Here is a 57,671-nt window from a genome sequence, read left to right on the forward strand (position 1 = left end):
CAGTGTGGATAAACGCTGCAGATGACTTAAGCGATTTTGCAGCTCACGTGTTTCGGTGAGATCGGTCAACACAATAAGCTGCCCCGAGTCGGGTGTTAAAGCACTGATTTGCAGTTTTACACGCCGCCCATCCGTTAATGACACTTCTAAGCCATCATCACTGCGAGGTCGAAAGCAGCGGTTAATCACATTAAGCCATGATTCACCGAGCAAAGGCTCGCCAAGCATCTCTACCGCAACATGATTCACTTCAATCACTCGGCCCCAACCATCAAGCAACACCACGCCGGAGGGTAAGCATTGCAGAATGTGTTTTACCTTTGAGTCGTGAGCATGATAAAAATTGGAGTTGATATGATTTCTCGGAAACTTTAATGCGTAACCTATGGTATTTGTATCTAAGTTGTCAGCCGATAACATCATAGTTCTCCTCCAATCTAACGCAGAATTCTGCTTAATATTGAGAACATGAAGCAAATATCAAGCCAACATAAACCTTATAATTTCCAAATACATACATTGTCAAAATAATGTCTTTTGACTGTTTTTTATAAAAGGGTACTGTTAAGCTCTAGATGCAGAAAATGAATTCGGAATAAAAATGGAACTTGAAAAGATTACCCAACAACTTTTGACGCTGTTTACACCATCGTCGAATCCTCTCTTTGACAGCAGAGGTAATGCCATAAACGAGCTAGGTAAAGCTTGGATAGATTTGCTTAAACAAAAAGAAAGTGATGAGCAATTTTTATCACATGCTATAAGTCAATTTAAGGATAAAGGCCCCTACGCACTTCTATATGCCTATTCTTTGATTTTAAGCTCTGGTTTAAACATCCTAGATATTTCAAAAATGTACGATGAAATTCTCGATATGCCGCTTAATGCGTATTTCGGTTTGTCCGGCCACCTGTTCCGGTTTCATCCGGCCAGGCGTTTCGGTGTGATCCGGCCAGCATGATCTGACCTTCGTTTATGTTCTCTTTTTACCCGACTTCTTCTCCCTGAACCAGTGTTTTTTTACGTTGTGACTCACCTGTTAATTCCAATCGGTGGGCGTTGTGGATCACTCTGTCTAATAGCGCATCAGCAACCGTCGGGTTATCCATTAGGCCGTACCATTCTGAGACCGGTAATTGACTGACGATAATTGTGCTGCGTTGCTCGTAGCACTTAATGCTTCCGAAAGATTTTTTGTGTATTACCAACTCAAATCTATAAACTTTCAAGGTATTAACAACACATCATCTTTGAAACTCATCAAACTCTATAAAAGTATAGTTGATGCGTTTAATCAAGAGCTCAAAGAAAAAATCAATTACATACCTGCTGCTGAAAGAAATGAAAATCTTATCGTGGTTTTTATTTCGCAATTTCTTGGCTTGAACCATGCTCCGACAAAAACTGCTCTAGACCGTATAAAAGTTATAAAAAATAGTACAGGTAAAGACGTTATACTGATAAATACCTGCGAATTACTTCCCATGACAGGCGCTGTTCCATGGTTTGATACTTTGATCGGAAACAGAACAGAAATTAAAAACGGACTTCTGGAATATCAAGGCATTAAGTTTAAATATGCTCAGTGTTCCTCACAAATGCCAAATTTAGAAGAAATGGGAATGTTGATAGATGTTATTAACACTCTAAAACCTGGCTTCACTCTTAGTATTGGTGACAATTTACTGGCAGACATTTGCAGCCAAATTGTTCCCAACGCAGTCATTTCAACAGTTTTTAGTAGTTTATCATTTTCGCCAAGTCAGTTTAGAGTGATTGGTCGCAATGTAACCGAGATAGAAAAATCTAATTTAACTAAACAAGGATTATCAACTGACAGTGTAATCGAAAGTATTTTTACCTTTGATTTTAAACCTCAAAACAACATATTTAACCGAAAAGACCTTGGGTTACCTGAAGATAAATTCTTAATAGCGCTAGTGGGTGGGCGGTTAACCAATGAATTGTCAGAAAAATTTCTACAGCTATTACTGCCTCTTTGTGAGCATGATATCCATTTTGTCATTATTGGTAACCTAGATACTTACACACAATTTTGTAATAAGTACTCTAATTTTAAAGATAATTTCAGTAATCTTGGTTTTCAAGACGATGTATTAGCAGTATTGGAGATATGTGATTTATACCTAAATCCACCAAGGATAGGAGGAGGAAGTTCTGCAGCAGAAGCACTTTCCAAAGGTAAACCTGTAGTAACCTTAGATAGTGGTGATGTCGCAACTGCAGTTGGGATCGATTTCACTGTTAAATGCGAACAAGAAATGTATAAAATTATCCTGAAATATAAGACAGATAATCATTTCTACTTGCTCCAATCTAACAATGCCATTGAAAGAGCCGCGATATTATTAGATAGTGATAAAGCTTTTACAGAAGTGCTGCAGCAAATAAATCTACACCATTTCTATGATTATCCTTGGGAACTATATAAAACAACTACTTGATAAGAATATTATTCTTCTTTACCTAAATTATATTTACGCATTTTTTCAACCAAGGTAGTGCGGCGCAAACCTAAAATATCGGCTGCCCGCGCCACTACAAAATCGTGGCGCTCTAGCGCTTGAGAGATAAAACGGATTTCTAATTCAGCCAAAAACTCTTTTAAGTCTAAGCCCTCTTCTGGCAAGGTATCTTGTCTTATCTCAGAAGTAAATGTCGTGACAGATTCAAAGCCGATGATCTCGTCACTATCGCTGCTGTCATCGCTTTGAAATAACGCATTTAACAAATCACGCTCTTGTAACGCTTCTGGATACACCGGCTGATAGGTATCAACATCCAGGTGCTGATATTTTTTCGGTAGCTCCGCCACATCCACGATCTGATCCGGATACATGATCACCATACGTTCGAGTAAATTAGCCAACTCTCGCACATTACCCGGCCAACTGTGTAATTTTAAACTGTCGAGTGCGCGTTCAGTAAACTTCACTTTTGCTTGATGTGCGGCATATTGGCGGTTGAGTAATTCATTAATTAAAAGCGGCAAATCGTCTGCACGATCGCGCAGCGCAGGAGTATCGATAGGAAACACATTTAAGCGGTAATATAAATCTTCCCGAAAACCGCCGTCTGTGATCATCACTTCTAAATCGCGATGCGTTGCCGCAATAATCCGCACATCGGCTTTCAGCGTTTGGCTACCGCCTACCCGCTCAAAAATTCGCTCTTGCAACACCCGCAGCAATTTCACTTGCATGGGCTGTGGCATATCACCTATTTCATCCAAAAATAAGGTGCCACCTTGTGCTAACTCAAACCGACCTTTGCGGGTAGAAATAGCACCGGTAAAGGCGCCTTTTTCATGTCCAAATAATTCGCTTTCTAACAATTCGGCCGGAATAGCCCCACAATTAATTGGCACAAAGGGCCCATTAGCGCGGTTCGATAATAAATGAATATTGCGCGCCACCACTTCTTTACCGGTACCAGAAGGCCCTAATACCAGCACATTCGCTTCTGTTTTGGCCACTTGCTGGATCAAAAAACGGATTTTCTGCATGGCCGGCGTTTGCCCAACCATGCCATCGAAGCGCACTTGATTATCTTGCTGTTTGTGGGTGGGTAATAAGCGATGGTATTGCTGCGCATCGCGCAAAAGCTGCGTTAAGCTATTATAAGAAAAGGGCTCACTCAACACGCCAATCACGTTGGACTGCTCTAATAAATAACTTTGGCTGTCACCAATGACTAAAAACGCACTTGCCGGAAATTGCCGGATAATCGTACTGGCATCCAATTGATCAGTCGCCCCTAACACGACCACCGAAGCCGGATGATGTTGTAGAGTATTGGCTAAATCGGCAGGGCTAACAAGCTGATGAGCTTCACCAATAAAACTGCAGACGGTAGACAAACGCTCACAGCGATTTAGTTGTAAATCAACCAGATAAAGATGAGGGTTATCAGACATAAGCGCACAGTTTATAAGTATAATTGACTTTATTGTACAAGCTGTGCGCAGCCTTGCAAGGTAAAACGCTAATTTTTTGACAGGGTGTCAAAAAATTAGCGTTTAGTAAAATGAATCATCATCCTGTTTAACTTAACAATGACAACGCCTGCTCTGAACTCACACGTGCTTGCATGGCCACATTCACCGAGCTTTGCGATAAAATATTATTCGCCGCCCGCTCACTGCTAACTTTGGCATAATCGAGATCAGCAATACGTGAACGCGCTTCAGAGGTAGCAACTTGCTGACCCGATACCGCACGAGAAGCACTGTCAAAAGCATTAATGCTAGCCCCGACCTCAGTTTGCAGCGCATTTAACTGCTCTGCCACAGCGCGCACGGTTGTCAACGTTTGTGGCTGAGTTAAATCAATACTGAACAAGTTTTGACTGTTCAGCGCTGCGTCTAAATCTTGGGTTTGTAATTGTAAATTGCTATCACCAGCATTAAAGCTAAGCGCCGTATCTTCAAAAAGTTTCTTACCGGCAAACTCCGCGGTTAAACCTTGTTGGATATTAGCCAAATAACCATTCGCTTCGCTTTGCAGCGCTTGTTTGTCAGCATCGCTATAAATGCCATTACCGGCAGCAATCGCCAACCGCTCAATTTCATTCACGTTATCGCTAATCCCTTGCACCGCTTGCTCATAAACCCGCGCAAAAGCAACTCCATCGGCAATATTACGCTGCCCTTGCTGCTGACCGTTTATCACGCTGCTCAACCGATTACTGATTTGCAAACCCGCCGCATCATCGGCAGCGTTGGTAATACGCTTACCACTGGCTTCTTGCTGGGCTAATTTCTGTTGTTGCTGCAACACATTATTTAAGATGTTATTGCTTGGCGTTGTAATCTTCATCAGCATGCCTCGTTATCAAATCTTAATTAAGTTTAGCCCTAAAGTGGTGTTAACTCAAACTGGGCTTCTCACATTCATTATTAGTCTGCATCAGACTCTTAAGCCGTTTTTTTAGTTGCAGTTGCATCAAAACCAAAAGGGATTAAACTAAGTTCATGACGCTATGTTTTTACAAGCTTTTTTAATTTTAGTCTTGGCTATATTTCAGGTGGCATATGTTATGCTTGAGCTAGAACAACGATAAAAATGGGTGGCAAACAATGTTTGATGGTAAAACAATCCTGATTACAGGCGGCACCGGCTCCTTTGGCCACAAATACACCGCCACCTTGTTAGCTCGCTATAAGCCCAAAAAGATTATTATTTTCTCTCGAGACGAATTAAAGCAATACGAAATGCAACAGTTGTTTAATGACCGTTGTATGCGTTATTTTATTGGTGATGTACGTGATCCTGAGCGCTTAAGACGCGCCATGCATGGTGTTGATTATGTGATCCATGCCGCTGCACTTAAACAAGTTCCTGCTGCCGAATACAACCCTACCGAATGTATTAAAACCAATATTAACGGTGCCGAAAACGTTATCAATGCCGCCATTGACTGTAATGTTGATAAGGTCATTGCGCTATCAACAGACAAAGCGGCGAATCCAGTTAATCTTTATGGCGCAACTAAACTTGCCTCAGATAAGCTTTTTATTGCAGCAAATAATATGGTTGGCGGGAGCAGACCGCGCTTTTCAGTGGTGCGATATGGCAATGTCGTGGGTTCAAGGGGGTCAGTTGTACCTTTTTTTAAGCAATTACTTGTACAAGGGACTGAACATATCCCGGTAACACATGAACACATGACCCGCTTCTGGATAACCTTGCAACAAGGTGTTGATTTTGTCTTGAAGAATTTTGAGCGGATGTTAGGAGGCGAAATTTTCGTCCCGAAAATTCCGTCGATTCGTATTACTGATTTAGCTAAAGCCATGGCACCTGAGTTACCTATTAAGATAGTAGGTATCCGACCGGGTGAAAAATTACATGAAATGATGTGCCCTGGTGACATGTCTTTTCATACATTTGAGTTTACTGATCATTATGTGATTGCACCTGCTATTAAATTCTTTAATCGCAGTAACGATTTCACTACTAATGCTCTTGGTGAGCAAGGAAGTATGGTGGATCAAGGATTTGAGTATGTATCAGATACTAACCCACGCTTTCTAACCATTGAAGAAATTAAGCACTGTAATCTGGTAGCTGATTTATGATCCCTTATGGCAAACAGCAGCTAGATGCGGCAGATTTAGCTGCTGTTCAAGATGTGTTGCAATCTAACTGGCTAACGCAAGGCCCCAAAGTTCCCGAATTTGAACAGGCTATAACACAACAATGCCAAACGCAATTTGCTGTGGCTGTCAATAGTGCTACCTCTGCACTGCATATTGCCTGTTTGGCGTTAAACGTTGGTCCCGGGGATATTGTTTGGACTTCGCCTAACTCTTTTGTTGCCTCAGCTAATTGCGCACTATATTGCGGTGCCAAGGTAGACTTTGTTGATATTGATATAGAAACGGGTAATCTTTCTATTACTGCCCTTAGCGAAAAACTGGCTATTGCCAAGCAGTGCAACAGCTTACCCAAAGTATTAATTCCTATTCATTTTGCAGGACAACCATGTTACCTGAAAGCAATTGCTAACTTGGCTGAGCAATATGGTTTTAAGGTAATTGAGGATGCATCCCATGCTATTGGTGCGCGCTATCAAGGTGCCCCTATCGGTAACTGCCAGTATTCAGATATCTGCATCTTTAGTTTTCATCCAGTAAAAATCATCACCTGCGGTGAGGGTGGCGTTGCTACCACTAATAGCCCTGAGCTGGCCCGAACCATGCAAATGCTTCGCAGTCATGGCATTACCTCAGAAGCAACAGAGCTAACTGAACCCAGCCATGGGGTTTGGTATTATCAGCAGCAAATGCTCGGTTTCAACTACCGTATGACTGATTTGCAAGCGGCGTTAGGTGTCAGTCAGTTAAGCAAATTGACCCGCTTTGTTGCTGAACGTCATCTATTAGCAAAGTGGTATGATGATGCCTTTGCTGGCAATACAGGCATTTCACCATTACAACAGCAACCCTATGCCTATAGCAGCTATCATCTTTATGTAGTCAGGCTGCTAAATCTGAATAAAACCCAGCATAAAGACTGTGTTCAGTTTCTTCGACAGCAAGGTATTGTCGGGCATTTACACTATATTCCCATCTATTTGCAGCCGTATTATCAGCAACTCGGCTTTAAAGCTGGCTATTGCCCACAAGCTGAGCTTTATTATCAACAAGCGGTAACCCTCCCTTTGTTTCCAGGATTAACAGCATTAGAGCAACAAAGTGTGGTTGAAACCCTGCAACACTTTTTAGAAAATACACTATGAACATTGCTATTATCCCCGCCCGAGGCGGCAGTAAGCGCATACCTCGCAAAAATATTAAAGACTTCTGTGGCCAGCCGATGCTGGCTTATCCAATTAAAGCGGCGCTGCAAAGTGGTGTGGTTGATAAAGTAGTGGTATCCACTGATGATCAGGAAATAGCGGAAATTGCCCGCCAATATGGCGCTGAAGTGCCTTTTATGCGTGAGCCACAGTTAGCCGATGATTATACTGGTACCAGTGCCGTGATCAGAGATGCCATACGTCAGTTACAAAAACTGGGTTGGGAGCTAAAATACTGTACTTGCTTGTATGCCACCACCCCATTACTCAATGCCAAAGTTATTCGCGATGGTTTTCAGCAATTGCTGGCAAATACAGCTGATTATGTGTTTACTAGTGCCAAATTCTCTTTTCCAATCCAACGAGCACTACTACTGACGGAAAGCGGCGGCGTTATGCCGTTCGACCCTGCTAGTATAGGTAAACGTTCACAGGATTTAGCACCTGCTTATCATGATGCGGGCCAACTGTATTGGGCTAGCACAGAGACTTGGCTAGACACCAATAAACATGTCTTCGGTGCCAACTCACAAATGCAAGTATTACCTGAGTATTTGGTCCAGGATATCGACACGCTTGACGACTGGCATCGAGCAGAACTGCTTTATAAATTGCTACAGCAGAAACATGACTAACATGCAGGTACTGTTTCGAACAGATGCCTCTGTCACGCTAGGAAGCGGCCATGTAATGCGTTGCCTGACATTAGCTAAAGCACTTACGCAGCAAGGCGCTAATTGCCATTTTATCTGCCGGAACACAAGTGGTAATCTTATCAACTTTATCCGTCAACAGAGTTTTTGCGTACTTGTTTTGCCAGCAAAGCTAAACTCTGAGCAAGAAGACGCGCTCCAAACTCTGGCCCAGCTCCAACAGCACTATCAGCTTTTAGTACTGGACCACTACAAACTTGGTTACGTCTTTTGTCAATTGTTACGGCAACGCTGTAAAACAGTACTGGTTATTGACGATTTAGCCAACCGTTCGCACGATTGTGACTTATTACTAGATCAGAATCTGCTGCCAAACGCCGATGCACGTTATACAGCTTTGGTCCCCCAAAATTGCAAACAGTTACTCGGCCCAAACTATGCAATGCTTCGTGATGAGTTTTATCAGACCAGCGCCAGCAGACAACAAAACCATATACTGGTGAGCTTTGGTGGTACTGATGAACACAATTTAACCGCTCTGGCAATAAACGCTATAAAGCAGCTAAAGCTCGAGCAAGTTACGGCCGATATAGTAATAGGGGAAAATAACCCATGGCGCATCGCGCTTGAAAAGCAACTTGCCAGCTTACCTAATATGCAGCTACATGTTCAAAGCAAAAATATGGCAACACTGCTGCAGCGCGCGCAGTTGATGCTGGGTGCGGGCGGTACGACTCATTGGGAAAGATGCATCAGTGCTCTGCCTGGTTTGATCGTAACAATGGCAGACAATCAACAAGCAACAACGGCTTATCTCGATAAACTGGGTGCATGTATTTGGTTGGGACAAGTGGAAGACATCACAATTGAGTGCTTTATTGAGCACCTGCATTATTACCTTTCACAGCCCGAATTATTAAAAAAAATAGCGCTGACTGCTGCAGGCATAGTGCAGGCAAAAGCTGGCACGCCTCTAGTTGTTGAGCAAATAATGAATTTTGTGACAAAAATCAAATGACAGATATAAAAATTGGGAATCAACTCGTTGGGCCCTTACAAGCCCCCTTTATTATTGCTGAGATGTCGGGCAATCACGGTCAATCGCTTGAAAAAGCTATGGCATTGGTAGATGCAGCAGCAGCAGCAGGCGCTCACGCATTAAAACTACAAACCTATACTCCTGATACAATCACTCTTGACGTGCACGATCGAGAGTTTTTTATTGAGGATGAAAGTAGCCTGTGGCAAGGTAATTCGTTGTATAACCTTTACAAAGTGGCGATGACACCTTGGGAGTGGCATAAACCCATTTTTGATTACGCCAGTAGCAAAGGCATGCTGGCATTTAGTTCACCATTTGATTTAACAGCAGTCGACTTTCTTGAGTCATTAAACGTGCCATGCTACAAGATTGCTTCTTTTGAAAATATCGACCATGGTCTTTTGGCTGCTGTGGCTAAAACAGGCAAGCCTATTATCATGTCGACCGGCATGGCAACCCAAGCGGAGTTGGCCGAGTCTGTTCAGGTGTTACGTGATAACGGCTGTAAAGAGCTCATTCTTCTAAAATGCACCAGTAACTACCCCGCCCGTCCGGTAGATGCCAATTTACGTACCATTCCTCATTTATCTCAACTGTTTAATTGCCAAGTCGGCCTATCTGACCATACACCTGGTGTTGGAGTAGCTGTTGCGGCGGTAGCGTTAGGCGCTACTGTAATTGAAAAGCATTTTGTACTAAATCGAAGTGGCGGCGAAGTTGACGCTGAGTTTTCTCTGGAGCCTGCAGAATTAAAAATGTTGGTTGAAGAAGCAGAGCGGGCTTGGACTGCACTTGGCAAAGTACATTATGGGTGTACCAAAAAAGAGATATCCTCCAGAGTGCATCGCCGTTCACTTTATATTGCAAAAGATATGAAAGCTGGTGACATACTCACCGAATACAATCTTCGCTCTGTTCGACCCGGACTCGGTTTGGCACCGAAATATCTGACTTTTGTTATAGGTAAAGCTATCAAGAAAGATGCCACGAAAGGCACCCCTTTATCATGGGAACTTTTATGACGCCGTCAAGCAAAATCGTACTATTCGGGGCCAGCAAAGCAGGTGAAATCTACCTGAAAAAACACCCTGAGCATAACATTATTGCCTTTATGGATAATGATACGAAACGTTTTGGCCAGACCATAGCTAACATCCCGATACTTTCACCTACTGCGCTACGTTCCCTGCAGTTTGATACTATTGTTATCACCAGCCTATGGATCGACAGCATATATCAGCAGCTGACGACAGAGTTCGGTATACCCCCAGATAAAATACATATACCGAACAAGACTGAACTGAAATCAGAGCAACCATTTAGCCATTCAGAAACCTTGCTGCTTGGTCATCAAATTCTTATCAGATTAAGTCAATTTTTTATACAACATCAGATAAAAGCCTGTGTCGATTCCGGTACACTGCTGGGTTTAATGCGAGAAGGCCAACTGTTGGCCTGGGATGATGATATTGATTTCGCAATTGATGATGCAGATTTTGATAAGGCACTGTTTCTTCTAAAAAACTTTCAAAAACAAGCTCCAATGCAAGATAAAGTGGATTGGCAAGCGACTTTGATAAAGCAGTCAGGTTATGATGTTTGTCTGAACATTGACTTCACGCCTAAACCCGGTGTTTCGCTCATTCCATTTGAAACCAGCCTTCAGCGCCGAAAGTCACTTCACGGACGCTCAGAACTGCTGTCCTCTGCTGGTATATTTTTTGCACCGGAACGTCACTTTAATCAAATGGAAACAATAACTTTTATGGGGCAAGCTATTCCAGTGCCTTACGAAGCAGAAGTTTTTTTAACTTTTATGTATGGTGATTGGCAAACGCCTAAAAAAGCCATGACACTGAATGATTATGATAACAGACGCACACCGGCCGAAATTAAACATAAAACGGTTTCTATCTCAAAGCATGCCTTCTGGTAATGACCGATGACATACGTTAACAAACTGAATGTTCTTTTAACCAGCGCGGCAGCAAAAGTTCCTCTGTTAACTGCATTACGTTGTGCGGCGAAACGGATTAATAATTCAGCAGTGATTATCGCAGGTGATAGCAGTTCTCCTGTGGTTAGCCAGTATTTCGCAGACGAATTCTGGCTAATGCCGCCATTAAGTGAAGCTACGAGCGACGATATCTTTAGAGCCTTACTAAAACGCAAAGTGAGCCATATTCTGCCGAGCAGAGATGGAGAGCTACTATTCTGGGCCAAATACAAAGGGCATTTAGCTAGCGAAGGTGTTCAAGTGCTAGTAGCCGACGAGCAAAGCATTTTACGCTGCCTCGACAAACAACTGTTTGCAGATTTTCTTCTTAAAAAAGGTTTGCCTGCTATAGCGACCTATTCAAATCTTGATACCGTTACTCACAGCAGTTCTAACTGGGTAGTAAAAGAACGTTTTGGCGCAGGTAGCCAAAATATCGGCTTAGCGCTGAAGCCTGAGGCTGCGCTGCAGCATGCAACTAAGTTAAAGCAAGCTGTTTTTCAGCCTTTTGTAACGGGTAGAGAACTGAGCATTGATGCTTGGCTCAACAAAGCCGGACAGTTAAAAGCCCATATTTACCGCTACCGCATTAAAGTTCAGCATGGTGAATCACAAATTACTCAAACGGTGGCTTTGTCGCAGTATGACGACATCATCCGCGATACACTGCAGGCACTACAACTAACAGGCTCTGTAGTAATGCAAGCCATTATAGATGAGCAACAACAACTGCATATTATTGAGTGTAACAGCCGCTTTGGTGGCGCTTCTACACTTGGTATCAAAGCTGGTGTAGACAGCTTATACTGGAGTTTAGCCGAAAGCTGCGGTGTAGATGTCAATACAATCCCGTTTGTACCTGTTACAACACCTATTACTCAGATACGCTGTGCCGGAGATCAATATCTGTGATCTACATTTTTGATTTAGACGACACCTTATACGATGAGCGTCAATACGTCGAAAGCGGCTTGCATTCCGTTGCACGCTTTGCCGAGAAACGCTGGTTGCTCGACGAAGATAGCAGCTATCAAACTATGCTGCAGTTATTGGATTCTCAGGGCCGTGGTCGGATTTTTGACGACTTTTTAGCACCACACAAGCTGGCCACACAAGTCAATATCAAGGCCTGCGTCAGTTGCTACCGGCTGCATCAGCCGCAAATTGAAATGCCAGATTTACACCATCAGTTACTGCAACAACTGCCCAAGCCGCTTTATCTGGTGACCGATGGCAACAAAATTGTGCAGCAAAAAAAAGTACAGGCCTTGGGAATCGCGCATTACTTTAAGCGAATTTTTATCACTCACCGCTTTGGTATAAAACATGCAAAGCCTTCTACCTACTGTTTTGAGTTGATCAAAAAGACTGAGCAATGCGAGTGGCGGGATATGGTTTATATCGGCGACAATCCGGCGAAGGATTTTGTAAATCTTAATAAGCTAGGTGTCAATACTGTTAGAGTATTAACAGGAAGTCACCGTGAAGTTTTAATTGGTAAAGCATACAACGCCAAACTCATTATAAATTCACTTTCTAATTTAATCCCTATGTAACAAGGTAAATAATAGTATGCAGACGATTTATATTTACGGCACCGGCAGTAAAGCACTGCAATTCTTACCCACCTTAGCATTGAAGTACCACATAGCTGGCTTTCTGGATAGCAATATAAAACGCCAGGGGCAGTTTTTTTTAGGCATTGAAATTTTCCATCTGTCATCGATGCCCAACCGCCATTACGATCATATTGTAATTGCCAGCAGCTATATTGACGAAATTAATGAAACCTTGCTTGATAACAACCTAAAAGCAGGCATTCCGATTGAAGAACTAGCGGATGTTATGCAACTAAACACAGAATATGTGCAATTGCAAACTAATTACCGTCGTCAGAGCAACGTGTCAATTCCATTAGTTCCTTTACAGAGAAAGCATCTTGAGTATTCCCGTTTAATTACAGACAGACAAAAATTATTAGAGCTGCTCCCCAAAAACGGAATAGTTGCAGAACTGGGAGTCGCGAACGGTGATTACACATCTCAGATTCTAAGTATAAGCCAGCCTGAAAAACTTCATTTGGTTGATATATGGCAATCTGAACGTTATAACGAGACACTGTTCAACAATGTCTGTGCTAAATTCGATTCAGAATTAGCAGTTGGCAGAGTTCATATTCACCGTAAACTCTCACTTGAAGCAGCTGAGGTTTTTCCTGAAGAGTATTTCGACTGGATATATATAGATACCAGCCACTGCTATAAGGGAACGAAAGCAGAACTAGAGTATTATGCTAGCAAAATCAAACCCGGCGGTATCATCGCTGGCCACGATTACACTATGGGTAACTGGAATAGTCAGTTCAGATATGGCGTTATGGAGGCCGTTCACGAATTTTGTGTCAAACACAGTTGGCGTATCAAATACCTGACGATGGATTTATCTGAAAATCAGAGCTTTGCCATAGAAAAAATCAATTAAGAGGCTTCCAAACATGCCAGGTATTTTTGGTCTTTGCCTAGAAAACAAAGGCAGTCATATTCATTTTCATGCAATGACGCAGAAAATGCGCTTGATGCCAACAGTCAATATTAAATCCGTAAGCGAAAACCCAGAATTTTGCTGCGCAACCAGTCATATTGGGCATTTTAATCATCATGATATCCCAAATACAGACGTTCAATGCTGGTTTGACGGCGAACTCTACCATTCAGCACATTCTACACATGATAACGGCCCCGAACCCGAACCAGCAGAACAATTACGCAATGCCTATCTGGCAGGCAAGCTGGCTTCATTTCTTGGCGCCGCAGATGGTGCCTTTAATGCTGTAATTTATGATGTGATGCAAGGCAAGGTGCTGCTTATTGCTGACAGATATGGCATGCGAAATCTTTATTATCAGAACAGCTATAAAGGCTTATGCTTCGCTGCAGAAGTCAAAGCTATTCTAGCAGCACGTTTGACTGTCGCAGAGCTTGATCCATTATCATTCGATTGTTTTATGGAATTGGGTTATCTGCTGGAAGATCATTCCTGGTTTAATAATATTAAATTACTTCCCCCCGCCACTATCCTTGAATTTGATAAACGACAGAATATAAGCCGCCTACAACGTTACTGGCAATGGTCGGAAATAAAGCAACAGACACTGAGCTTTGATGATGCTGTCGATCAGGCTGCAGAACTTATGCTCGAATCTGTAAAAAAGCGTTTTGATCCCAATAGTAACCAAGGAGTGTCTTTAAGTGGTGGCTTGGATTCAAGATTTATTCTGGCTTGTATTCACAAACTGTGGCCTGATTATCCGGGGCAAGCATATACTTTTGGTACCGAGGAATGTGCAGACATTACAATTTCTAAAGAAGTCATCCGACAAACACCAAACTGGAAACATTATATTAATCTATTTACTGCCGACAATTGGTTGTCTCCAAGAATACAAAAAGTCTTAATGACCGATGGAATGCTAGATATGCAGCATATGCACGGCAGTGAGTTCCTACAGTTGCTTAATTATAAAATAGATATGAACGGCTATGCTGGAGATGCCATACTTGGAGGCAGCTTACTAAATGCACAATCTTGTGATCAACGTATTACCCCGGCATTAGCCAAGCAGTTTTATGGTCCTTTCACTGGATACTGCAATTTAAATGACTCAACCTATCATTTACCACACTTTGAGCCTCACCTTTATATGAATCGTATCAGACGCTTTACTCAAATGGGCGTGGTTAATGGCCAGTTTGATATGGAAATAAGACGTCCTTTTATGTCAAACAAGTTACTTGAATTGGTATTCAGTATTCCTGACCATTACCGTTTAAACAACAAACTTTACGGCACCCTGCTAAGCCGTCATTTTCCTAAGTTTTACCATAACATACGCTGGCAGAAAACTGGCTGGCCGGTATCGGAACAATGCCCTGAAGGCACTGCAGCCGTATCAGGTATAGCCCCACCTGATTTCGGTAAACTTCAGGCGTATATCAATTACGAAAATTTAATTAGACAACCTGATACCTTTGCATTCCTGACAAAACTACTGAACAACCCCAATACACTCTGGCGACAACTAACAAACATAGATTATTACAAAGATTTTTTTATTCCACATGTTTATTCAAATCTGAACAGATGCAATAAAATACTTAGATTAGCCACTGTAGAAATATATCTTCAGAACATTAAAGCAGACTATTAACAAAGGCCTTGTTACGACAAAAGCAACATATCAAACTAATGAGCAAAATTTCCATAAACTAAAACTTGGCCTGTCAATATATTCTAAGAGCAAGTCAGGGTTGAAAGTCAGAAAGCTTTCAGTAAATTGGTAAGAACCTCAGTTAGACGCTCTTGCTGTGCTTGGCTGAGCCCTACCCACAAGGGTAAACGGATAAGTCGGGCAGACAAAGAATCTGTTATAGCCATGTTACCATACACTCGGGCCAGTTTTTGACCAGCAGGGGAAGAGTGTAACGGCACATAATGGAACACTGTGTTTATTTGCTGGGCTTTTAACCCATCGATCACAGCCTGTCTATCCTGATGCTCCGGCAGCAAAATATAGTACATATGGGCATTGTGTTGGCATTCAGCAGGGATAATTGGCCGGCGCAACAAACCTTGAGCCTCAAGAGGTTCAAGATACTGATGATAAGTGTCCCAGGCCAACAAGCGCCTTTGCGTAATGCTATCCGCCTCTTGCAACTGTGCCCATAAAAACGCTGCTATCAGTTCGCCAGGCAAAAATGATGAACCGGCGCTTTGCCAGGTATACTTATCAACTTCCCCACGAAAAAACCTGCTACGATCAGTTCCCTTTTCACGAATAATTTCAGCATGACGAATAAAATTAGCTCTGTTGACCAGCAGTGCCCCGCCCTCACCAGAAATCACATTTTTAGTCTCATGAAAACTATAAGCACCCAAATCGCCGATACTACCTAATGCCTTGCCTTTATACTTAGCCATTACGCCTTGAGCCGCATCTTCTACTACCAGCAAGCCATGCCTACCGGCTATAGCCATTATCATATCCATCTCACAGGCAACACCAGCATAATGCATAGGTACAATTGCCTTTGTCCTAGACGTGATGGCCTCCTCTATCAGTTTCTCATCGATATTCAGTGTATCTGGGCGGATATCAACAAAAACAGGTACAGCCCCCCTCAACACAAAGGCATTGGCCGTAGACACAAAGGTGTAAGACGGCATAATGACTTCATCACCCGGCTCAATCTCCAGCAACAAAGCCGCCATTTCCAAAGCAGCTGTGCAAGAGTTGGTCAACAAAACTCTGGCGCTATGGCTATTTTTTTCAAGCCAGCTGTGGCAATGCTCGGTGAAAGGGCCGTCACCGGCTAACTTAGCGTTAAAGTGTGCTTCAGATATATAATGCAGCTCTTTGCCTGTCATAAATGCTTTGTTAAAGGGGATCACAGGCTCTCCTCCAGAATAGCAAGGCCAAAACCTGACCTGCCGTAACCATTACCATTGTATAGCATGTAACGTTGTCCTCCATGGTCAAATACATAAGGATATTCAACCATATCAGAATCCCACCCGGAATCAGAGCACTCAAGTGCAGGTGTCAAAGATCGCTGCCATGATTTTCCGTCCAGAGATTCAGCATAACCGATACGGTAAGTGGATAATGTTGAACGATAAGAGAACCACATTTTCCAGACATTTTTATCCTTCAACACTGAAGGTCGGGAAATAGCAACTTCATCATCATCCAGGTAATCAATAGCTACAATGCCTTCTCTTTTCCATTCAATCCCATTTTCTGATTCAGCGTATTTGATATGGTATCGATGTTCCGGTACGGCACCACGGCTACGCCATCCGGTACAAGACAAATACCACATCCGCCATAACCCTTCATCTTCAATAACACAACAACTAGCAGTAAAATGTGGTTCATGTAAGCTTCGATCGATTACAGGACCAGCACTATATCGACGAAAAATGTCGTCCTCAGATGCTATCGCTAATCCGATGGAATTCCGAAATGGAACAGTAACACCGAGATTCCAACCGATGTAATAAAAGTAACGTTGCCCGGCAACCCGGGTAATCCAGGCCCCCATTGCCCCACTGTCATCAAACTCTCCAAGAGAGCCGGGCGTTAGCACTGGTGTGGTAGCTATATCCAATACATTCGTAGGTCGATTCAAATCTATCACTACAAAAGAGGTATAACTAACATTGTCTTTATCTCGGGAACTGAAGTAAATACGAAATAAATCTGCAGAAATATGTTCAGCGATAGGCACCGCCGCATGAGAGTTCATCCATGAAATCTCGCCTGATGGGCAAAAAATCAAGCCAAGCTTTTTCCATTCAGACTTCAAGTTCATAGCTTTCTCAGTTTGTCACTGGAAACACTCGCAGGTTCTGTTTTAGTACCAATGTACACTGAACCGGCTTCTGTACTACCCATCAAAAGCACTCCTGCGCCAACGACAGTTTTGTCGGCAACGTCTATATGATCCCGCAATGTCGCATTTACCCCGATAAAACATTGCTCTCCTATTCTGACACCGCCAGAAACCACTATATGTGAAGCCAGAAAGCAATGGTCTCCAATATGTGAGTGATGGCCTATATGATTACCACTCCACAACGTAACATTATTTCCTATAGCTACAAATGGCTGAATAGTATTGTTTTCAAGAATAAAACAGTTTTCTCCAATATTTTTCCTGTTTAACACTGTTGCGTAAGAGCTAATGTAAGTAGCAAACTGATAACCATAACGTTTAGCAATCAAATACTTTTCTTTTCTAATCTGATTCAGCTTTGAATAACTTAACGCGATAAAAATAGAATATTTATCTACTGGGTGACTCTGAGCAATTTTTTCAAAAGGCACAACAGGCAGACCACAAAACATTTCCTCTTTGATAAAAGCAGAATCCACCGTGAATGCAACAACATTGTAATCAGAGTCTTCTGTAAAATAATAATGCGCTAGTTGCGCAATGTCACCAGAACCAAAAATAACCAGTTCTCTACTCATAAGATTTTCTCACTATAATGGTGAATTCGTAAAGACCATAATCATGCAATAAAGCCACATCCTTTGAATATCGTCGCTTACAAATATCAAATAACACCAAGGGATCAGCGTAATATAAATATGATTTCATCTTAAAATCATCAGAGTAAGATGTTAAACAATTAAACGAAAAGCCAAATTCACTATACTGATTCATATTATCAAGAACGCTTAAAATATAACTTAACCATTCATCATCACTATAGTGCTGCCTAACATTAAAAATACCACTGGCAATAGAGAAGTTTTTCATTTCATTTATCTTATCAGACAAAATAAATGTGGCCCCCTTACTGCCGCAAAACCTATTGACTGCGCGCCGGATCATCTCTTCAGAGATATCATATCCACAATACTCAAATGTTTTACCAGAAGTCTTTAGATAGTCATACAAAGCACCATAACCGCAACCTAAATCAGCTACCGAATAATTAGTCTCTGTCGTAATGACTTTTGTCAGTTGCCTAAATCGGGTAATCTGGCCCTCATCGCTGTTCCAATCCACCCCCCGAGGCGTTTCTCCATAAGCAGAAACTTTACTGCCGTAATACTCTGCAATGTCCTGCACGATAGAAGAATGACTACTGTCTTTATTCATAACCTGAGCCTCACAACCATTCTGCAGTCAATATACTGAATGCTTTAATTTATTCCGGTTATTCCGGGTTTAATCCACAGCCCTTCACCCCAAGCAGGGAACCTGCTATTGGCGTCGTAAAGCTCATGATAAATCGTAAAGCAATGGGTAAAGTTTCTTTGCTCCAGAAAGTCTGCAATATCCCGTTCCAACGCTCCACCCCGGTAGTTCTCAATTAAGTTCACTTCACAAATAACCGCTTTAAGTGATTGCAGCAATAGTTCCCCTCCAGTCAGAGCCATCAGCTCAGCACCTTGAATATCAAGACATAAAAGATCGACAGAGCTGTCAAGTCGAAGCTCTTCAATCAAAGCATCGAGAGTGATGGCATCGACCGTAATTTTCTTTTCCGAGTTAAAAACCGGAACAATTTCACCCAATTTTTGCAGTGGGAGTAAACTGGCGGACTCCACACTACCTTTGGTAGTTTGGTGAACAGTAAATTCAACCGGACCTGAAGTGTCGCTAATCGCATAGGAAAGTACGCGAATTTGAGGGTTATTGCCATAACGCTTAGAAAGTTGAGATACGAGATCAGGATTAGCTTCAACCAGATAGATAGCGGTAAAACCTCTTTGCAGGTAGAAAGGAACTTCCTCACCCAGGTGAGCACCTATGTGCAGTACTGTCTTTTCGCCCTTCTCACTAAACGATTCTGGCAATGCCTGCTGCAAATTATCCAGTAAGAGGGTTATAGCTGTCGCATGATCATCAGGTAATGTCATTGTTTTCATAAACCTCCAAGTCCCACAGGCTTGCCATAGCCATCATTGCTAACGTCTGAATTGATAATAATAGGCATAATAATCCAACGACCATCTGTTTCTTGCCAATTAAAAGTACTTTCCGGATCGACAGGCGCAACGCCATGTCTTACTCCTGGAGATAGCACAATGAGATCGCCTTTACTGGTTAATCTGTCCAGTTCAATTCGCCCATGAACAGGGTCAATCAGATAGAGTCCGCCCTGCATAAAATCGTCCCCGGGTACACTAGCCTGAATGATAGTTTGTACTCTCGCATAAGGGGATACGGGATCTATATGTTCTTCCTGCCCACCACCACCGCGAGGATACTGATGTACAACAATCCGAGCGATGGGTCCGTCTGACGGAATATTACTCATATAATTCTGAATATTTTGTTTTTGTTCTGAAAGCGCTAGCTTTAGTGAAAATATTTTTTTAAAGCTGTCAAAAAGAGCATCATTATCATTCCAAGGATGGAAATAATACGCATGCTGAATGGCTTTAACATAAGCACCAGGAAAATTGTTGTGTAACCTGTGGTAATCAGGGCAATCATCAATACAAGGATACCAGCTGTCTGCAGTTTTAGAAGAAAAACTCAAACAAGAATCTTTGATTTCATCTATGAGTTCCTTATTAAAAAGACCTCGAATAATATAAACATTATTTTCTAAATTTGATATAAAATCTGGAGATTGCAACATCAATTCAAATTCCTGCCAACCTATAACATGAATATTCACAGACATAACAGTTCTCTTTCAAAATATAAAATTTATCTTAACTGAAAAGATTTCATGTAGTTACTCGCATCTGGACCACAGTTAAATAAAAGGTCAAGAATAGTTACGTGATTTATGAATTCCCCCCCCCACAACTGGGAATATTCTGGATAACCAGAATAGTCGAACCAATGCAATCCAACTCCAGCTTCTTTAAAAATCATCTCATCGAAATATTCTCTGGCTGCAGGCCCTGATATATAGTCTGAAGCGCCAGCTTGTTGACAAAGGCTAAGTAATCGCTCTGTTTTTCCCTCTACAAGGTTGTAATCAGTCGAACTACTAATCTTTGTTTTTATATTAAGATAATTGCAAATAATTTGAATTAAATCTCTATTTAAATTTGATAAATGAGTGAGATCTTTATGAACATAAATGCTTTCTAATAAGTTATATATCTCATCAAAAAATGGGGCTCGTTTATAGTTTTGATAAAACGCTTTGAGGTGATCCTTTTCCCAGTCTGTTTTATCAATCAAGGTGTCTTTTATCTTTTGTTCATATTTCCCTTTAACCTGAACAGGTACTGTCAGCCATTGCAAGCCTGCAGGTGTTTTAATCTTATTTCTATTTCTCCAATCACGACGTGTATATTGCATATCATCATATAATATAAACTCATCTACTTCTGAAATAATATCAAAATAACCCTTCCAAGGAATGTAGTTGGATTGTAAGATAGCTATCTTTTTCATTTATAGTCATTCCTTTTACTCAGCAAATAATTTTTTTTAGGTCATCGATCAGCGTTTGCTCTGAGAATTTATCAGTAACTGCTTTCACATTGGAAGTCTTCACAACCACATCAAGTGGTTCAAGATCGAAAAATTCAATATCAAACACCTTAATACCATGCTTATTAAAGAATAAATTTAAATTAGAAAATTTATTCATATATACCTTTTTTCCAAAGCCCAGCAAATAAATAAGGTTACCAAATGCTTGCTGTCTTTTATGATTAAACACAGCAATATCAATGGTTGAGATAAAATTTAAATACTGCTCAATTCCCATAAACTCAGTAATCGGCGTAAAACGCCCTGGAAATATCTTAGTTCCTTTTACTATGACTTCCTCAGCATATTTTGGGTCTCCATATGATAGGGGACAAAATATATGAATATTCTTGGTTCCAAGATCTTTTAATAATTCAAAACTTTCAAAGTGATTATTAGTTTCAGTAGCAGAATTTCCTAAAAGGATATTTGTCCTACCTCCTTCATAACTAGGAAAAAAAGATTTTTTACAAGAAAAAATATTGCTGGTGTAATTCAAACATTCGATATGTATTCCACTAGCACCATAAAGCTTCCGAACAAGAGAAACATCAAAATCGTTTTTAGTTACCAAGTATCTTACATTCTTGATAACTTTCTTTCGAAAATCCGTTTTAGTCTCAGGAAAGTAAAAGTCCCCTCCCCACATTATCCAATAGCTTTTATCTAAAAGAGCCGGTTCTTGTACAAATAGCTGATCAATTTTATCACGCCAAAGTCCATGCAGAATTATCTTCCGCGCAGTCTTCATATAAGTTAAAAGCGTTTCAAAAATATCCTTATCTGTATGAAAAAATTCAACATCATGATCTGGCGTTAAACCAAAAAGGTACTTTTCGCTAGTAATAAAAACATACTTATTTTCACCACGACCAAAATTTTTATCAACAAAATCGATAAACGGTGGTAAAAATTTATCTATGACCATAATATGCAATATCATAATTCAAGTGAGCTCGTAATGAATAAGAGAAAAAATAAAAAAATCAACATTAAAATAACGATTACAATAGCGATAAATTAAAGCTATAGATTAAAATCTAAGCATCTTTTCAAAAAAGAAAAACCAAATTTTTTCTTTTTTATCAATCCAAAAAAACCAAAATATCGCACATAGCTATAAAACCCTGACAAGCCAAAAAATTTGCAGTAACGCATATAAAGGCCTTCTAACAAGTTATTTAAATATGCGTGATCATATCTATTATCATTAGCAACGATTAAAAGAAGGGCTTTATAAACTTGCCCGACATTTTCCGGCGAATTTAATGACGGCTTTTCACCGGGTAGCAAAATAATGTCATCTACAACACTCAGTGCATTTTCTATGCCTATGTTCTGCATATGTTTTGCAACCAAATACTTCGCACTACTACTCTGTGTTGATCTGTTAGCAGTAGATTCCTGCAGTTCGTGTACTCTGTACATAACTAACGCTTTTGGTAAGTTTTCTATAGGTCCAATGGAAATTAAGCTCAACCAAAATGCAAAATCGGTTGCTGACTTGACACCACAGCTTTCAAAAGAAAAACCGGTACGTCGAGCTGCGTAAGTACGAACCATTGCTCCCGGATTGACTATGGCATTACATATAAGCATTTGAGTGGCTATACGTTTTGAGTCTATTTCTGGCAAGTGAATTACGGACGAAGCCATATCTATATATCCGCCACTCACTGCAACAACTTCGGTTTTTCGCTCTAGTAGATCAATCTGACTTTGAAAACGATCAGGCAAAGCAATATCATCTGCATCCATCCAAGCAAAATATTGCGTCTGAACTAAGTTGAGCAATTTGTCTCTAGCCGAAGCAATACCTGTATTATGGTCATTTCTTAATAATGTTATTCGGCTGTCAAGGTCGGCAAATTTTTGTGCCAAGCTATAGGAATCATCGGTAGAGCAATCATCGAGAATAATCAACTTGAAATCTTGGTATGATTGTGAAAGGATTGATGCAATAGCTTGAGATAAATATAACCCTGCGTTGTATACAGGAATTAATACCGTTAGATTAATTTTCATATTGCTCAACCAAAAATTAAAATTTCATAACCCTTATATAAACATATGTAATGATTTTGAGCCTATAGTATGGGTTAAAGCAGGTCGGAGGTGTTCACATCTAAGATCATTTACTAAGCTAAATTATTAAGGTATTACTAAGTTCTTTCATAAGCAACTCTGAAATCTCTTGATAATAACGTGCTGAAGCAATAACTATTAATCTAATATTCATTTCTTTGGCTGTCTGTAACGATAACACCGGTATATCTGATATACAATTCATAGACTCAAAGCTTTTGTCTATGAAACAAACAGGTGTTAGGCCTACTGCATCTATCAGTTTAAATAATCGTTTACCAATCTCCCCTCCGCCATATATAGCAAAACTCATAGAATTATTTTTTATCATACTAAATACCTGACACAACCATTGTTCATCAAAAGGCTTTGCTGAATCTGATAAAAAAATTCTTCTATCTAAAATAGCTTGATCACGTATATGAAATGTTGATGGATAGCCCAGAGGATAGAGTAAATTTATCGCTTTCAAAAGACCGTCAGCTTCAGGAAAGTTTGATAATTTAGTTTTAAGTAGACTTATCTCTGTAACTTCTGGGATAATTTTCTTTTCAAAGATCAGCTTTGAAATAACATCGCCAAGTTCTAGCAAAGGTGTTTTAAACTCGTTTGGAGTAATTTTTAAAAGTTTCAACCAACCTGCTATTAATGAACTAGATTGAGAAGGTGTAAATATGAAATCTGAAGCCAACAAATTAATTACACCATTTACCCATACTGAGACATGTGTTCGTCGCATATTTGTTATATTACATGACATGCTATCCCGGTAACGATAGTAAACAACACCAATTGCATGAACAGTGATAAAGGTTATGTTTTCGCAAAGTAAATTCATCATCAGATCATAGTCTTCACATCCACCTCTTGTTCTTTCTGTGCAATCAAAACCACCAGTCTTCCTAATCAATTCAGTTGGAAATAAATAGCAATGTATAGGCGCTATATTTGCTATAAAAAGAGCTTCTACAGCATCACCAAAAGCTGGAATAATTGAAATAGTATGACCATTTTCAGTATTTTCTTCAATGAAACCAATAACACTCACAATATTAAAATTGTTGCAAAAACCAGGAACTTGATCAGATAGACAATTAGGCAACAGAACGTCATCAGCATCAAGAAACTTAATCCAATCTCCTTTTGCTTTTTCCAAACCTAAATTTCTTGCTGATGACAAACCATTATTTTTTTGTCTAATTAGTAATAATTCGAAATCAAAGTTCATTTCTGGCAAACAAACATCTTCTGTAGAACCATCATCAATAACTAAAACTTGTATTGGTCTGTAATCTTGTTCGTTTATTGATTTTAATGCTCTAGTTAGAAAATGCCCTTGATTGTAACAAGGGATTACGATCGTAACTAATGGGCGTCTTGGGTTGTTTTTTTTATCAATAAACATTTTACTCTCAGTCTGGAGATTTAAAGTTTTTACAATAACCGCCCAATAATAAATTGGACTTTTAAATGACAAACGCTTTGTGAATAATTAAGCTTCATTTGTTACTCAAAACTACTTTTGAAACTATGTCTAACCATGCATAACCATATTCTCGGTCTGCTTCAAGATGTGCGCCTTCTGCCCACTCATTCCATGCATTAATAAAGACGATGGCGTCTCCATCAACTCTATTTTCTGAAGCAAATTTGTTCATTTGACTTAGATATTTTTTAAAAAGCTCCGGCGAACTACCTTGATAACTGACCCCTTTAGTTGGTCTTCTCGCTTCGTTATCCCAGCTCATGAAAGCTCCACGAATGATTGGAAATGTAAAAGTCCGGTCTAGTTCTTTTTCGATAAGGTCTTTATAACTAAAAACATTGCCTTGGAAATCTGGGTTTAACATTTCGACTGAAACTGGTTCTTTGTAACAACCCAAAGGTGAGAATTGCATTGCGGAGTCGAAGCCAATATCATGAGGATTCATATTCACCTGATGATCTCTTTGGACATGTATCAACAATAACCCATCAAAACCAAACTTTTTAGCAATTTGCTGCCAAACTTGTGCCGTCTCGCTCAAACTATCAAACGCATCCGTGTGATAGACAGTAAACAATGGTTTATTATTAACTTTGATATACCTACTGTCTGAAAACACCTCTAAGCAAAGATAGTTCATTAATTCAATACTATCAGCATAACTATGAGATTGCTCAATCAGTATTTTCTTTTCATTCTTATCCAGTTCGGAAAACCCATGCCATGTCCTGCTCCAGCTATCATTAGCCCAAAATAAACAGAATGGAATATCGATACTTTTATCATTTAATAAGTTGTTTAGAGGGGTCTCTAAAATTCTTCTTCCATTAAACCAGTAAAAATAAAAACAAAAACCATAAATCCCATAATTCTTAGCTAACAGCGCCTGTTCTTTTAGAACTTTAGGATTCATTAGGTCATAAAAGCCAGTATCAACCGGTAGATGTGGTTGATATTGTCCATAATACTGAGGCACAGCTCTAGTTACGCTCTGCCACTCTGTAAAATTATTCCCCCACCATTCGTCATTCTCTTTCACTTTATGGAATTGAGGTAAATATAACGCTATATTCTTTACCCTCTCTCGCTGTTCTAAAGATATATTCTTCTGATGATAGTTCACGAAATTTGGGCCATACTTTCTAGATCGTTCAGACATCTGCCGATGAAATTTCGTATATAGTCCATCTTCGAGCGCAGAGTTCACGACTAAATTATTCTCCTCACTTAAAGCGAGAATAACGACTCCGACTAAATTTCGTTCTAAATAATCCCTTATTTCTTCCTCATATGCGAAAGACGCAATGAAAACCAGTGTAATATTTGAGGATATTAGTGTTTCTGGTGAGCTCACTTGCACTTCATTACAATATGCAATTTTCTTGTGATTTTTATCAACAATTAAAGATGGTTTACAATCTAAAAGCATTAAAAACTCTGTCAGATGCTTCCCAATATCACCAGCACCATACACAGCAAAAGCATTAGTATGCTCTTTTGCTAATTTTATTAGCCTTGCTGAAAACTGTAATGCTGCAACTTGAAAATTATTTTTTTTTGGTGAAAGCATATCAATCTCATGCGTTAATAATTCTTAACTTTTTAGTAACCTAATTTTTGAACATTTGCTAAGCAATCACTAAAAAGTCCTGCCATTCCTCCCATCCAGCACGTTTTATTAAATCGCAAATCTCAGCTCGCACTGGCTGAGCAGCTATAATAATTGCAGCTTGAGATTTATCTGGCATAGCCTCACTAACTAATTTTACAGGTATCTCAAGGCCTGAACTCAGAACCACGGGGGGGGCCAAATAGCGTTCTAGTAATGCTTCAACTGCAATACCTCGCCGTTGTAACACACGACACAGGGACCGAGCTAGCTGTCCACTTCCATAAATGAAAAGCTGATTTTTTTGAAGTAATTTTCTAATTTGAATAAATTTGAAATCAACAATAACATTAAGCCCTGTATCTAGGTAACTTTCTATACTGTTTGCTGTCGTCGACGATTCACTTATTCTCATTCTGACCAATGGCTTGCAAACACAACCAATCTTATATCCTTGAAGCAACATACGATAAAAAAAACTATAGTCCTCGTACATTCTGCTATTTGGATAGCCTATTTTTTTAACAACTGAAGTATGCGCCATATAGGTAGTATGAGGAATGCAAAGCCAACGTCTAAGTTGCTGGTCAATGAGATCAACGGAGTTTACTGCATTAATCTCAGCTTCTTTATTGTGCTTAATTAATGAAAATCGCTCAGACATTGCTACTGAATCAGTATCAGCAAAATACTCTACATAGCTTTTAACAGCTGCAATATGACTATTTTTCTCGATAAAATCATACTGAGTTTTAAAACGATCTAATGCTGAAACATCGTCAGAATCTACTTTAGCAATATAACGAGTATCATTTAACAGACTAAGGGCTTGATTTAGTCTATAACCAACACCTCTATTTTCTTGATTTTCGATTAATCGAATCCGGTTATCATCAATATTTTTGATAACATCAACGGTATTGTCCGTTGAACCATCATCAAGGATAAGAAATTCAAAATTACTAAAGCTTTGGTTTAAGATGCTTTCTAACGTTTCCTGCACATAAGCTGCACTATTAAAGGTTGTCATCAAGGCGGTAATCTGCGGCATCAATTCAACTCCTGATGAAGTTGACTCAGTACTGCCATCGCTTGCTTGAGAGCAGTTGATGAAATATTCTTAGTACGAGGCAAATAGACCACTTCACTGAAGGTTTTCAAGTCATCAAACTTTCCGCTCCAGTCATCTCCCATAACAAAAATATCGACTTGATATTTCTGAATATCGTCAACCTTTTGTCGCCAGCTTTGCTCGGGCACTACCAAATCAACATGTCGACAACTTTGTAGTACCGTTACCCTATGTTCGAACGGCACTATCGTCGTTTTGCCTTTCTCATTTAGGTTAAATTCGTCTGTTGAAACCCCAACAATTAATCTATCACCCAAGGCCTTAGCCCGTTGCAGTAAATTCACATGTCCAACGTGAAACAAGTCGAAAGTTCCGTACGTGATAATGGTTTTCATAAGTTCTTACCATCTCTAAATTAGTTTTGTTATCGGCAAGAATGAAATTTTTCTTAAGAGCTAATTACCATTATTAAAAAAAGATAAAATATAATCTACCGACTAAATTTTTAAATAAAACAAACATCCTCTGAACATTAACCCCCAATCATGACAAATCTAATCAATCTTAATCTAGCCAAACTAATGAGCAGAAAACCAGCTAAAGAGCTGAGTTTAAGAAGGCAAGCTCAGCTGAACAGTACTCGCGCTCTCCCTTTTTTATACTTTCACAACTTTCAGTTAAAAACGTTATGAAAACATCCAATGCAGATTCAAAATTATGAAGCGTTTCAGACTCTGATAATCCATTATTAGCCAAACTTAGTAAAGCTGTAAACCTCGAAAAGAAATATGTTACAGAACTGTAATATAGACAAAAAATCATCTTTGTTTTAGTTATGTCACTCTCAAAAAACTGCCATTGAAGTGTAATAAAAGACTTTGCATCCGCAATTGAGTTACCCTTAAAGATAAGCTTTTCTGTCCAAGCCAGTACAGATACCTTTTCAGATTTTGTCAAAATACCATTTATGTATCTGGCATTAAAAAATGTCTGAGAGCTCGTATCAATAAAGAATTCTGATTGTAGGATATCCAAATATGCTTGTTTATTTATAACCGTAGATGGCAATAAAATATGATCTGGCTGTAAAGGCATAGTGCCCTGTATTAATGCACCATCACTACAGTTGTACACCTGACTGTGCTTTTGAAAATCTTTAAGCAACATTTCAGCCACTTTTCTAGCCAAATCAAATTCAGGTTTCGTAAAAACCATTTTCCTAAAATTACCGGCAACAACAATTTGTTCAGGATTAGCTTTTGTATACTCATAACTTTGAGTACCGGCTTCGTTGTAATAAATAGATTTTTTAGAATGATGATAATTAGGATCTACTTGCCCGAAATCTACTCCAAACAAGTATACTTGCTTATGGCCTAGCCCCAACACAAAACTTAATGCGAGATTAGACGCTGTTGGTAAAGCATACGATATAACTCTTAATGATTGTTTTAGAGCATTTTCAATTTCATCTTTAAAAACAACCGTAGGCGCTTCACCTTCTTTAAATGCCAGTAATCCATTTTTAAAAAGTGCTCTTGTTTCTGGATGAACACTAGAAAAAGAAATTAAAGCAATCTCTTTTAGAACTGATTCACCACAACTACTTTTAAGATGATCAAAAGTAGATGCGTTTTGCTCCGCTTCTACATGAAAGTCAGGAACTATATCATAACTTAATAACGGTTTTATTGCGGTGCCAACACTAATTACAATGGCTTGCTTTTGATATTTTTTTATATATTTTGCTGTATAATCAAGGCTAGGACCATTACCAACAATAAAAATAGGCAGTGATGCAAGTGGCTCAATTAGGTGCTTTTTCAGCATAAACACACAGCTTTTTGAATCAAGATTACTTAACGAATGATGAATTCCATATTTAGCATGATCAAAATAATCACCTAGTGCTAAGATACTTCTTAACTGCTCTTGTAACCCGACAAATGTTTTTTGTAGTGCGGGAGAAACATAGTTCAACCAGAAACAACTTTCAGCGAGCGCATAAGGCCCAACCCGATAGAATTGCCTTAAAATCTCATCAAAATAATCACCTGAACTACCACCTACATTTAGATACAATTGACGCCCATGCTCATCCATCTGCTTCAAAAAAACATGCCAAGGCAACACAAAAAGTGAGGCATAAAAAAAATCAGGCTCAGACTCAAATAAAAATATATTTTTTAAATTAGCTTTTTCAAAAAGAGTGTCTAAGGGCAACGATAAACAACAACCTGAAATGATCAGAGATGAGATGTTTTCAATATTTGTGCTGGAAAAATTAGAAAACTTGCTTTCAATTGCATCAAGTTTTGCTAAGGCTTTATAGTGTATATAGTGCCTTAACTTATAAGGAACCTTGGGTTTGACCTGTTTATAACCTTTAAAATTACTTTTAAAAAACAAATTAGAGATATTTTCAATTTCGGTGTTAAACCTTCTGTAAAGAAAGCAATCTCGTTTGAAATTATAAAGGTTAGTAGCGTGGTTTTCGTCTAAAACTAGCTGCCATCTTTGAGCTTGATAGCTTCGCATAGCGTGGGCGAGATGAGGAAAGTACTTTTCTAAAGCATGTAAATTTACAGAGAATAAACCATCTTTGCCTGAATATTTTAATGGAGTGATATTTCCAAGCATATTGCCTGTTCTTAACGGAACATAATCTATGGATTGTTCATATCCCAGGAATTGTCGATTAGAATTCAATAATTTTGATGAGTTACCAGAATTGCTTTTATAGTATTCAATTATTTCATCTGATACTGGATGAGATAAATGACGATAATAATGCACGCGATTAATATTCGGCTGCATCGTTAAAATTTCTGATAAATGCTCTGCCAAATCACTACCGGCATTGCCAATCTGCAAACCTAAATGAATGCCGTTGCGATCAGCTATGTGCAGTAAATTTTGCCAATCTATGGCATGTGCAGAACAATTTAGAAAATCTGCACGAGGCTCATATAAAATTAAAAACTTAACCTTGAGATTTTCTATCAGTTTTTGTAGTGTAAAACCTAAACCCAGACCAAACACCAACAATACGTCTGCTCTTTGCAGGTTTGTCTCGATACCGGCTGTATCATTCAAAGAAAAGTACGGTGCTTTGCTAAGAAAACTGTAAAACTCTGTGTCACATTCAGCCTCTGGCTCATCGCCATACAATGCAGAACCAGTGCTAAGATCCGCAATATTAAGTTGATTGGCTTTATTGACAAAAATAGAGAACTGTTTTTGTTTTATCTCATTTAAGTAGTCAGCCAATTCAGAAGATAGATTGGCAAAAACATGCTTATTTAATGCATATCTTTTTTTAACTGTATTATGAAGTAGTTGATGCTCTGGTGAGTCAGTATCGATCTCTGCAGTTTGAAATACGCAGGAATGAAGCATGTATAATTCTCGATTGTTTTAGCCATTCTGAACTGTATGGTAACTAGCCTTACCTTTTTTAGCTAACTGAATATTCTCCAGTGCTTTTACGATATTTTCCCTCTCAGATTGAAGCAAAGCAATGATGTCCACTAACCAATCTTGTTGTAGGTTTAGAACAATTTTTCGTTGCTCCTCTGAAAGGCCATCAGAGACTTCAGCAAAAGATAGCTGCTCAAATAACTTAGTGGCAACGTCTAGCTCACTATTAGTATTTGCGATATCTGCTAATAGTGCTTGCTTTAAATTAGTAAGCTCTTCTAGATAGTCTTTAGATGACAACATTATTAAGCACCAACCGCGACTTGCTGAATATTTTGTTGCAGTTCAGATCTCAGTTTATAACCTTGTTCGCGATCTGCTACAGGGATCTGATCCCACGCAGATTTAATTGTTAGCAATAGCGTCATAACTTCATCAACTTTTTTGATATTCACTTCTCTGCTGGCTAGAGTTAAATGGTTAATCATAAATTCATACAATGCATCTAAGTTCTGAGATATTTCCCCACCTGCATCCATATCGAGTGAGCCTTTTAATGCACTGATGATTGCTATTGATTTACCAAAAGCTTGCGCTTTTAAAGAGAAATCTTTTCTTTCCATTGCGCCTTTTGCTTTAGCCATGTTCTCTAAAGCACCTTGCATCAACAATTGAATAATACGGTGTGGATCTGCAACGGCTATATCGTCTTTAACGCCAACAGATCTGTATGCTTTAATACCATAACTCATAACAACTCCTTAACTTGAACTATTTGATGAGAACTTAGGAAGGCTTGACAAAGCAGCTGTAACACTTGCCTGCTGCCGCTGCATTTGCCCAAGAAGGGAGTCTAAAGCCGCATAACGCTTTCTAAGTGAATCTTCATAACTAGCTATGTATCGGCTGGCAGCCTCAGAAGCTTTAGTATTTTCTCTCAATTGAGAAGTTAAAGTATTTTGACGGCTAGATAAAATACCACCAGACTTAGTATATTCACTAATTAAAGTATTTAGCTGACTTACAAAACCATCATCGCCACCAAATAGTTTGGCAATATCATCATAACTATTGTTTAAAGCGTCATCAAAACGATTTTTGCCCGTCTCTGAATTAAACTCGGTACTAGTTGAAATTTCTAGCTTGCCATCTTTATTTAACGTAATACCCATAGAGTACAGAGTATTTAAGCCATCTGCGGCACCCGGAACAGTAGACCCAAGAATACTTCGTAGCTGACTTAGTATATTTCTAGGTAAGGAATCACCAGATAATGCACCGCTCTCAAGAGTGACGGAGCCATCAGCGCCTAAAACTCTGTTGCGAGTTAAGTCGGTGATCTGTGTTACTAGAGAATTAAAACTGCTAATAAAGCTTTTAATATTAGTTTCTGCTGCCGACTTATCAGTGGCAATATCTAGTTTTGCATTATTGCCCGTTGGCGTAACATTGAGCACAGTTAGCGAAATATCTTGCACGACATCATTGAATACATTAGTACTGCTGTTTAACGCTGTACCATCAATTTCGATTTGCGCATCGTTTGCCCCAGAGGTTAAGGTCATCCCCGCTGAAGTACCAGTCGCGATTGTAGATAATGTATCGAGCTCAGCGTTATCGTTTGAGATAACTAAATCATTCCCGAGACCAGTAACACTCGAATTTAACACCAACTTTGCACCAGTAGTGCCACCCACATTAAGAATATTGGCATTGATACCAAAGTTGTCAGCAGTATCATTAATCTTTAATCTCAGCTCATTCAGTGTCATGCCTGCTGTTACGGCAACAGTAAAGGATTTATCACCTGCGGCAAAAGTGAGATTACCATCAGTAGTGGAGACCACACTGTTAGAGTCAGTAAATGAAGCATCAACCGTTTCCACTCGGCTACCTTTTGCTAACTGGTTAACTTTGATATCAAAGCTAGAGGCTGCAGCAGTATTTTTCGCGGTAGCTTGAATGAAAGTTTTACCTGTCTCTGGTTGAGTTATAGTAACTGTTCTTGCTTTTAAACTTTCACTTGAAAGTTTTTTTGAGGCATCCAGGAAGCTAGATAAAGCAGACTTTAACTTGCCTACACCTGATAAAGAGGCGTTAAGCGTAGAAGTATTTTTTTCTATCCGAGAAAACTTAGTTTGTCGTTCAACATTTACAAAACTGGTGACCAACTCATCTAAAGGCAAACCCGATGCGGCACCTAAAAAATTTATGGACGACATACACTTCTCCTCTACACTTAAACGCTAAATACGTTCTGGCGATTAAACTTGCTTATCAACCAAAACGCCAAGCGACTGCCCCATTTCCTGTTGAAGTTTTTTTATATCTTGTGCAACTTTCAGTAATTCTTCTGATGGAATTTGCCGAATTAATTGATCGTTGCTGCGATCTATAACCTTAATGATAGACCGGCCTGATGCTTCATCAACCATAAAGCTCAAAGAGCGCTGTTCAAATATTGCGGCCTTATTTACAATGCTTAATGCATTGTCTATTTCCACTTCACTTGGAACAACAGATAATTCACCTTTAGTCGTTGGTTGCGTTTTGTTGTCAACAGGTTTTAATTGTTCAACATTGGCTATTTTGCTAGCCATGTCTGTATTATTTAATCCAGACATTGTAGCAGTTGTGACTGTATTCATAAAATCACCTCGAATGATAAGGCTAGATGAAGGCTATCGCCTTCATCATAGCGCTTAAATATCATTAACCTAATAACGACAACGCTGCCTGTGGCCGCTGATTTGCCTGTGCCAGTACTGTTTGACTGGTTTGCTGCAAAATCTGTGCCCGAGTTAATTCTGCCGTTTCTGTCGCGAAATCAGTGTCGCGAATACGAGCACGCGCACCTGATACGTTTTCAGAAATATTCGTTAAGTTACGAATAGTCGCCTGGAAACGGTTTTGAATCGCACCCAAGTCCGCGCGTTTTGCATCTACCGTTGAAATGGCATTATCAATACTGGTTAGCAAAGATGAACCTGTTTCTGTTCCAGAAACATCAACTGAATCTAAATTCAAAGCTGTGGCAGTAAAACCAGCGGAGCCGTTACCTAAACTTACGGTAATGTATTCTTGATCATTGCCATTAACACCAACTAAAAATTTGAATTGACCGTCTGTATCTGTTGAACCTTTACTCAGTAACTCTTTATCACCAAACTTTGTAGTCTCAGCAATACGAGTAATTTCAGTTTTTAACGCTGAAATTTCTTTTTGAATTGCAACTTTGTCTTTTTCTGCATTAATGCCGTTTTCAGATTGCACGACTAAGGTACGCATCCGCTGCAAAGAGGTAGTAATTTCATCCATCGCACCTTCAGCAACTTGTGCAAGTGAAATACCGTCGTTGGCATTACGAGCGCCCTGGTCCAAACCATTAATTTGGCTGGTTAAGCGGTTAGATATCTGTAAGCCAGCCGCATCATCAGATGCACTGTTGATCCGAAAGCCAGAAGATAAGCGTTTGAATGCGGTATCCAAAGCGCCGCCTGAGTTCATCAACTGACGCTGAGCATTCAGCGATGAAGTATTAGTATTGACAAATAAAGCCATGAGTCACTCCTTAGTCATCAGCAATATTTTGCCTTTGACTGTAGTTTAAAGTACGGATAATCCGTTTAGCTGAGTCAAGCTGCAACTTGACTTAACTTTGTATCGGCATACTTGAAATAAACTTTAGGTTTTTTTTGAAGTTTTTTGAAGATTTTTATGGGGAGTTGAAGGTGGAACTATTTTTCTAACATTAAAGCCGCCAACAGGCGGCTTTACGATAAGCGAGTCACTCCACTGAAGCTGTTCCGGCAAGAAGCAAGATTACTGCAATAATCTCGATGCTTCAGCGCGTTACGCTATTAACCTTGTAGTAAACTTAGAGCGCCCTGTGGCCGTTGATTTGCCTGGGCTAACACAGTCTGACTGGTTTGTTGCAGAATCTGTGCCCGAGTCAACTCAGCCGTTTCTTTGGCAAAGTCGGTATCGCGGATCCGTGCACGAGCTCCTGATACGTTTTCAGAGATATTAGTTAAGTTACGAATGGTCGCCTGAAAACGGTTCTGAATCGCACCTAAATCTGCACGTTTTCCATCAATACTACTAATTGCCGCATCAAGTTTGGTTAGAATTGAAGAACCCGTTTGGCTTACATCCGACACATCAATAGTGTCGATAGCTAAGCCTGCTGATGAAAAACCACCACCTGTACCAAAGCCCAAACTCACAGTAATGTAATCTTGAGTATCTCCACTAACACCAACTAGAAACTTAAACTGACCACTAGTATCAGCAGAATTGATATTCAGTAACTGCTGATCACCAAACTTAGTAGTGCCAGCAATACGCGTTACTTCCGTTTTTAAGGCTGAAATTTCTTTTTGAATAGCAGTCTTATCACCAGCACTGTTAATACCATTTTCTGATTGAATCACTAAAGTACGCATACGTTGTAACGATGTAGTAATTTCATCCATCGCACCTTCAGCTACTTGAGCTAAAGAAATACCGTCATTGGCATTACGTGCCGCTTGATCCAAGCCGTTAATTTGACTGGTTAAACGGTTAGAAATCTGTAAGCCTGCTGCATCGTCAGCCGCGCTGTTAATCCGAAAACCTGAAGATAAACGCTTAAAAGCGGTGTCTAAAGCGTTACCTGATGTGATCATCTGACGCTGGGCGTTCAGTGATGAAGTATTGGTATTTACAAATAAAGCCATGATGTATTCCTCGCTTTTTAACTGTTTAGGGCAATTTGAACTGCGTATTGCCTGTTTCTTGCCGTGTTAAATATGTATCGGCGCAGTGCGAGGAAACTTTAGAATTTTTTTGAGGATTTTAAATTTAATATTAATCAATGACTTTAGAGCAGGCATTGCTGCCTGCTCTGGTTTTTAGCGGATATAATCAAATAACGTTGTTGCGTTAACTTTAGAAAACGTTTGTGAGGCGGCCTGTAATGCCACTTCTTGGCGCTTAATTTCAGTAAGCGCTGCGGCAAGATCCACTTCAGAAATATCAGCTTTGTACTGTTGGTTATTAATTAATAAATCGGCATTGGTATTAAAAACACTGTCTACGACATTTAATCGCCCGCCCAAATTGGCTAATACACTGTCAACGTTGTTCGCGGTGACTGTGGTCTGCTGCAGAATATCGGCAAGGCCAACTGTTAAATCACTTGCAGAGGAAGCTGGATCACTTAACGTATCTATATACTTCTGTAAGGTATTTAAAATATTGGTTTGTTGTGGTTTCGGTAGTTCAAAATCAACTTGAGCGGGTAGAGTTGTCGCCGTATCTAGTGCAAATTCGGCGCCATTAAAGTTAATAGCACTACCAGGTACATAACTTCCTGTCACAGGAGGTGATAATGCGCTGCCATTACGTAAAAATTGATAATTGCCTGCCACATCAATATCTAAACGATAATTATTATTCGTTGCCGTTAAGTTATCGTAATTACTTAAATAGAAACCGTCAAAAGCCGTTTGATTAACTACGTTGATCGTTGTACCAGCAGGAGCTGTTGTTAATTGGGGCATGAAACGCTCAAACACAGAATCAAAAATAGCTTTACCACTATCATTACTCGGTAAGCTAATTGATTGCGAAATTTGTAACGCTCGTGAACCATCATCGCCAATAAACTGATATTTGCCATCTTGGTTTAATTCGTAAGCCGCTGTTTTATCCTGATAGCCAGCAAAAATAAAACTGCCCTCTGAGCTACGCGTGTTCATTAAATCAAACAACTCTGTTTGAATATTTTTTAATTCAAACGCGATGGCTTTGCGTTGCTCAATCGTGTAGGTGCCATTACCACTAGCTTGCGCCAGTGTAGAAACCCGATCATAGGAAGATCGCATGCTCGTTAGAACCGTTTCTTGCAGCGCTAAATTGTTTTTAAGCAAAACGCTATTCGTTTGAAATTGCTCAATCTGCGCCTTACTTTGGTCAAGACTTAACACTTTAGCTGCGCCTGCTGGATCATCGGCCGGTGACAAAATACGCGTTTGCTTGCTAAGTTGCGTTTCGGCTTTTGACATACGTTGCTGTGCGTTTAGAATGCCATTTAGGCTCTGTGTAAACTGCATATTAAAAGTTAAACGCATACCTTACCTCACTGACTGCAACAGGGTGTCAAAAATTTCTTGCGAAGTGGCTATAATTTTAGCAGCTGCCGCATAGCTTTGCTGAAATCGAATTAAATCGGCTGCTTCTTCATCTAAGTTTACCCCAGATAAAGACTCATACCATAAAGTGGTCTGCTCTAAAATAGCCGTATTGGCTTCATCAGCAGTGCGCGCTTGACGCGTACGCTCACCAATGTTCCCCACCATAATCCCATAACTTTGATTTAAACTATACAAATTCACTGCGGAACCAGCAGGATCCGCACTGCGCCGCACCAGCGAGGCATTTTGTAACGCTGACATGGCTAAACCATTGCGGTTGTCATTGTAGCCGTTGCTGTTAAAGTCCAACGTAAATTTATCACCAGGCTTGGGCACACCGGTAATATTAAAATCAAAACCTAACTGAGATAAATCGGGCACATTATTTGGGTTAGTAAATACATTATTAAAATTATTGGTATCAAAAAAACTGTTGCCCAACACACCATTGGCATCAGCAATTTCAAATACATGTTGTCCAGAAACGCCAGAAGTAGTGTCGAATCCCTGATACGTAATAGTATAGGGTCCATCCGGCAAACCATTACTGTTAAACGCAGAGCTTGCAGGATCAGTATTAGAAACAGAGACCCCCTCAACCCGCCCATTACCCAAATTAGTAATATCATACTCACCGCGAACAGGGCCGGATAACGCTAAATCTTCAGCTCTGGACGTTGCCATTTGTAACTGGCGTGCCGCAGAGTCTAATGGTTTTAATAAGAATTTATCACCTGTCACACCACTAATGGTTAACTTTAAACCAAATAAGTCACCATTGGCATTATCGGCGGTAAAGGGGGAAGTTGAAGGAAAACCAGTGGCACTGGTTAAGGTTTTCACTTTAAGGAGATCAGGTTGACCATTGCTGTCTAAATATGGTTGTCCCATCTCGTCTAAGGCCGTTACCGTGGCGGTAGTGGCATCGACTATCGTCACAAGGAAATTATTCGGCGGCAATTGATTGGCTTTGCCTGGTTCAACTTCTACGATAACACGACTGCTGGCGCTATTGTCTTTAAACGCTAAACCTTGCGAGCTCGGCAACCGAAATAGATCCTGCCCAATGGTGCCATTAAGCGTTAAGCCTAATTTATTTTGCTGGTTCATGTTATCCGCCAGCGTAAGACCTAATTGCCCTAATTGTTGTTGGGTCGGATTTAACACCTGCAACCTATAATCGGTTAAAGCACCGACCTTACCGCCAATACCTTGTGCGCTCAGCGTCACTTTGGCATCAGCATTTTCACGTAAGGTGAGCAGTATTTCGCGATTATTCGGATCAGGCTCGCCGCGCAGTGATAGCAGATTAAACTGGCCACGTTCAACCACGAGCGCCTGCCCCGTGCCCATAAATACCAGTTTTTCACCTGATTTCGAGTCAACGGTTTGGATATCCACAAATTCGGCTAACTTTAAAATAGCGGCATCACGCTTATCGAGTAAATCTAAAGGAACAGGCCGACTAGGGCTGGAACCATAATTGACAATTTCAACATTCAAGGTCGCGACCTGACTAACCAAGTCATTGATGTCTTTTACATAGATATCCAGCTGTTGATTAATAAAATTTTCTTGATCAGATAACAAAGTAGACATATTGCCAAATTGGTCAATTAACGACTGGCTGGTTCCTAAAACAAGTTGCCGGTTGGATAACTGCGTGGGATCATTGTTCGCGGTTTGAATTTGTTGAAATAAGTTATTCATACCGGTGGATATACTGTTGGCTGCATTAGAGAACAGCGCGTCTAAACGATTCGCTTCTGCCAAGTACTGCGCACTGTAAGATGCACTGGTTGTGTCACGACGTAATTGTTTTTGGCTAAATTCGTTTACCAAGCGCTCAGTGGTGCCTTGGCCAACACCTAAGCCAAATTGCTGCGACACAAATTCCGTGCGTTGCCGCACATAGCCAGGCGTATTGATATTGGCAATATTGTTACTGGTGGTATTTAGCAAGGTGTTACTGGCTAATACCGCTGTTCTACCAATGTTAAGTAAGCTCATTTATCGCTCCACGCACCCGTTTACGGGTATAGGCTATTCTTCGGCTGTTGTTTGAAAATCTTGAGCGTTATTTAATTCTGCTCTAACTTGTTCAAAGGCGGTACTTTTAAATACCGCCATAATTTTTTGGGCATAATTGGGATCGGTGGCATACCCTGCGGCTTGTAATTCACTAAAATACGCAGCTGGTTCTTGTGCGGCAGCGACCGCTTGTTGATAACGCAGGCTATTAGCAATAAAACCCGCGTAATCTTGTAAGCTGTGTTCGGCAGAATCATAAGCCCGAAACTTGGCTTGTTCTTTACGCGCCACTCCTTGGCGGTATTCCAGCGTATCAACGACAGCGGTCTCACCTTGCCAATTACGACTGGCTTTAATACCAAATAAATTATAACTATTGTCACCACTGGCGGTTTTAATAACGCGTTTACCCCAACCTGTTTCAAGTGCGGCTTGGGCAATTAGCGCTAACGGATCTAACCCTAAAGCACCGGCAGCTTTGCGTGCCGCGGGCAGTAAACTGCGAATAAACTCCACCGGTGAATCGTTACGAAGCGTTGACGCCCCCACAACGGCTAGTGGCTCAACATTACTTATAGTGCTACTGCCAGCAATTGCCGCAGCTTGGGCTTGTTCTTGTTTTTGTGCACGCTGTTGTTGCAGTTTATCTAATAATGGGCTCAGTTGTGATAATTCGCGCCGCCCCGGCTGAGCCATTTCGGCTTGCGCAAGCTGCTGCATAGATTGGGCTTTTAATAACCCCAGCTCCGGTGCATCTTTAAACAGTTGCACTTGTGGCATGTTTAATTCATCGGCACGTGTATCACCGGGTAAACGCAACGCGGAAGCGGATTTTTTGTGCTGGCTGGCGGCTTGAGGGTCCAGCTGTTGCACTAACAAATCGGCTAAACCCAAGGCACCTTTTTGCGCTAAATCAGATGCCATCTGGTTATCATGCATATCACGATAAAACTCTGTGGTTTGGCTATTCATTAAACCTTCTGCTTCAAACGCCTTATTCGCTTGACGCATACTTTTTAGCAGCATATTAAAAAAGATCCCTTCAAACTGCTCAGCTGCTTGGCGCAGCGCACCCTTGCTATCATCTTTAGCTGCACTGCGAATTTGCTGCAGGCTGCTTAAATCATGATAAGAATGTTGCAGTTTGCCGGTATCCATTTAGATCACCACCAGCTCGCCATGAATGGCGCCAGCCTCTTTTAACGCTTCTAAAATGGCCATTAAATCACCCGGAGCTGCGCCAACTGCATTTACAGTGCGCACCAAATCATCAAGTGTGACACCAGGGTCAAATTTAAACATTCTGGAGTTTTCTGGGTTCACATCAATAATGCTGTTTTGTACTACGGCCGTTTCACCACCGGCTAACGCATTAGGTTGCACCACCTGTGGGTTTTCAGCAATGGTGACCGTTAAGCCACCATGAGTAACAGCAGCAGGGAACAAACGCACATCTTTACCAATCACGATGGTGCCAGTGCGAGAATTAATAATGATCTTGGCAGATTGATCTGCTGGTTGAAAGGTCAAGTTTTCTAATACCGACAAATAACTTACGCGTTGGCTAATATCGCGCGGCGCTCTAACCTGTACCGAAGAGGCATCTAATGAAAAGGCGGTTTCTGGGCCCATAAAGCCGTTAATGACTTCAGCCAATCTTTTTGCAGTAGTAAAATCTGGGCGCTTTAAATTAAACGTAATAAAATCGCCTTTAGCAAAAGGAGACTCTACTTCGCGCTCGACCACAGCCCCGTTTGGAATACGGCCCACTGTGGGTGTGTTCACTAAAATACGCGAACCATCTAAACCTTCCGCACCTAAGCCACTAACAATTAAACTGCCCTGTGCTACTGCGTACACATTGCCATCTAAGCCGGTTAAAAAGGTTTGTAATAAAGTGCCGCCACGCAAACTTTTCGCGCTACCTACCGAAGATACCGTAATATCGATATTTTGCCCGGGCTTAGCAAAAGCCGGTAACTCAGCATGGATGGCCACTGCCGCCACATTTTTTATTTGCGTACGTGAACCCGCCGGTAAGTTAATCCCAAAATTAGCCAGCATGGTGCGGAAGCTTTGTTCGGTGAATGGGCTTTGTTCGCCAGTACCGGGTAAGCCGACCACCAACCCATAACCGACTAATTGGTTACTGCGCACCCCTTCAATATCGGTGACATCTTTAATGCGCGCAGCTTGAACTAGGTTGCTGCAAACTAGCGTAGATAATAAGCCGAGCATGATCAGAAACCGCATATACTGCTCCTAGAATGGCCAGAATGGGCCATTAAAAAACTGGGTTAACCAGCCAGGTGATTGCCCACCATGATGCGCACCCGTACCGCTGTATTCGATACGTGCATTCGCGATCTTGGTCGACTCTACCGTGTTATTCACATCAACATCTTGTGGCCGAATAACCCCAGTTAAACGGATATATTCTTTACCGGTATTTAATGTCAGCCATTTTTCACCGCGGATCACTAAGTTACCGTTCGACATCACCTGTAACACATTGACCGAGATATCGCCGACTAAGCTATTGCTCTGATCCGCTTTGGCATCACCTTTAAAGTCTTGGCTACTGCCCGCGCCAAACTGCAACACGTTACCCCCTACCGATACGTTGCTTCCGGCAAAATTAATCGGGTCAAAAGCAATGTTGCTGTCTTTGGCCGTTTCCGTTTTAGCTTTTTTCGACGCTTGCGTTTTCTCACGCAGCACTACGGTAATAATGTCGCCTTCATGCCGTGCTTTGTTATCGGAATACAAACTATTGGAATGGCTTTGCATAAACAACGAACCATTTTTCACCACCGGCCGCGGCGCCGACTCTGGCGGCAAGGGAGCAAAATACGGATCGTTTGGCTGGGCCTCTTGCATCGAAGCACAGGCGGTTAAACTACCGACCATCAGTATTAATAGGACATTACGCATTAGCTGTACCTGCCTTATAACTGTTGAATAACAAAACCAAGCATCTGATCCACGGTTGAAATAACTTTAGAGTTCATTTCATACACGCGCTGGCTTTCAATTAAGCTAACCAATTCTTCTGTGACGTTCACGTTAGAGGTTTCTAGCGCGCCCTGCACAATAATGCCTAGGCCTTCTAACCCTGGAATGCCTTGCACCGGATCGCCACTAGCGGGCGTTTCGCTAAACAAGTTTTGACCAATCGGCTCTAAACCGGCCGGGTTAATAAAATTAGTGACCGTTAACTGACCTAATACGGCATTTTCAACCTGCCCAGCTAAACGAGCGGAGATCTCTCCATCTTGAGACACCATGATATTCGTCGCATCTGGCGGCACCACAATATTGGGCTGTACCTGATAACCAGCACCAGACGTCACAACATTACCATCACCATCAACCGTAAATTGGCCATTGCGGCTATAAGAAATGGTGCCATCTGGCATTAACACTTCAAAAAAGCCATGGCCTTGGATCATCAGATCCAAACTGTTCTCAGTGGTGATCATATTGCCTTGGGTAAAGCTTTTTTGCGTCGCCACAACCTTAGTACCGGCACCTATCATTAAGCCGTTAGGTAATTCGGAGTTTTGGGAAGAGCGGCCACCTGGCTGATTAATGTTTTGATACAGCAAATCTTCAAACACGGCACGGCTCTTTTTAAAACCTACCGTGCTGGCATTCGCCAAGTTGTTAGAAATAACCGAGATGTCACGCTGTTTCGCGTCTAACCCTGTTTTGCTGATCCACAATGCTGGATGCATTTGTACCTCCTGGGCTTACGCCCTATTAACTAAGTGCCAAGCAGCTGCTGGCTGAAGTAAAACGGTAAAAAGAAAAAGCGTTAACCCATGATCCGCAGCAACTGATTTTGCTGTTGATCCATTTGCTCAGCTTGCTTCATCATTTTCACTTGTAATTCAAACTGGCGCTGTAAGCTGATCATCGTGGTCATTTCGCCAACCGCATTGACATTACTGCCCTCATAGGCGCCGCTAAGCAAAGTGACATTGGCACTGGCCTGGGCATCCTGACCATCTTTACGTCGAAACAAGCCATCGTTACCTTTAACGATATCGGCATATTCCGGTTGTACTAATTTAATACGCCCTACTTCCTCTAACGCGTTTGCCGGAGCGCCTTGCGCTCTGGCAATCACGGTGCCATCAGCGCCGATTTCCATCTTCGCTAGCGGCACGGGTAACTGCAGCGGCCCCGCATCGCCCATCACCGGCAAATCGCTGGCGGTCATCAACATACCGCTGGCACTAATTTGTAAATTGCCAGCACGGGTGTAGGCTTCATTACCGTCTTTATCTTGCACAGCAAACCAGCCGTCACCTTGAATAGCCACGTCTAATTCACGTTCAGTAATAATCATCGCACCACTGTCAAAGTTTTGACCTGGACTCTCTGTTAACGAAAACACTCGGGTGGGCAAACCTTCACCGAAGGCTTGCATGGCTCGTGCTTGCTCAAAATCGGCTTTAAAGCCGACTGTGCCGGTATTAGCCAGATTATTTGCGCGAACACTGATGCCATTCATGTTCTCTTTGGCACCGCTCATGGCGATATATAACAGACGATCCATAATAAACCTCGCAGGGACTTGCCGTTTTTACTTAACAAAACTTTTATTGCTTAACTATAGTTAAGCAATAAAAGTGCCAGCTTGATAAAACAGGCTATTTTGATTAAAAAAAAGCCACCCGCAGGTGGCTTGATTCGACCGATAAATCGTTTATCGGATCTGCAAGATGGTTTGTTGCAAGGTACTGTTTACTTCTAAGGCCCGCGAGTTGGCCTGGAAGTTACGCTGGGCGCTAATCAAATCAACCAATTCTGTAGTTAAGTTAACGTTTGACTGCTCTAACGCCGAGCTTTGAATGCTACCAAAGGTACCGGTATTTGGCTCACCGGCTAACGGCTCACCCGAGGCTAAGCTGGCTTTCCAAGAGGTCGATCCTGCTTGACTTAAACCCTGTGGGTTAGCAAACCGTACCATGGCTACTTGCGCTAAAAACTGCTGATCGCCATTAGAATAAGACGCCATAATCTTACCACCCACATCGATATCTAGCCCTGTTAAACGGCCAACAGTAGTGCCGTTTTGACTTAATGTCCCCACTTCAAAAGCAGAAGCGTATTGGGTTGGTGTACGTGTTGCGGCTTGATCGCGAAAGCGAATACCAAAATCACCTGAATCACCGAAACTAGCGCCATTATTTAATAAGCCATTTAAATCTGCCGGCGAAATAGTAATGTCACTAAAGTTGGTATCGTCAGGGGTACCATTTGGTTGAAAAGCTAATTGTGTTGTAGCAGATGGGACGATTGTGCCATTAAATGTGGTATAGACATCCCAGGTATTACTTGCCAAGGGATCTGTTCTAACAAAAAACACGCTGAGTATGTGTGCCTGCCCTAAGCTGTCGTAAATAGTGGTAGACGTGGTACTGTTATAAGAACCACGATCAGTGGGATCAAAAACGGTTATGGTTGGCGGCAATGATCGTGCGTCTAAATTCATACTAACAAACACATCACGCGTTGCGCTGGGTGCGCCAGCAGTAGTGGGGATCTGGATAGGATTAGTTGTACTTAAACTGACCGAGGTAGTCGAGCCCGTTTCTGCATCAACCGGATAGCCTTGTAAAAAGCTACCATTGTTGTTAACTAAGAAGTTATTGGCATCCAGCTTAAATGCACCGGCACGCGTATAACCATAATCACGCGAACCCACTTCCGAAGCGGTAACAAAAAAACCATCACCGGTAATAGCCAGATCCAACGAGTTATTGGTAAATAACAATGAACCTTGCTGGAATTGCTGAGCTACAGAAGATGTTCTTACACCATCACCGACCTTGGTTTTACCCGCTTGAAATACTGAAGATGCATACACATCGGCAAATTCAGCACGAGATTCTTTAAAACCCGTAGTATTAACGTTAGCGATGTTGTTTGCTGTGGTATCTAAATCTTTTTGTGCAGCGGCGATACCGCTTAATGCTATATTAAAACTCATATGTTACCTCACCTTAAGCGGTTGTATTAACCATAAGAAACTTCTAACACATCGGCCAGTTTCACTGCCCCAATGCCTAATAAATTCAGTGTAATGCCGTTACCGTTGTTGCCCATACTGACACTGGATACAGGGGTATACACTTGTACTGGGGCATTTTCCGTTTTGCCTCTGGCACTGACTTCAACACTGATGTTATAAAGCCCAGCTGCAACAGTCTCACCAGCTTGATTGGTGCCATCCCAAGCAAACTCGTTTTTACCCAATTGCGGTTGATTTACACTAAATGTAGAAACTAGCTCGCCATTGGGTTTAGTGATAATCACTTTCATGTTATCCGCTGGTTGTTCCAGGTTTATTTGGCCACGCGAGAGCGACTCACCGGTGAAAACTAATTGGTCAGACTGTGTCAGCACACTGCGCCCTACTAGTGATGAGGCTTGCAAGGCTTGATTAGACGACATGCTTTGCGCCAAGCTACTAAAGTTATCATTAAGCTTGGTGATACCATCGGCCATGGTAAAGTTGGTCATCTGCGCGATCATCTGATCATTTTCTACCGGTTTGGTCGGGTCTTGATAAGCTAATTGCTGAGTTAACAAAGCAAAAAAGTCAGACTGCGTTAAAGCGCCATTGTTTTTATCGGCAACTTTTTTCTCAGTATCCCAGTACATCCCTTCTAGCGCAGAATTTGTATTAATGGTTGTCATGCGTTACTCCTTACCCCTGACCTAACCGTAAGGTGCGCATTAACATTTGTTTTGCGGCATCTGCGGTTTGTACGTTGGTTTCATAGGCTCGAGACGCTGAAATCATATTCGCCATCTCTTCCATAATGTTGACGTTGGGCTTGTAGACATAGCCATTTTCATCCGCCAACGGGTGATTGGGCGCATATTCCACATTCGGTGGCGCGTCAGATTCGACAATTCCCAGCACTTTAACGCCAGAGCCGGCATCTTGTTGCCGCTGCGCTTGCGCAAACTCGGTGGCAAACACCGGGTGACGACCACGGTAAACCTGATCGATACTACTGCTAACGCTATTCGCATTGGCAATGTTACTGGCTGTGGTATTCATTCTCACTGACTGGGCGGTCATGCCAGAGCCAGCAATATCAAACACTTTAAATAAGCTCATAATTACTGTCCTGTTCCTGTCAGTGCTTTTTTCAAGCCACTGATCCGACTATTCAAAAATTGTAGGCTGGTCTGGTATTCGATGGCATTTTGCATCATGGCATTACGCTCGCGGTTCATATCCACGCTGTTACCATCGCCGGTGTCAGTTTGTTCTGGATTGCGAAACTTCACTTCATGCCGGGTTGCAGTTGAAATGGGGAAATGCCCATCATGCGTCCGCTGCATGGAACTGCGTTGCCGAGATTGGGCGTTCACCAGCGCTTGCTGAAAATCGATGTCTTTAGCTTTGTAGCCAGGAGTGTCAGCGTTAGCGACGTTTTCTGACAGCACTTGCGCACGACGATCTCGAACCAGCAACGCTTGTTCGTGCATGCCAAAGGCTTTGTCTAAACTGATTGCCATTTTTTTGCCACCTCATGTTGTAACCTTAATTTGAGGAAGCAAAAAGCAGGCCAAGATGCAGAGTTAAGATTTCTTGCGGTAGATAATGCCAGGATTACAACGCAGCATGTCAAAGTCTTCATTCATGGTTGATAATGACTCTGAGGCCCCGAGGATTAAATAGCCTTTACTGTTTAATGACTGAGCAAACTGTTTAATTATTTTCGCTTTCACTTCAGGAGAGAAGTAAATCAATACGTTACGACAGAATATGATGTCAAATTTTCCTAGCAGGGTATAACTGTCTAACAGGTTAAGATGCCGAAACGTCACTCTTTTACGCACGTTATCTTTAACGCGCATCATGCCATTAGAGGTATCTTCAAAAAACCGCGTGCGCCGCTCAGGTGATAAACCACGCGCTAAGGCTAAGCCGTCGTACTCGGCTCTGGCGCAATGCTCCAGCATCGTATTAGAAATATCGGTACCGAGGATATTCACCCCGCCAGGAAAGGCATTTGGTCGGCTTTGCTGGAACTCTAGCGCGGTCATTGAAATAGAATAAGGCTCTTGCCCCGATGAACTGGCCGCTGACCAAATTTTGACGCTGCGGCAAGTTTTTTCCAGCTCCGGCAATAATTGATTCTTTAATAGCTCATACGGGTAGTTGTCACGAAACCATAAGGTTTCATTGGTGGTCATGGCGTCAATCACGGCTGAGCGTAACTGTCGTTCAAACGGGCTCATGGTTTTGGCAACCAGCTCAGATAAACTGCCATGGCTAAAACGTTGCATTAAGGGAGTTAAACGGCTTTTAACCAAATATTGCTTATTATCACCCAGCACGATACCGCACTGTTGCTCGAGAAAATCCCGAAATTGCCGATATTCCGATTCTTGTAACTGCTTATTCTGCACGCATGACCCTTACCAATTATTCAACGTGGAGCCATTTTTGCACTGATTGCGCTAACTCATCGGGATTAAACTTTGCAATAAAATCCTCAGCCCCCACTTTTTGTACCATTTGCTGATTAAACACGCCACTTAACGAGGTATGTAAAATCACATGTAACTGTCGCAGTTTCACATCGGCTTTCACAGCCGCCGTTAAGGTATAGCCATCCATATCCGGCATTTCGATATCAGAGATCAGCAAACCCACTTTTTCTGTAATCGAATGTTGGCATTGTTCACTTAATTGTTGCAGGTAGGTCAGCGCTTCGCGGCCATTTTTGACCAAGTGCATTTTTACACCCAATGGCTCTAATGCCCGTTTCACCTGATTACGCGCCACGGTAGAATCATCGGCAATTAAAATAATTCGATCACCTAAATCAGTTGCAATGCTTTTCGACACCGTTTCATCGTGGATCATTGTCGGTGAGGGTGAAATCTCTTCGAGAATTTTTTCAACATCTAAGATCTCAATTAATTCTTTATCCAGTTCGGTCACGGCCGTTAAATAGCTTTGCTTACCACCGGTGCCTTTTGGTGGCGGCATGATGGCTTCCCAGTTGATATTAACGATTCGCTCAACTGAACTAACTAAAAAGCCCTGCACCGAGCGGTTATACTCAGAAATAATAATGAACGCGGTGGATAGATCTTGAATTTCTCGCCCGCCGATAGCCAAGCTCAAATCAATGACCGATATGGTTTGACCACGAATGTGCGCAATACCACGTACAAACTTGTTGCGTTTGGGCATGCTGGTTAAACGCGGACATTGCAACACCTCACGCACTTTAAACACGTTAATGCCATAACGCTGGCGTCCAGCAAGCTTGAACAGCAATAACTCCAATCGATTCTGACCCACAAGTTGGGTGCGTTGGTTGACGGAATCTAGAATACTGGACATCTGGGTTTCCTTACTTCAGCCTTAGGCGTGGTATTTGCATGATTGGTTCTAAGTGTCAGAAAATCGGCGTCAATACATGATTCAGGTATGTTATAGCCCTTTATTAGTTAAGCATAGACAAACCCTATGAAAAAGTATGAAAATTTTCGTAATACCACCGCTTTAATCAAGGCACTGTGCTTAGGTTTAACGCTGAGTGCATCGGCTTTTGCCGAGCAAAATACCTTAGCAAACTATAGTCCCGAGCAATTAACGACCCTGACAGAAAATTGGTTAAAAAACACCTTAGCCAGCGAACTGTCAGCAGATACTGAGGTAAGCGTGACCCCTTTGGATACTCGGATTGGTGATAAAGAATGTGCTAATGCCCTGCAATTTAGTTTACCGGCAAGCTACAATCCGCGCCAAACCACCGTGCAACTAAGCTGTGACAGCCCTGTGGCTTGGCAGTTGTTTATCTCAGCTAGGATCACCGAGTATCTTGATTTAGTGGTGATGCGGCAAAATATTTCTCCAGGAACGGCTATCACGGCCGATATGCTAGAAATTGAGCGCCGTGAGCGACGCTTAGTTCGGGGTAATATTGTGCAGCAACCGGCTGAGATTATTGGTAGTAAAAATAAACGCAGCCTGAGTGTTGGTCAAATTATCAACCTTCAAGATCTTTGTCTTGTATGCCGGGGTGATATTGTTACAATAGAAATTAATAACAGCGGTTTATCTGTTACTGCCACTGGCGTGGTACAGCAAGATGGTACCCTAGGTGCTATAGTTACCGTGAGAAACCAGCAATCTGGGCGCAGTATTCAAGCAGAGGTTGTTGGGGTTAATCAAGTTCAAGTAAAATTTTAGAAAATAAACCTAAAGTTTTCTTTGTAGCGGCCGTTAACCTAAGCATAAGGACTAAAGTTTAGGTGAAGAGGTTCTATTATGGCGATTAATATTAATAACTTGCAAAATACTCCGCAGGTTAAAACAGATAAAAATGATCAACTGGTGCAGCGCCAACAAACTACTGTGCAGCAAAATGCCGGTAGTCAGGCAACGCAAAAGCAAGATTCGGTTTCTATTACACCGCAGGCTCAGCAATTTTCTAAATTGCAAGAAAAGGCCAGTAACAGTAGCGGTATCGATCAAGAGAAAGTCGATAAAATTAAACAGGCCATTGCTGAAGGCAAATACAAAATTAATGTTGAGCAGTTAGCTAAGCGTATCATGCAATTTGAGGGCGATTTATTCGACCGCTAATGAATACAGCACAAAGCGCCACCCTCACCTGCCTGAACCAACAACAAGCGCATTTATCTGCGCTTTTGTTGTTGCTAGAACATGAGCTTAAAGCGGTTACCGAACGTGATGTACCGCGTTTAAACGACATCATCGAACAAAAAAATACCTTATTGCTACAAATTGAACAAACCGATACGGCACTCAGCCAATCTGAAGATCTGGCAGAGCAACGCAAACACTCTTGGTTTGATGAGCGTATTGCTGTTTTGGATGATTTATTGGCGCAGTGCAAACAACAAACTGCCGTTAACCAGCAGGTTTTAGAACACAGCCAGTTAACGCTAGGTCGATTAAAGCATGAGATTTTATCAGCGAACGGTAAGTCCGGCTTAACCTACACCAACAAAGGCAAACCGGCTGTAGATAGTAAAGGCAGCGGCGTAAAAGCTTGATCCAACTTTACCTATTAAGCAATTATTGGCGCTTAATAGGCCTTGCCATCACCACAAATAACGTACACTGCGAATACTTTGCTTCGGCTCGGTATGCTGCAAGGTTGCATATACCTCGGCAAAATCCAGCGATAGCTCGGTAATATAAGTATCTTCAACCGCGTAGGTTTTCACTACCCGCGCACCGCGGATCACACCTTGCACTGACGCTTCTAACACATCATTTTGCGCGACCATGGCACTTAAGGTGTTTTTGCTGTCAATTCTTTGACCATAAACCCGCTCAGCTAATTCTCGATAAGCTTCTAATTTAGAGGCCCGCATCGCCATTAACATACGCTGGCTGTCACTCGCACCCGGTTGTGCTGATATTGGCGCTGCGCCTAGCGCCGTGATCACCGGGAAAGCCAGTGGCGTTTCTTGTTGATATTCAATATGTCTATCAGCCAATTGGCCGCAAGCTGTTGTTAATGTTGTAAGGATCACAACTGCGCTTAAGTTCTTTATCATAATAACCCATCCTGTCACGGCAAGTAAGGCAGATAGCGGGCGCTGCCTAAACCAACGCTTTTCTGATATCAAAACCTAAGCAAAATTCGCGCCAGTCATTACAAAGATCCAGTTCGGCACATTATTTGCTTGTACCTTAGTAGTAGATACGTTGTAACGCCGGTGCTTAGCTTACGCTAAGCAAACAATGAAATAGGCGCTTACACCTAATCAATAAATTCACACGATGGCAGACTATGAGAATACGCATTCTATCCACCCTCTTGTTCGGGCTTGCCGCTTTAAGCCAAAGCAGTTCGCTTTACGCCAACTGGTATGAAGCCACCGGGCAAGCCAGTATTGAACGTGGCGATTTAGATAGCGCGCGTCGAGCAGCTATTGAAGATGCACTGCAACGCGCTACCTTATTTGCAGGGGCAAAATTAGAAAGCCAACAACAGGTGGTGCAAGGGATCTTGCAACATCACTCGGTTACGCTTAGCACTAGCGCAGAGCTGCGACAAGTACAATTACTGTCAGAAACGCACAGTCAACAACAGGTGTTTATTACGCTAAAAGCCCATATCTTGCCCATGGCTAAAAGCTGTGCGGCTAATTTTCGAAACCCATTATTGGTCACCCAAGTGCATTTAGATGCGCGGCAAGACGCCATTTATGGCCAGTTGTTTGAACTAGGTGAACACAGTACACGACAGCTGTCGCGCCATTTGCGTGACTTTGGCCCAGGCTTAGCATTACAAGTGCGTGACGAACCCATAGCGCAATCTCAATTAACCGCCAATGTTGCCGATCAGTTTTTTGCAGAAGGCCAACAATTTATTTTATTCGCCACCATTCAAGATTTATCACTTGGTGATAAAATCAGCAAATTTTGGCAAAGCAGCCAACGCGAACGCTTCTTTACTTTAGAAGTGGTGTTGTTTGATACCTATGAGCGACGAGTGCGTTATCAACAAGAATACCGCACCAGCAGTTTTTGGCCAGATCAAGATAACACCACACCCAGTAGCCACAGTGTGGCATTTTGGCGCATGCCCTATGGCCAAAAAATTGATCAAGTACTCCGTACCGTGGCACAAGATATTCAAGAACAAACCCAATGCCAACCGTTGCTCGCGCAAATTCGCCAAGTAAAGCAACAACACATTCAGCTTGGTTTAGGCAGCAGTCATGGTTTAAAAGTGGGCGACCAGGTTAATTTAATTCAGGTGCAACGCGATCCACAACAAGCCGATTTGCGGCGTTTACTTGATAGCCCTGTGCAACTCACCATTACCGATATTACCCCAGAAGGCGCATGGGCCGCCTCGCTTAGCCAACAATTGCTCAATCATATTCAACCCGGTGATATTGTTAGCTTTCAAAGCCGATAGCCTTTTATCAAGGTCGCTTACTGAGTGATGAAACAACAGCATAAGCGGTCGCAAGGTAATATTCACTTCAAGGTTTTATTCTGCTAGACTCTGCGCCCTGTTGCCTCATAGTTAAATGGATATAACGGCCCCCTCCTAAGGGGCAATTGCAGGTTCGATTCCTGCTGGGGCAGCCATGAATAAAGCTTCTTTCATACCAAAACAGCTTTCCAGCAATCACGTGCCATGCCGGTGACTGCGGATTAAGCCGCCTTAGCCACACCGCTGCAGGGTGCAGATGCCAGTTTGTCGATAGAGAAATCACAGTGATAACAACGCCAGCCCTCGAGGCTGGCAGTGTTTAACGGGTAATGCCCGGATAAAGCGAGCTGATGACAAAGTGTGGAATGAGCAATTGCGAACTGGCGGCCACGACCTTGCTGTGAAAATTGATGATGCGCGCATTAACCATGATACCGCGTGGCGTGAAGATCATCGTACCCGATAAGACAAAATCAATTTGCTGCAGCATATCGAGTTTTGCGTGATCACGACTAAATACAAAATCGCCATTTCGGGTAATTTGGATATCGCGCGTGGTTTTAAAATCGACTACCTGCAAACCAAATTGCTGCAATTGGTGAATAAAGCCTTCTGCTAACTGATTGCCAACGATGTTCGTTCGATTTAACTCACCATCTAAATCGACAAAAGAGGCGACCGCGATGCGAGATTCTGTTGGGAAATAATGAAAGTTCTCAACCAGCTGCATCGCCATTTGCGCCACATAATCGTTGAGCTGCTTATTCGATTGTAAACTGGTGACATATTGATAAGGTACTGACCAGCCTTGCTGCCGATCAGCATTGATTGGTTTTGCTGACGGTACAGGTCGAATCGTATCGCTTTGCTCTGCGCCATGAGATTGCGCACGCACATCAGAATTACAATGACCACTGGTATCGCAAGGTATGTAACCTTGCTGACTTTGATGATGCGTTTGGCAGCCCAGCAACAGCGCTGCCCAACTGAGCAGCAGCAGGTTCTTTTTTATCATGGCGTTCTCCTAAAAAACTGACATAGCATGTCAGTTCTTTATCGACCCATGCAAGCCTTTCTTTAGCGCCAAAGGGGTTAACCCTGTTTTAATTTTAATGTGGCATCGCCATGCTGCTGCAAAATGGCATTATAGACGGCTGCAGGCACAAAGGTTCGCGCCGCAGAGATCACTCTTTTGCTATCAATTTGAATTAAACGCGCATTGAGCATAATGCCAGCTTGATGCAGCGTGGCGGTGCCGGTCACAACATATTTAATCGGTAATTCTGCAGAAAGCTCGTTAAAATCCCGGCTCAGTACGAAATCACCTTGTGGGGTAACACGAATATAATCCGTGACTTTATAATCTAATACTGGCACACCAAACAAATGCAAATCGTAAATAATTGCTTCGCTAAGATGATTGGTAAACACAGAACCTTGCTGTAAATCCGTATCAATAAACGCCAAATCGGTTACTGCCACCATCGCATTCTCATCGGCATTATGGTGGTTGGTCATCAACTCTTGTACTAGATTACGCGCATAATGATCCAGCGTCACCACTGGGGTTTGCCGATAGTGCTGCGTCACAGATTGCGGTTCAAAGGCTTGTTGATTGGCAATGCGCTGCTCTCGAGCCAGTTCTCCCCGCATCGTCACCGCATTCTCTGGCACAATTTTCGGCTGTTGGCTGGCCTGTTGTACGCAAGCGGTTAAGCTAAGGGCAACAACAGCACTGATAACAAAAGCTCTCATGGTTTCTCTCCGATCCGATCACTGCGGAATAAATAATTACCGCGTTTTTGTATTTTATCTGGGCTCCACATCACATTGTGTGGCACAAAATCGGTGGCTGCGGCAATCACTTGCTGATTATCCAGCTCAATTAAACGCACATTAACCACTAAACCATCTTCTTGCACGGTATAAGTACCGGTTAATAATGCTCTGGCACCATGCTGTTGGCGTAGCGCCGATAACTGCCGAGATAGCGCTTGCTCATGATCGCTTTGCAATAACAACTCTTGACGTAAGCGCAGATCTACAGCGACAAAACCTCGTTGCACCGCTTCGCTAAGCATACTTTCAGCGAGTTGATTCGCTAAATCAATCTCTTGCTCACTTAATTGCGCCAGGCTAAGTTGTCGTGCGGGTAGAAAACTACTAACCGCCAACGGGCTGCGAAAGTGCTCACTGCTGATCGAAGCAAACAGTGTTTGTGCTAAACGATGCGTGTAAAAATCCAGCGGCCGCGCACTTAAGCCGACGGCAGAAACTTGCCGCAATGGCATTTTGACAGTCGGTTCAGGCTCTGCTTTTTGCGCGCAGCCACAAAGCAGCAGCAATATTGCACTGGCAAGAAGATATTTCATGATCACCTCATCCTGGTCGATTACTGTTTCAAAGCAAAAACCACGCCAGAAATTTAGCTGGGTTCTTGACGCTAAGGTGTTTTAAGCGAAATACTAGGGCAGGCGTTGACAATAAGTGTGAAATTGCGGCTATCACTAGGTGCGATATTAAGAATACGTAATGTTATTGCCGCACCATACAGACTTTTACTAAAAAATAACTCAGCATCACGCCAACGTAAGTCAGTTAAGCAAACCGAATTATGCTAAATACTAAACTGCTCGGCATTGAGCATAACGCTGCCAATACACAGCGTTATGAAGCTAGCCTGCTCTCGCCCTAGCCGCAGCAAGGCAGCGATAATTAAACACTGAATGGGTATTTAATGGCCGGATGCGATTGATAACCTTCTAAGGTAAAGTCATCAGGAGTGACCCATTGCTCAATATCGGCGAGTGTTTTGATATTGGGGTTAAGGTGTAATTTCGGCAGCGGGAACGGCTCACGTAGTAGCTGCTGTTTTAATAGTGGTAACTGATTTTCGTAAATATGTGCATTGACGATTTTATGATAAACCTTGCCAGGCTTATGCCCGGTAATTTGCGCGATTAAAGCCAATAACACAAAGCATTGTACTTGATTAAAGTTCAGGCCCAGTGGCACATCACAGCTGCGTTGATAAGAGGTCAGTGATAAGGTGTCGCCTAGTAAACTGAAGGTATGCGTGTGCATACAAGGCCGTAAGCAGCCTAATTCAAACTCACCAGGATTATAAAAAGTCAAAATTTCGCCGCGATCATCGATCCCTTGCGATAAGTTGTGAACCAGTTTTTGTAACTGATCTAAGCGCGAGCCATCAGGCTTCTGCCAGCCCCGCCCTTGCACGCCATAAACACGGCCTAAATCATCAATCCCTTTGCGGGCGGGATTATTTAACCACGCTGAATTTTCGTTGGCATTCGCATTCCAGGTATTACAGCCCAGTTCCCGAAACTGCGCAGCATTGTCATAACCACGAAGATAACCTAATAATTCAGCGATGGCGGCTTTATAGTAACTTTTACGCGTGGTTAATAACGGAAACTCATTCGCAGCCACATTGTATTCAAGATCAGCATTGATCACCGTTAAGCAGCGGGTGCCCGTGCGTTGGTTATCAACCCAAACCCCTTCATCAATAATGCGCTGGCAAAGTTTTAAATACTGCTTCATTGGCTACTCACTCCTGACGTTCTGCCTTGCTTGAACGAAAACACCATAATCCCGATGCCGGCTAACATCATAGGTAAGCAAAGCCATTGTCCCATGGTCATGCCAAGTGATAATAAGCCCAGGTGTGCATCAGGCTCACGGAAGAATTCAACGGTAAAACGTGCCAAACCATAACCTAACAAAAAGACCCCACCGACCACACCAACCGGTGGACGCAGGCGTCGCACTATCAGGATAACGATAAATAATAACAGGCCCTCTAACGCCACTTGGTAAAGCTGCGATGGGTGTCGGCCCAACGCACCAGCACCTGGAAAAACCATCGCCCAAGGCACATCAGTAGTACGGCCCCACAATTCGCCATTGATAAAATTGCCCATGCGCCCAGCCGCTAAGCCCAGTGGTACCAACGGCGCCACAAAATCGCCCAGCGCTAAGTAGGCTTTTTGATACTTACGCGCAAACAGGGCCATCGCAGTCAGTACACCGATTAAACCGCCATGGAATGACATGCCGCCTTCCCAGATCCGAAATAAATACAAGGGATCGTTGAGCACAGTGGCAAAATTATAAAATAAAATATAGCCAACACGACCGCCTAACAGCACTCCCACAAAACCGTAAAACAACAGATCACTGACCTGATCGCTGTTCCAACCTGAACCCGGTTTGGCTGCAGCACGAGTCGCCAGCCAATAGGCTAAACCAAAGGCTAACAAATACATCATGCCGTACCAATGAATTTTAACCAGCCCCAGATCAAGTAAAACCGGATCGATATTAGGAAAGGGTATTGCCGAACTTGTCATAAACTTCCTTAATTACTGACGACTGCAGTGGCAGTGACTTTACAATGAAATTGGATTATCAGGCTGGAATATTTAGGCTCTAAGCTGAGTTAACAACTGTTTTTGCTCTAAAAAGCGTTGCACTTGTGCTCGTATTTGTTTGGGTGAATGGCACTGCAACACCTCTGTGAGTAGTTGCTGTAATTCTGCCAACTCAACCCGCCGTAACAACCATTTTATGCGCGCTAAATTACTGCTGTTCATACTAAAGCGCCGAAAGCCCATTGCAGCCAGTAACAATACCCCGGCGGGCTCGCCACCCAACTCACCACAAATACTAATAGGAAAGTGGAGCGCCTGAGCGTCTTGCCCTAAACGGTATAACGCGCGTAGTACAGACGGATGCAAAGCATCATATAAATTCGCAACCCGTGCATTGTTGCGATCCACGGCTAACAAATATTGGGTTAAATCGTTAGTACCTACCGAGCAAAAATCAACTTTTGCCGCAAGCTCTGGCAGCAAATACAAGGTTGAAGGCACTTCAATCATCACGCCAATTTTTGGCAGCGGTAAAGTGATTTCTAACTCATCACTTAGCTCAAAACAAGCTTGCTTCACCAAACGAATGGCTTCATCCACCTCATGCAAATCGCAAATCATCGGGAGCAAAATATGCAAATTGTCATGGCCAATATTAGCGCGGATCATGGCGCGAATTTGCACCAAGAAAATCTCTGGATGGTCTAGGGTTAAACGGATACCGCGCCATCCCAAAAAGGGGTTCTCTTCAATAATACTGAAATAAGGCAGTGCTTTATCCCCACCGACATCGAGCGTGCGCATAACGACGGTTTTACCCGGATAACTGCCCAGCACTTGCGCATATAACTCGACTTGGTCTTGCTCTGTCGGAAATTGGTCACGAATGATAAACGGAAATTCTGTGCGATAAAGCCCCACGCCATCCGTGTATTGGGCGTGGACATTTTCTAACTCAACGGCTAACCCCGAGTTCACCATAAATTTAAACTGCTCACCGCATTTTGAAGCCGATGGTAAGCTAATTTCTTCCATATAACGTGCATTTAGCGCAACGTCTTCAGTGATAAGCCGCTGATATTCATGGCAGAGTGCTTCAGAGGGCGATAACAAGATATGGCCTTGGTAGCCATCGACAATCACGCGCTGCGCATGCCAGTGCAACAGCGGTAACTCACTCACCCCCATCACGGCTGGGATCCCTAAAGCGCGAGCCATAATAGCGGCATGCGAGTTTACCGAGCCTCGTAATGAAACCACGGCAACTAATTGCTCACGTGGAATTTCGGCCAACATAGTCGCCGTAACTTCATCAGCCACCAACACCACTTTATCGGGTAATTTAGCCCGGCGCTGTTCGGTATCCAATAAATTATTGAGCACCCGCTGCCCCA

At 42.0% G+C, this 57,671-nt stretch carries 60 protein-coding genes and 1 tRNA gene (2 of these 61 cut by a window edge); 17 read left to right on the forward strand and 44 right to left on the reverse strand.

Features of this window, described 5'->3' with window-relative positions:
- Positions 1 to 423, reverse strand: partial view of a sensor histidine kinase gene (locus LMJ53_RS01815; RefSeq protein ID WP_229584513.1) — the beginning only. 693 nt of this gene lie to the left of the window's left edge; 423 of the gene's 1,116 nt are visible here — the first part of the coding sequence; the start codon lies at positions 421 to 423; its stop codon lies off the left edge, out of view.
- A 178-nt stretch (positions 424 to 601) separates the two neighbouring features.
- Between LMJ53_RS01815 and LMJ53_RS01820 the strand changes: the two genes are divergently transcribed.
- On the forward strand, positions 602 to 961 hold the full coding sequence (locus tag LMJ53_RS01820; RefSeq protein WP_229584514.1) for a hypothetical protein: 360 nt from the start codon (positions 602 to 604) through the stop codon (positions 959 to 961).
- Between the two features lie 25 nt (positions 962 to 986).
- Here the strand turns inward: LMJ53_RS01820 and LMJ53_RS01825 are convergent, their stop codons facing one another.
- Positions 987 to 1,229 (reverse strand): ATP-binding protein, encoded by a 243-nt coding sequence (locus tag LMJ53_RS01825; protein WP_324295576.1) that lies wholly within the window; start codon positions 1,227 to 1,229, stop codon positions 987 to 989.
- On the opposite strand from LMJ53_RS01825, the gene LMJ53_RS17060 reads away from it, so the two are divergent.
- The gene (locus LMJ53_RS17060; RefSeq protein ID WP_324295577.1) at positions 1,137 to 2,465 is read left to right on the forward strand and encodes a glycosyltransferase; all 1,329 of its coding nucleotides are present in this window, start codon (positions 1,137 to 1,139) and stop codon (positions 2,463 to 2,465) included. The genes LMJ53_RS01825 and LMJ53_RS17060 overlap by 93 nt on opposite strands.
- A gap of 8 nt (positions 2,466 to 2,473) precedes the next feature.
- On the opposite strand, the gene LMJ53_RS01835 is transcribed toward LMJ53_RS17060, so the two are convergent.
- Positions 2,474 to 3,937, reverse strand: a complete 1,464-nt coding sequence (locus tag LMJ53_RS01835; protein WP_229584515.1) for a sigma-54 dependent transcriptional regulator — start codon at positions 3,935 to 3,937, stop codon at positions 2,474 to 2,476.
- Positions 3,938 to 4,064: 127 nt separating this feature from the next.
- Positions 4,065 to 4,838: a flagellin gene (locus LMJ53_RS01840; protein WP_229584516.1), complete on the reverse strand. Its 774-nt coding sequence runs from the start codon at positions 4,836 to 4,838 to the stop codon at positions 4,065 to 4,067.
- Between the two features lie 260 nt (positions 4,839 to 5,098).
- On the opposite strand from LMJ53_RS01840, the gene pseB reads away from it, so the two are divergent.
- The 10 genes from pseB to LMJ53_RS01890 are packed head-to-tail and all read left to right on the forward strand — an operon-like array spanning position 5,099 to position 15,221.
- On the forward strand, positions 5,099 to 6,100 hold the full coding sequence (pseB, locus tag LMJ53_RS01845; protein ID WP_229584517.1) for a UDP-N-acetylglucosamine 4,6-dehydratase (inverting): 1,002 nt from the start codon (positions 5,099 to 5,101) through the stop codon (positions 6,098 to 6,100).
- Positions 6,097 to 7,263 carry a UDP-4-amino-4,6-dideoxy-N-acetyl-beta-L-altrosamine transaminase gene (pseC, locus tag LMJ53_RS01850; RefSeq protein ID WP_229584518.1) on the forward strand — a complete coding sequence of 389 codons (1,167 nt, stop codon included), beginning with the start codon at positions 6,097 to 6,099 and terminating at the stop codon, positions 7,261 to 7,263. The genes pseB and pseC overlap by 4 nt, the downstream gene beginning before the upstream one ends.
- Positions 7,260 to 7,958, forward strand: a complete 699-nt coding sequence (gene pseF / locus LMJ53_RS01855) for a pseudaminic acid cytidylyltransferase (protein WP_229584519.1) — start codon at positions 7,260 to 7,262, stop codon at positions 7,956 to 7,958. Before pseC ends, pseF begins: the two co-directional genes overlap by 4 nt.
- Positions 7,951 to 8,994 carry a UDP-2,4-diacetamido-2,4,6-trideoxy-beta-L-altropyranose hydrolase gene (gene pseG / locus LMJ53_RS01860; RefSeq protein ID WP_229584520.1) on the forward strand — a complete coding sequence of 348 codons (1,044 nt, stop codon included), beginning with the start codon at positions 7,951 to 7,953 and terminating at the stop codon, positions 8,992 to 8,994. The genes pseF and pseG overlap by 8 nt, the downstream gene beginning before the upstream one ends.
- Positions 8,991 to 10,040: a pseudaminic acid synthase gene (gene pseI / locus LMJ53_RS01865; RefSeq protein WP_229584521.1), complete on the forward strand. Its 1,050-nt coding sequence runs from the start codon at positions 8,991 to 8,993 to the stop codon at positions 10,038 to 10,040. The genes pseG and pseI overlap by 4 nt, the downstream gene beginning before the upstream one ends.
- A complete protein-coding gene (locus LMJ53_RS01870; protein WP_229584522.1) occupies positions 10,037 to 10,954 on the forward strand; it encodes a nucleoside-diphosphate sugar epimerase/dehydratase in 918 nt (305 codons plus the stop codon). The genes pseI and LMJ53_RS01870 overlap by 4 nt, the downstream gene beginning before the upstream one ends.
- 6 nt (positions 10,955 to 10,960) lie before the next feature.
- Entirely contained in the window at positions 10,961 to 11,926 is a 966-nt protein-coding gene (locus LMJ53_RS01875) for an ATP-grasp domain-containing protein (RefSeq protein ID WP_229584523.1), read from the forward strand.
- Positions 11,923 to 12,570 carry an HAD family hydrolase gene (locus LMJ53_RS01880; protein ID WP_229584524.1) on the forward strand — a complete coding sequence of 216 codons (648 nt, stop codon included), beginning with the start codon at positions 11,923 to 11,925 and terminating at the stop codon, positions 12,568 to 12,570. The genes LMJ53_RS01875 and LMJ53_RS01880 overlap by 4 nt, the downstream gene beginning before the upstream one ends.
- Before the next feature lie 16 nt (positions 12,571 to 12,586).
- Positions 12,587 to 13,495, forward strand: a complete 909-nt coding sequence (locus LMJ53_RS01885) for a class I SAM-dependent methyltransferase (protein ID WP_229584525.1) — start codon at positions 12,587 to 12,589, stop codon at positions 13,493 to 13,495.
- 13 nt (positions 13,496 to 13,508) lie between these two features.
- A complete protein-coding gene (locus LMJ53_RS01890; protein ID WP_229584526.1) occupies positions 13,509 to 15,221 on the forward strand; it encodes an asparagine synthase-related protein in 1,713 nt (570 codons plus the stop codon).
- A gap of 107 nt (positions 15,222 to 15,328) precedes the next feature.
- Here the strand turns inward: LMJ53_RS01890 and rffA are convergent, their stop codons facing one another.
- The 33 genes from rffA to LMJ53_RS02055 form a co-directional block, all read right to left on the reverse strand.
- On the reverse strand, positions 15,329 to 16,462 hold the full coding sequence (gene rffA / locus LMJ53_RS01895; protein ID WP_324295578.1) for a dTDP-4-amino-4,6-dideoxygalactose transaminase: 1,134 nt from the start codon (positions 16,460 to 16,462) through the stop codon (positions 15,329 to 15,331).
- Entirely contained in the window at positions 16,459 to 17,385 is a 927-nt protein-coding gene (locus LMJ53_RS01900) for a hypothetical protein (protein WP_229584527.1), read from the reverse strand. Before LMJ53_RS01900 ends, rffA begins: the two co-directional genes overlap by 4 nt.
- A complete protein-coding gene (locus tag LMJ53_RS01905; RefSeq protein ID WP_229584528.1) occupies positions 17,382 to 18,047 on the reverse strand; it encodes an acetyltransferase in 666 nt (221 codons plus the stop codon). Before LMJ53_RS01905 ends, LMJ53_RS01900 begins: the two co-directional genes overlap by 4 nt.
- Positions 18,040 to 18,684 carry a class I SAM-dependent methyltransferase gene (locus tag LMJ53_RS01910; RefSeq protein WP_229584529.1) on the reverse strand — a complete coding sequence of 215 codons (645 nt, stop codon included), beginning with the start codon at positions 18,682 to 18,684 and terminating at the stop codon, positions 18,040 to 18,042. The genes LMJ53_RS01905 and LMJ53_RS01910 overlap by 8 nt, the downstream gene beginning before the upstream one ends.
- A 44-nt stretch (positions 18,685 to 18,728) precedes the next feature.
- The gene (locus tag LMJ53_RS01915) at positions 18,729 to 19,457 is read right to left on the reverse strand and encodes an FkbM family methyltransferase (RefSeq protein ID WP_229584530.1); all 729 of its coding nucleotides are present in this window, start codon (positions 19,455 to 19,457) and stop codon (positions 18,729 to 18,731) included.
- A complete protein-coding gene (locus LMJ53_RS01920; protein WP_229584531.1) occupies positions 19,454 to 20,221 on the reverse strand; it encodes a hypothetical protein in 768 nt (255 codons plus the stop codon). Before LMJ53_RS01920 ends, LMJ53_RS01915 begins: the two co-directional genes overlap by 4 nt.
- 26 nt (positions 20,222 to 20,247) lie before the next feature.
- Positions 20,248 to 20,949 (reverse strand): WbqC family protein, encoded by a 702-nt coding sequence (locus tag LMJ53_RS01925; RefSeq protein ID WP_229584532.1) that lies wholly within the window; start codon positions 20,947 to 20,949, stop codon positions 20,248 to 20,250.
- A 19-nt stretch (positions 20,950 to 20,968) separates the two neighbouring features.
- Positions 20,969 to 21,958, reverse strand: coding sequence for a TDP-N-acetylfucosamine:lipid II N-acetylfucosaminyltransferase (locus tag LMJ53_RS01930; RefSeq protein ID WP_229584533.1), 990 nt, complete (start codon positions 21,956 to 21,958; stop codon positions 20,969 to 20,971).
- A 98-nt stretch (positions 21,959 to 22,056) separates the two neighbouring features.
- Positions 22,057 to 23,055 (reverse strand): glycosyltransferase family 2 protein, encoded by a 999-nt coding sequence (locus tag LMJ53_RS01935; protein ID WP_229584534.1) that lies wholly within the window; start codon positions 23,053 to 23,055, stop codon positions 22,057 to 22,059.
- 118 nt (positions 23,056 to 23,173) lie between these two features.
- Positions 23,174 to 24,520 (reverse strand): glycosyltransferase family 2 protein, encoded by a 1,347-nt coding sequence (locus tag LMJ53_RS01940; protein WP_229584535.1) that lies wholly within the window; start codon positions 24,518 to 24,520, stop codon positions 23,174 to 23,176.
- A gap of 94 nt (positions 24,521 to 24,614) precedes the next feature.
- Positions 24,615 to 26,171 carry a glycoside hydrolase family 99-like domain-containing protein gene (locus LMJ53_RS01945; protein ID WP_229584536.1) on the reverse strand — a complete coding sequence of 519 codons (1,557 nt, stop codon included), beginning with the start codon at positions 26,169 to 26,171 and terminating at the stop codon, positions 24,615 to 24,617.
- 58 nt (positions 26,172 to 26,229) lie between these two features.
- On the reverse strand, positions 26,230 to 27,261 hold the full coding sequence (locus LMJ53_RS01950; RefSeq protein ID WP_229584537.1) for a glycosyltransferase family 2 protein: 1,032 nt from the start codon (positions 27,259 to 27,261) through the stop codon (positions 26,230 to 26,232).
- Positions 27,261 to 27,677 (reverse strand): glycerol-3-phosphate cytidylyltransferase, encoded by a 417-nt coding sequence (gene tagD / locus LMJ53_RS01955; protein ID WP_229584538.1) that lies wholly within the window; start codon positions 27,675 to 27,677, stop codon positions 27,261 to 27,263. The genes LMJ53_RS01950 and tagD overlap by 1 nt, the downstream gene beginning before the upstream one ends.
- A 202-nt stretch (positions 27,678 to 27,879) precedes the next feature.
- The gene (locus tag LMJ53_RS01960; protein WP_229584539.1) at positions 27,880 to 30,681 is read right to left on the reverse strand and encodes a 6-hydroxymethylpterin diphosphokinase MptE-like protein; all 2,802 of its coding nucleotides are present in this window, start codon (positions 30,679 to 30,681) and stop codon (positions 27,880 to 27,882) included.
- Between the two features lie 18 nt (positions 30,682 to 30,699).
- Positions 30,700 to 31,005: a hypothetical protein gene (locus LMJ53_RS01965; protein WP_229584540.1), complete on the reverse strand. Its 306-nt coding sequence runs from the start codon at positions 31,003 to 31,005 to the stop codon at positions 30,700 to 30,702.
- Positions 31,006 to 31,007: 2 nt separating this feature from the next.
- Positions 31,008 to 31,454, reverse strand: coding sequence for a flagellar export chaperone FliS (fliS, locus tag LMJ53_RS01970; RefSeq protein WP_229584541.1), 447 nt, complete (start codon positions 31,452 to 31,454; stop codon positions 31,008 to 31,010).
- A 9-nt stretch (positions 31,455 to 31,463) separates the two neighbouring features.
- Positions 31,464 to 32,924 carry a flagellar filament capping protein FliD gene (gene fliD / locus LMJ53_RS01975; protein ID WP_229584542.1) on the reverse strand — a complete coding sequence of 487 codons (1,461 nt, stop codon included), beginning with the start codon at positions 32,922 to 32,924 and terminating at the stop codon, positions 31,464 to 31,466.
- A gap of 42 nt (positions 32,925 to 32,966) precedes the next feature.
- Entirely contained in the window at positions 32,967 to 33,350 is a 384-nt protein-coding gene (locus LMJ53_RS01980) for a flagellar protein FlaG (RefSeq protein ID WP_229584543.1), read from the reverse strand.
- A gap of 64 nt (positions 33,351 to 33,414) precedes the next feature.
- On the reverse strand, positions 33,415 to 34,263 hold the full coding sequence (locus tag LMJ53_RS01985) for a flagellin (protein WP_229584544.1): 849 nt from the start codon (positions 34,261 to 34,263) through the stop codon (positions 33,415 to 33,417).
- Positions 34,264 to 34,562: 299 nt separating this feature from the next.
- Entirely contained in the window at positions 34,563 to 35,420 is an 858-nt protein-coding gene (locus LMJ53_RS01990) for a flagellin (RefSeq protein ID WP_229584545.1), read from the reverse strand.
- Positions 35,421 to 35,594: 174 nt separating this feature from the next.
- Complete coding sequence (gene flgL, locus LMJ53_RS01995) at positions 35,595 to 36,815, reverse strand: flagellar hook-associated protein FlgL (RefSeq protein ID WP_229584546.1); 1,221 nt, start codon at positions 36,813 to 36,815, stop codon at positions 35,595 to 35,597.
- A gap of 3 nt (positions 36,816 to 36,818) precedes the next feature.
- Positions 36,819 to 38,888 (reverse strand): flagellar hook-associated protein FlgK, encoded by a 2,070-nt coding sequence (flgK, locus tag LMJ53_RS02000; RefSeq protein ID WP_229584547.1) that lies wholly within the window; start codon positions 38,886 to 38,888, stop codon positions 36,819 to 36,821.
- Between the two features lie 33 nt (positions 38,889 to 38,921).
- Positions 38,922 to 40,067 carry a flagellar assembly peptidoglycan hydrolase FlgJ gene (gene flgJ / locus LMJ53_RS02005; RefSeq protein ID WP_229584548.1) on the reverse strand — a complete coding sequence of 382 codons (1,146 nt, stop codon included), beginning with the start codon at positions 40,065 to 40,067 and terminating at the stop codon, positions 38,922 to 38,924.
- Entirely contained in the window at positions 40,068 to 41,162 is a 1,095-nt protein-coding gene (locus tag LMJ53_RS02010) for a flagellar basal body P-ring protein FlgI (RefSeq protein ID WP_229584549.1), read from the reverse strand.
- Between the two features lie 9 nt (positions 41,163 to 41,171).
- Positions 41,172 to 41,843, reverse strand: a complete 672-nt coding sequence (gene flgH, locus LMJ53_RS02015; RefSeq protein WP_229584550.1) for a flagellar basal body L-ring protein FlgH — start codon at positions 41,841 to 41,843, stop codon at positions 41,172 to 41,174.
- A 14-nt stretch (positions 41,844 to 41,857) separates the two neighbouring features.
- Positions 41,858 to 42,646: a flagellar basal-body rod protein FlgG gene (gene flgG / locus LMJ53_RS02020; protein ID WP_229584551.1), complete on the reverse strand. Its 789-nt coding sequence runs from the start codon at positions 42,644 to 42,646 to the stop codon at positions 41,858 to 41,860.
- 80 nt (positions 42,647 to 42,726) lie between these two features.
- Positions 42,727 to 43,473, reverse strand: coding sequence for a flagellar basal body rod protein FlgF (locus LMJ53_RS02025; RefSeq protein WP_229584552.1), 747 nt, complete (start codon positions 43,471 to 43,473; stop codon positions 42,727 to 42,729).
- Between the two features lie 150 nt (positions 43,474 to 43,623).
- A complete protein-coding gene (flgE, locus tag LMJ53_RS02030; protein WP_229584553.1) occupies positions 43,624 to 44,910 on the reverse strand; it encodes a flagellar hook protein FlgE in 1,287 nt (428 codons plus the stop codon).
- A gap of 26 nt (positions 44,911 to 44,936) precedes the next feature.
- Positions 44,937 to 45,620, reverse strand: a complete 684-nt coding sequence (locus LMJ53_RS02035) for a flagellar hook assembly protein FlgD (RefSeq protein WP_229584554.1) — start codon at positions 45,618 to 45,620, stop codon at positions 44,937 to 44,939.
- A 10-nt stretch (positions 45,621 to 45,630) separates the two neighbouring features.
- The gene (gene flgC / locus LMJ53_RS02040; protein ID WP_226751796.1) at positions 45,631 to 46,050 is read right to left on the reverse strand and encodes a flagellar basal body rod protein FlgC; all 420 of its coding nucleotides are present in this window, start codon (positions 46,048 to 46,050) and stop codon (positions 45,631 to 45,633) included.
- Between the two features lie 2 nt (positions 46,051 to 46,052).
- Positions 46,053 to 46,454 (reverse strand): flagellar basal body rod protein FlgB, encoded by a 402-nt coding sequence (gene flgB, locus LMJ53_RS02045; RefSeq protein WP_229584555.1) that lies wholly within the window; start codon positions 46,452 to 46,454, stop codon positions 46,053 to 46,055.
- Between the two features lie 63 nt (positions 46,455 to 46,517).
- Positions 46,518 to 47,351 (reverse strand): CheR family methyltransferase, encoded by an 834-nt coding sequence (locus LMJ53_RS02050; RefSeq protein WP_226751794.1) that lies wholly within the window; start codon positions 47,349 to 47,351, stop codon positions 46,518 to 46,520.
- Positions 47,352 to 47,367: 16 nt separating this feature from the next.
- Positions 47,368 to 48,297: a chemotaxis protein gene (locus tag LMJ53_RS02055; protein ID WP_229584556.1), complete on the reverse strand. Its 930-nt coding sequence runs from the start codon at positions 48,295 to 48,297 to the stop codon at positions 47,368 to 47,370.
- Positions 48,298 to 48,423: 126 nt separating this feature from the next.
- Between LMJ53_RS02055 and flgA the strand changes: the two genes are divergently transcribed.
- The 3 genes from flgA (at position 48,424) to flgN (ending at position 49,979) form a co-directional block, all read left to right on the forward strand.
- Positions 48,424 to 49,149 carry a flagellar basal body P-ring formation chaperone FlgA gene (gene flgA, locus LMJ53_RS02060; protein ID WP_229584557.1) on the forward strand — a complete coding sequence of 242 codons (726 nt, stop codon included), beginning with the start codon at positions 48,424 to 48,426 and terminating at the stop codon, positions 49,147 to 49,149.
- Between the two features lie 78 nt (positions 49,150 to 49,227).
- On the forward strand, positions 49,228 to 49,545 hold the full coding sequence (gene flgM, locus LMJ53_RS02065; RefSeq protein WP_229584558.1) for a flagellar biosynthesis anti-sigma factor FlgM: 318 nt from the start codon (positions 49,228 to 49,230) through the stop codon (positions 49,543 to 49,545).
- Positions 49,545 to 49,979 (forward strand): flagellar export chaperone FlgN, encoded by a 435-nt coding sequence (flgN, locus tag LMJ53_RS02070; RefSeq protein WP_229584559.1) that lies wholly within the window; start codon positions 49,545 to 49,547, stop codon positions 49,977 to 49,979. The genes flgM and flgN overlap by 1 nt, the downstream gene beginning before the upstream one ends.
- 48 nt (positions 49,980 to 50,027) lie before the next feature.
- On the opposite strand, the gene LMJ53_RS02075 is transcribed toward flgN, so the two are convergent.
- A complete protein-coding gene (locus LMJ53_RS02075; protein ID WP_229584560.1) occupies positions 50,028 to 50,489 on the reverse strand; it encodes an LPP20 family lipoprotein in 462 nt (153 codons plus the stop codon).
- A 236-nt stretch (positions 50,490 to 50,725) separates the two neighbouring features.
- On the opposite strand from LMJ53_RS02075, the gene LMJ53_RS02080 reads away from it, so the two are divergent.
- Positions 50,726 to 51,862 carry a flagellar assembly protein T N-terminal domain-containing protein gene (locus tag LMJ53_RS02080; protein ID WP_229584561.1) on the forward strand — a complete coding sequence of 379 codons (1,137 nt, stop codon included), beginning with the start codon at positions 50,726 to 50,728 and terminating at the stop codon, positions 51,860 to 51,862.
- A 101-nt stretch (positions 51,863 to 51,963) separates the two neighbouring features.
- Positions 51,964 to 52,038, forward strand: a tRNA-Arg gene (locus LMJ53_RS02085).
- A gap of 164 nt (positions 52,039 to 52,202) precedes the next feature.
- Here the strand turns inward: LMJ53_RS02085 and LMJ53_RS02090 are convergent.
- The 6 genes from LMJ53_RS02090 to ptsP all read right to left on the reverse strand — a co-directional run.
- Positions 52,203 to 52,898 (reverse strand): FlgO family outer membrane protein, encoded by a 696-nt coding sequence (locus LMJ53_RS02090; protein WP_229584562.1) that lies wholly within the window; start codon positions 52,896 to 52,898, stop codon positions 52,203 to 52,205.
- Positions 52,899 to 52,975: 77 nt separating this feature from the next.
- The gene (locus tag LMJ53_RS02095; RefSeq protein WP_229584563.1) at positions 52,976 to 53,638 is read right to left on the reverse strand and encodes a FlgO family outer membrane protein; all 663 of its coding nucleotides are present in this window, start codon (positions 53,636 to 53,638) and stop codon (positions 52,976 to 52,978) included.
- Complete coding sequence (locus tag LMJ53_RS02100; protein ID WP_229584564.1) at positions 53,635 to 54,255, reverse strand: FlgO family outer membrane protein; 621 nt, start codon at positions 54,253 to 54,255, stop codon at positions 53,635 to 53,637. Before LMJ53_RS02100 ends, LMJ53_RS02095 begins: the two co-directional genes overlap by 4 nt.
- Positions 54,256 to 54,598: 343 nt before the next feature.
- Positions 54,599 to 55,447 carry a thymidylate synthase gene (locus LMJ53_RS02105; RefSeq protein ID WP_229584565.1) on the reverse strand — a complete coding sequence of 283 codons (849 nt, stop codon included), beginning with the start codon at positions 55,445 to 55,447 and terminating at the stop codon, positions 54,599 to 54,601.
- Entirely contained in the window at positions 55,444 to 56,256 is an 813-nt protein-coding gene (gene lgt, locus LMJ53_RS02110) for a prolipoprotein diacylglyceryl transferase (protein ID WP_229584566.1), read from the reverse strand. The genes LMJ53_RS02105 and lgt overlap by 4 nt, the downstream gene beginning before the upstream one ends.
- A gap of 72 nt (positions 56,257 to 56,328) precedes the next feature.
- Positions 56,329 to 57,671 carry the 3' portion of a phosphoenolpyruvate--protein phosphotransferase gene (gene ptsP, locus LMJ53_RS02115; RefSeq protein ID WP_229584567.1) on the reverse strand. It continues 916 nt past the right edge of the window, so the window shows 1,343 of its 2,259 coding nt (coding positions 917–2,259); the start codon falls outside the window, past its right edge; it ends in the stop codon at positions 56,329 to 56,331.

The organism is Rheinheimera sp. UJ51, from assembly GCF_020819615.1.
Classification (GTDB): Bacteria; Pseudomonadota; Gammaproteobacteria; order Enterobacterales; family Alteromonadaceae; genus Alishewanella; species Alishewanella maricola.

Excerpts from the sequence above, each read along its gene's own strand:
- flgB (WP_229584555.1), bottom strand. The coding sequence starts at position 46,454 with ATGGCAATCAGTTTAGACAAAGCCTTTGGCATGCACGAACAAGCGTTG.
- LMJ53_RS01965 (WP_229584540.1), bottom strand. The coding sequence starts at position 31,005 with ATGTTGTCATCTAAAGACTATCTAGAAGAGCTTACTAATTTAAAGCAA.
- LMJ53_RS01945 (WP_229584536.1), bottom strand. The coding sequence starts at position 26,171 with ATGCTTTCACCAAAAAAAAATAATTTTCAAGTTGCAGCATTACAGTTT.
- lgt (WP_229584566.1), bottom strand. The coding sequence starts at position 56,256 with ATGACAAGTTCGGCAATACCCTTTCCTAATATCGATCCGGTTTTACTT.
- flgJ (WP_229584548.1), bottom strand. The coding sequence starts at position 40,067 with ATGGATACCGGCAAACTGCAACATTCTTATCATGATTTAAGCAGCCTG.
- LMJ53_RS01820 (WP_229584514.1), top strand. The coding sequence starts at position 602 with ATGGAACTTGAAAAGATTACCCAACAACTTTTGACGCTGTTTACACCA.
- LMJ53_RS01940 (WP_229584535.1), bottom strand. The coding sequence starts at position 24,520 with ATGTTTATTGATAAAAAAAACAACCCAAGACGCCCATTAGTTACGATC.
- LMJ53_RS01910 (WP_229584529.1), bottom strand. The coding sequence starts at position 18,684 with ATGAATAAAGACAGTAGTCATTCTTCTATCGTGCAGGACATTGCAGAG.
- LMJ53_RS01950 (WP_229584537.1), bottom strand. The coding sequence starts at position 27,261 with ATGCCGCAGATTACCGCCTTGATGACAACCTTTAATAGTGCAGCTTAT.
- LMJ53_RS01900 (WP_229584527.1), bottom strand. The coding sequence starts at position 17,385 with ATGAACTTGAAGTCTGAATGGAAAAAGCTTGGCTTGATTTTTTGCCCA.
- fliS (WP_229584541.1), bottom strand. The coding sequence starts at position 31,454 with ATGAGTTATGGTATTAAAGCATACAGATCTGTTGGCGTTAAAGACGAT.
- LMJ53_RS01985 (WP_229584544.1), bottom strand. The coding sequence starts at position 34,263 with ATGGCTTTATTTGTCAATACTAATACTTCATCGCTGAATGCTCAGCGT.
- flgC (WP_226751796.1), bottom strand. The coding sequence starts at position 46,050 with ATGAGCTTATTTAAAGTGTTTGATATTGCTGGCTCTGGCATGACCGCC.
- flgA (WP_229584557.1), top strand. The coding sequence starts at position 48,424 with ATGAAAAAGTATGAAAATTTTCGTAATACCACCGCTTTAATCAAGGCA.
- LMJ53_RS02010 (WP_229584549.1), bottom strand. The coding sequence starts at position 41,162 with ATGCGGTTTCTGATCATGCTCGGCTTATTATCTACGCTAGTTTGCAGC.
- pseI (WP_229584521.1), top strand. The coding sequence starts at position 8,991 with ATGACAGATATAAAAATTGGGAATCAACTCGTTGGGCCCTTACAAGCC.
- flgK (WP_229584547.1), bottom strand. The coding sequence starts at position 38,888 with ATGAGCTTACTTAACATTGGTAGAACAGCGGTATTAGCCAGTAACACC.
- LMJ53_RS01935 (WP_229584534.1), bottom strand. The coding sequence starts at position 23,055 with ATGAAAATTAATCTAACGGTATTAATTCCTGTATACAACGCAGGGTTA.
- flgM (WP_229584558.1), top strand. The coding sequence starts at position 49,228 with ATGGCGATTAATATTAATAACTTGCAAAATACTCCGCAGGTTAAAACA.
- LMJ53_RS02105 (WP_229584565.1), bottom strand. The coding sequence starts at position 55,447 with ATGAAGCAGTATTTAAAACTTTGCCAGCGCATTATTGATGAAGGGGTT.
- LMJ53_RS01925 (WP_229584532.1), bottom strand. The coding sequence starts at position 20,949 with ATGAAAAAGATAGCTATCTTACAATCCAACTACATTCCTTGGAAGGGT.
- LMJ53_RS01915 (WP_229584530.1), bottom strand. The coding sequence starts at position 19,457 with ATGAAAACAATGACATTACCTGATGATCATGCGACAGCTATAACCCTC.
- flgG (WP_229584551.1), bottom strand. The coding sequence starts at position 42,646 with ATGCATCCAGCATTGTGGATCAGCAAAACAGGGTTAGACGCGAAACAG.
- LMJ53_RS01990 (WP_229584545.1), bottom strand. The coding sequence starts at position 35,420 with ATGGCTTTATTTGTAAATACCAATACTTCATCACTGAACGCCCAGCGT.
- pseC (WP_229584518.1), top strand. The coding sequence starts at position 6,097 with ATGATCCCTTATGGCAAACAGCAGCTAGATGCGGCAGATTTAGCTGCT.
- LMJ53_RS01835 (WP_229584515.1), bottom strand. The coding sequence starts at position 3,937 with ATGTCTGATAACCCTCATCTTTATCTGGTTGATTTACAACTAAATCGC.
- LMJ53_RS02055 (WP_229584556.1), bottom strand. The coding sequence starts at position 48,297 with ATGTCCAGTATTCTAGATTCCGTCAACCAACGCACCCAACTTGTGGGT.
- LMJ53_RS01930 (WP_229584533.1), bottom strand. The coding sequence starts at position 21,958 with ATGGTCATAGATAAATTTTTACCACCGTTTATCGATTTTGTTGATAAA.
- pseG (WP_229584520.1), top strand. The coding sequence starts at position 7,951 with ATGACTAACATGCAGGTACTGTTTCGAACAGATGCCTCTGTCACGCTA.
- flgE (WP_229584553.1), bottom strand. The coding sequence starts at position 44,910 with ATGAGTTTTAATATAGCATTAAGCGGTATCGCCGCTGCACAAAAAGAT.
- LMJ53_RS02090 (WP_229584562.1), bottom strand. The coding sequence starts at position 52,898 with ATGATAAAAAAGAACCTGCTGCTGCTCAGTTGGGCAGCGCTGTTGCTG.
- flgL (WP_229584546.1), bottom strand. The coding sequence starts at position 36,815 with ATGCGTTTAACTTTTAATATGCAGTTTACACAGAGCCTAAATGGCATT.
- LMJ53_RS02100 (WP_229584564.1), bottom strand. The coding sequence starts at position 54,255 with ATGAAATATCTTCTTGCCAGTGCAATATTGCTGCTGCTTTGTGGCTGC.
- LMJ53_RS01885 (WP_229584525.1), top strand. The coding sequence starts at position 12,587 with ATGCAGACGATTTATATTTACGGCACCGGCAGTAAAGCACTGCAATTC.
- tagD (WP_229584538.1), bottom strand. The coding sequence starts at position 27,677 with ATGAAAACCATTATCACGTACGGAACTTTCGACTTGTTTCACGTTGGA.
- LMJ53_RS02080 (WP_229584561.1), top strand. The coding sequence starts at position 50,726 with ATGAGAATACGCATTCTATCCACCCTCTTGTTCGGGCTTGCCGCTTTA.
- LMJ53_RS02095 (WP_229584563.1), bottom strand. The coding sequence starts at position 53,638 with ATGAGAGCTTTTGTTATCAGTGCTGTTGTTGCCCTTAGCTTAACCGCT.
- LMJ53_RS01890 (WP_229584526.1), top strand. The coding sequence starts at position 13,509 with ATGCCAGGTATTTTTGGTCTTTGCCTAGAAAACAAAGGCAGTCATATT.
- LMJ53_RS01875 (WP_229584523.1), top strand. The coding sequence starts at position 10,961 with ATGACATACGTTAACAAACTGAATGTTCTTTTAACCAGCGCGGCAGCA.
- LMJ53_RS01920 (WP_229584531.1), bottom strand. The coding sequence starts at position 20,221 with ATGTCTGTGAATATTCATGTTATAGGTTGGCAGGAATTTGAATTGATG.
- LMJ53_RS02075 (WP_229584560.1), bottom strand. The coding sequence starts at position 50,489 with ATGATAAAGAACTTAAGCGCAGTTGTGATCCTTACAACATTAACAACA.
- LMJ53_RS01960 (WP_229584539.1), bottom strand. The coding sequence starts at position 30,681 with ATGCTTCATTCCTGCGTATTTCAAACTGCAGAGATCGATACTGACTCA.
- pseF (WP_229584519.1), top strand. The coding sequence starts at position 7,260 with ATGAACATTGCTATTATCCCCGCCCGAGGCGGCAGTAAGCGCATACCT.
- flgN (WP_229584559.1), top strand. The coding sequence starts at position 49,545 with ATGAATACAGCACAAAGCGCCACCCTCACCTGCCTGAACCAACAACAA.
- LMJ53_RS01840 (WP_229584516.1), bottom strand. The coding sequence starts at position 4,838 with ATGAAGATTACAACGCCAAGCAATAACATCTTAAATAATGTGTTGCAG.
- flgH (WP_229584550.1), bottom strand. The coding sequence starts at position 41,843 with ATGCGTAATGTCCTATTAATACTGATGGTCGGTAGTTTAACCGCCTGT.
- fliD (WP_229584542.1), bottom strand. The coding sequence starts at position 32,924 with ATGTCGTCCATAAATTTTTTAGGTGCCGCATCGGGTTTGCCTTTAGAT.
- pseB (WP_229584517.1), top strand. The coding sequence starts at position 5,099 with ATGTTTGATGGTAAAACAATCCTGATTACAGGCGGCACCGGCTCCTTT.
- LMJ53_RS01980 (WP_229584543.1), bottom strand. The coding sequence starts at position 33,350 with ATGAATACAGTCACAACTGCTACAATGTCTGGATTAAATAATACAGAC.
- LMJ53_RS01870 (WP_229584522.1), top strand. The coding sequence starts at position 10,037 with ATGACGCCGTCAAGCAAAATCGTACTATTCGGGGCCAGCAAAGCAGGT.
- LMJ53_RS02025 (WP_229584552.1), bottom strand. The coding sequence starts at position 43,473 with ATGGATCGTCTGTTATATATCGCCATGAGCGGTGCCAAAGAGAACATG.
- LMJ53_RS02035 (WP_229584554.1), bottom strand. The coding sequence starts at position 45,620 with ATGACAACCATTAATACAAATTCTGCGCTAGAAGGGATGTACTGGGAT.
- LMJ53_RS01905 (WP_229584528.1), bottom strand. The coding sequence starts at position 18,047 with ATGAGTAGAGAACTGGTTATTTTTGGTTCTGGTGACATTGCGCAACTA.